The sequence below is a fragment of the Synechococcus sp. F70.1 genome, assembly GCF_047502745.1.
In the GTDB taxonomy this organism is placed as follows: domain Bacteria; phylum Cyanobacteriota; class Cyanobacteriia; order Thermostichales; family Thermostichaceae; genus Thermostichus.
Genome location: NZ_JANSJL010000124.1, coordinates 11396 through 69066, shown reverse-complemented (window position 1 = coordinate 69066; position 57671 = coordinate 11396). Strand labels below are relative to the sequence as shown.

The 57671-nt window shown below is 59.2% G+C and carries 46 protein-coding genes and 2 tRNA genes (1 of these 48 cut by a window edge); 27 read left to right on the top strand and 21 right to left on the bottom strand.

What is annotated here, in order from left to right:
• Positions 1-1826, top strand: the 3' portion of a protein-coding gene (locus NW860_RS11525; protein ID WP_414514306.1) for a methyltransferase domain-containing protein. The gene continues 1111 nt to the left of window position 1, outside the view; 1826 of the gene's 2937 nt are visible here — the last part of the coding sequence; its start codon lies beyond the left edge, outside the window; it ends in the stop codon at positions 1824-1826.
• An 81-nt stretch (positions 1827-1907) separates the two neighbouring features.
• Here NW860_RS11525 and NW860_RS11520 read toward each other — a convergent pair whose 3' ends face one another.
• A complete protein-coding gene (locus NW860_RS11520) occupies positions 1908-2426 on the bottom strand; it encodes a phosphoribosyltransferase (RefSeq protein WP_414410548.1) in 519 nt (172 codons plus the stop codon).
• Between the two features lie 67 nt (positions 2427-2493).
• On the bottom strand, positions 2494-3408 hold the full coding sequence (locus tag NW860_RS11515) for a branched-chain amino acid transaminase (protein WP_414514304.1): 915 nt from the start codon (positions 3406-3408) through the stop codon (positions 2494-2496).
• A gap of 162 nt (positions 3409-3570) precedes the next feature.
• On the opposite strand from NW860_RS11515, the gene NW860_RS11510 reads away from it, so the two are divergent.
• Positions 3571-5004 carry a hemolysin family protein gene (locus NW860_RS11510; RefSeq protein WP_414514302.1) on the top strand — a complete coding sequence of 478 codons (1434 nt, stop codon included), beginning with the start codon at positions 3571-3573 and terminating at the stop codon, positions 5002-5004.
• Positions 5005-5008: 4 nt separating this feature from the next.
• Here NW860_RS11510 and NW860_RS11505 read toward each other — a convergent pair whose 3' ends face one another.
• Positions 5009-6544, bottom strand: a complete 1536-nt coding sequence (locus tag NW860_RS11505) for an aminotransferase class I/II-fold pyridoxal phosphate-dependent enzyme (protein ID WP_414514300.1) — start codon at positions 6542-6544, stop codon at positions 5009-5011.
• A gap of 122 nt (positions 6545-6666) precedes the next feature.
• Here NW860_RS11505 and NW860_RS11500 point away from each other — a divergent pair, with 122 nt between their 5' ends.
• Positions 6667-7233 carry a DUF2854 domain-containing protein gene (locus NW860_RS11500; protein ID WP_099812264.1) on the top strand — a complete coding sequence of 189 codons (567 nt, stop codon included), beginning with the start codon at positions 6667-6669 and terminating at the stop codon, positions 7231-7233.
• 193 nt (positions 7234-7426) lie between these two features.
• On the opposite strand, the gene NW860_RS11495 is transcribed toward NW860_RS11500, so the two are convergent.
• The 4 genes from NW860_RS11495 to pilM form a co-directional block, all read right to left on the bottom strand.
• Complete coding sequence (locus NW860_RS11495) at positions 7427-9535, bottom strand: AMIN domain-containing protein (protein WP_414514298.1); 2109 nt, start codon at positions 9533-9535, stop codon at positions 7427-7429.
• Between the two features lie 233 nt (positions 9536-9768).
• Entirely contained in the window at positions 9769-10521 is a 753-nt protein-coding gene (locus tag NW860_RS11490) for a hypothetical protein (RefSeq protein WP_414514296.1), read from the bottom strand.
• Positions 10521-11228, bottom strand: a complete 708-nt coding sequence (locus NW860_RS11485) for a PilN domain-containing protein (protein WP_414393029.1) — start codon at positions 11226-11228, stop codon at positions 10521-10523. Before NW860_RS11485 ends, NW860_RS11490 begins: the two co-directional genes overlap by 1 nt.
• 26 nt (positions 11229-11254) lie before the next feature.
• The gene (pilM, locus tag NW860_RS11480) at positions 11255-12415 is read right to left on the bottom strand and encodes a type IV pilus biogenesis protein PilM (RefSeq protein WP_414514294.1); all 1161 of its coding nucleotides are present in this window, start codon (positions 12413-12415) and stop codon (positions 11255-11257) included.
• Between the two features lie 178 nt (positions 12416-12593).
• Here pilM and NW860_RS11475 point away from each other — a divergent pair, with 178 nt between their 5' ends.
• The gene (locus NW860_RS11475) at positions 12594-13712 is read left to right on the top strand and encodes an iron-containing alcohol dehydrogenase family protein (protein ID WP_414393025.1); all 1119 of its coding nucleotides are present in this window, start codon (positions 12594-12596) and stop codon (positions 13710-13712) included.
• 1 nt (position 13713) lies between these two features.
• Here NW860_RS11475 and NW860_RS11470 read toward each other — a convergent pair whose 3' ends face one another.
• The 3 genes from NW860_RS11470 to NW860_RS11460 form a co-directional block, all read right to left on the bottom strand.
• A complete protein-coding gene (locus tag NW860_RS11470; RefSeq protein WP_414514292.1) occupies positions 13714-14646 on the bottom strand; it encodes a DMT family transporter in 933 nt (310 codons plus the stop codon).
• 142 nt (positions 14647-14788) lie between these two features.
• Positions 14789-15907, bottom strand: coding sequence for a glycosyltransferase family 9 protein (locus NW860_RS11465; RefSeq protein WP_414514290.1), 1119 nt, complete (start codon positions 15905-15907; stop codon positions 14789-14791).
• 96 nt (positions 15908-16003) lie between these two features.
• On the bottom strand, positions 16004-16795 hold the full coding sequence (locus tag NW860_RS11460; RefSeq protein ID WP_414425994.1) for a hypothetical protein: 792 nt from the start codon (positions 16793-16795) through the stop codon (positions 16004-16006).
• Between NW860_RS11460 and NW860_RS11455 the strand changes: the two genes are divergently transcribed.
• The 4 genes from NW860_RS11455 to NW860_RS11440 all read left to right on the top strand — a co-directional run bounded on the left by NW860_RS11455 (position 16794) and on the right by NW860_RS11440 (position 18932).
• A complete protein-coding gene (locus NW860_RS11455) occupies positions 16794-16931 on the top strand; it encodes a hypothetical protein (RefSeq protein WP_414406177.1) in 138 nt (45 codons plus the stop codon). The two genes, NW860_RS11460 and NW860_RS11455, sit on opposite strands and share 2 nt — an antisense overlap.
• A gap of 202 nt (positions 16932-17133) precedes the next feature.
• Positions 17134-18393 (top strand): DUF4912 domain-containing protein, encoded by a 1260-nt coding sequence (locus tag NW860_RS11450; protein WP_414514287.1) that lies wholly within the window; start codon positions 17134-17136, stop codon positions 18391-18393.
• Between the two features lie 104 nt (positions 18394-18497).
• Positions 18498-18571: transfer RNA gene (locus tag NW860_RS11445), tRNA-Met, on the top strand.
• A 64-nt stretch (positions 18572-18635) separates the two neighbouring features.
• Positions 18636-18932, top strand: a complete 297-nt coding sequence (locus NW860_RS11440; protein ID WP_414393014.1) for a BolA family protein — start codon at positions 18636-18638, stop codon at positions 18930-18932.
• 4 nt (positions 18933-18936) lie between these two features.
• On the opposite strand, the gene NW860_RS11435 is transcribed toward NW860_RS11440, so the two are convergent.
• Complete coding sequence (locus NW860_RS11435) at positions 18937-20061, bottom strand: PP2C family protein-serine/threonine phosphatase (protein ID WP_414514285.1); 1125 nt, start codon at positions 20059-20061, stop codon at positions 18937-18939.
• A 462-nt stretch (positions 20062-20523) separates the two neighbouring features.
• On the opposite strand from NW860_RS11435, the gene NW860_RS11430 reads away from it, so the two are divergent.
• The 17 genes from NW860_RS11430 (at position 20524) to NW860_RS11350 (ending at position 42551) form a co-directional block, all read left to right on the top strand.
• Positions 20524-22257, top strand: a complete 1734-nt coding sequence (locus NW860_RS11430; RefSeq protein ID WP_414514283.1) for a hypothetical protein — start codon at positions 20524-20526, stop codon at positions 22255-22257.
• Positions 22258-22330: 73 nt separating this feature from the next.
• Positions 22331-23371 (top strand): NADP(H)-dependent aldo-keto reductase, encoded by a 1041-nt coding sequence (locus NW860_RS11425; protein WP_414514281.1) that lies wholly within the window; start codon positions 22331-22333, stop codon positions 23369-23371.
• Positions 23372-23491: 120 nt separating this feature from the next.
• Positions 23492-23725, top strand: a complete 234-nt coding sequence (locus NW860_RS11420; protein WP_414514314.1) for an S-layer homology domain-containing protein — start codon at positions 23492-23494, stop codon at positions 23723-23725.
• 118 nt (positions 23726-23843) lie between these two features.
• Positions 23844-24770 (top strand): hypothetical protein, encoded by a 927-nt coding sequence (locus tag NW860_RS11415; protein WP_414514279.1) that lies wholly within the window; start codon positions 23844-23846, stop codon positions 24768-24770.
• An 84-nt stretch (positions 24771-24854) separates the two neighbouring features.
• Entirely contained in the window at positions 24855-26075 is a 1221-nt protein-coding gene (locus NW860_RS11410) for a DUF445 domain-containing protein (RefSeq protein WP_414514277.1), read from the top strand.
• 27 nt (positions 26076-26102) lie between these two features.
• A complete protein-coding gene (locus tag NW860_RS11405) occupies positions 26103-27764 on the top strand; it encodes a bifunctional metallophosphatase/5'-nucleotidase (protein WP_414514275.1) in 1662 nt (553 codons plus the stop codon).
• 131 nt (positions 27765-27895) lie between these two features.
• Positions 27896-28624, top strand: a complete 729-nt coding sequence (grpE, locus tag NW860_RS11400) for a nucleotide exchange factor GrpE (RefSeq protein WP_414514273.1) — start codon at positions 27896-27898, stop codon at positions 28622-28624.
• 147 nt (positions 28625-28771) lie between these two features.
• A complete protein-coding gene (gene dnaK, locus NW860_RS11395) occupies positions 28772-30580 on the top strand; it encodes a molecular chaperone DnaK (protein WP_414514271.1) in 1809 nt (602 codons plus the stop codon).
• Positions 30581-30654: 74 nt separating this feature from the next.
• Positions 30655-31836, top strand: a complete 1182-nt coding sequence (gene dnaJ / locus NW860_RS11390; protein WP_414410527.1) for a molecular chaperone DnaJ — start codon at positions 30655-30657, stop codon at positions 31834-31836.
• A complete protein-coding gene (locus NW860_RS11385; protein WP_414423293.1) occupies positions 31833-32096 on the top strand; it encodes a sulfurtransferase TusA family protein in 264 nt (87 codons plus the stop codon). Before dnaJ ends, NW860_RS11385 begins: the two co-directional genes overlap by 4 nt.
• Positions 32093-33151: a ribosome small subunit-dependent GTPase A gene (rsgA, locus tag NW860_RS11380; RefSeq protein WP_414514269.1), complete on the top strand. Its 1059-nt coding sequence runs from the start codon at positions 32093-32095 to the stop codon at positions 33149-33151. Before NW860_RS11385 ends, rsgA begins: the two co-directional genes overlap by 4 nt.
• A 127-nt stretch (positions 33152-33278) precedes the next feature.
• Positions 33279-34715 (top strand): hypothetical protein, encoded by a 1437-nt coding sequence (locus tag NW860_RS11375; protein ID WP_414514267.1) that lies wholly within the window; start codon positions 33279-33281, stop codon positions 34713-34715.
• Positions 34716-34760: 45 nt separating this feature from the next.
• Positions 34761-35747 (top strand): pentapeptide repeat-containing protein, encoded by a 987-nt coding sequence (locus NW860_RS11370; RefSeq protein WP_414514265.1) that lies wholly within the window; start codon positions 34761-34763, stop codon positions 35745-35747.
• A 96-nt stretch (positions 35748-35843) separates the two neighbouring features.
• Positions 35844-37304, top strand: a complete 1461-nt coding sequence (locus tag NW860_RS11365) for a sensor histidine kinase (RefSeq protein WP_414514263.1) — start codon at positions 35844-35846, stop codon at positions 37302-37304.
• Positions 37305-37347: 43 nt separating this feature from the next.
• A complete protein-coding gene (locus NW860_RS11360) occupies positions 37348-38151 on the top strand; it encodes a sensor histidine kinase (RefSeq protein WP_414514261.1) in 804 nt (267 codons plus the stop codon).
• A 46-nt stretch (positions 38152-38197) separates the two neighbouring features.
• On the top strand, positions 38198-38938 hold the full coding sequence (locus NW860_RS11355) for a response regulator (RefSeq protein WP_414514259.1): 741 nt from the start codon (positions 38198-38200) through the stop codon (positions 38936-38938).
• Positions 38939-39488: 550 nt separating this feature from the next.
• Positions 39489-42551: a glycosyltransferase gene (locus NW860_RS11350; RefSeq protein WP_414514257.1), complete on the top strand. Its 3063-nt coding sequence runs from the start codon at positions 39489-39491 to the stop codon at positions 42549-42551.
• Positions 42552-42558: 7 nt separating this feature from the next.
• Here NW860_RS11350 and NW860_RS11345 read toward each other — a convergent pair whose 3' ends face one another.
• The 7 genes from NW860_RS11345 to rnc form a co-directional block, all read right to left on the bottom strand.
• The gene (locus tag NW860_RS11345; RefSeq protein WP_414423285.1) at positions 42559-43059 is read right to left on the bottom strand and encodes a ribonuclease H family protein; all 501 of its coding nucleotides are present in this window, start codon (positions 43057-43059) and stop codon (positions 42559-42561) included.
• A gap of 26 nt (positions 43060-43085) precedes the next feature.
• Positions 43086-44162 (bottom strand): phosphotransacetylase family protein, encoded by a 1077-nt coding sequence (locus NW860_RS11340; protein ID WP_414514255.1) that lies wholly within the window; start codon positions 44160-44162, stop codon positions 43086-43088.
• Positions 44163-44336: 174 nt separating this feature from the next.
• A complete protein-coding gene (locus tag NW860_RS11335; RefSeq protein ID WP_414514253.1) occupies positions 44337-45617 on the bottom strand; it encodes a potassium transporter TrkG in 1281 nt (426 codons plus the stop codon).
• A gap of 166 nt (positions 45618-45783) precedes the next feature.
• A complete protein-coding gene (locus tag NW860_RS11330) occupies positions 45784-46491 on the bottom strand; it encodes a potassium channel family protein (RefSeq protein ID WP_414425981.1) in 708 nt (235 codons plus the stop codon).
• A gap of 27 nt (positions 46492-46518) precedes the next feature.
• The gene (clpX, locus tag NW860_RS11325; RefSeq protein WP_414425980.1) at positions 46519-47865 is read right to left on the bottom strand and encodes an ATP-dependent protease ATP-binding subunit ClpX; all 1347 of its coding nucleotides are present in this window, start codon (positions 47863-47865) and stop codon (positions 46519-46521) included.
• 514 nt (positions 47866-48379) lie between these two features.
• Complete coding sequence (gene ligA / locus NW860_RS11320) at positions 48380-50413, bottom strand: NAD-dependent DNA ligase LigA (protein WP_414514250.1); 2034 nt, start codon at positions 50411-50413, stop codon at positions 48380-48382.
• Positions 50414-50434: 21 nt separating this feature from the next.
• Positions 50435-51181: a ribonuclease III gene (rnc, locus tag NW860_RS11315; protein ID WP_414392967.1), complete on the bottom strand. Its 747-nt coding sequence runs from the start codon at positions 51179-51181 to the stop codon at positions 50435-50437.
• A gap of 174 nt (positions 51182-51355) precedes the next feature.
• Here rnc and NW860_RS11310 point away from each other — a divergent pair, with 174 nt between their 5' ends.
• Positions 51356-53911 (top strand): DUF3536 domain-containing protein, encoded by a 2556-nt coding sequence (locus tag NW860_RS11310; RefSeq protein ID WP_414514247.1) that lies wholly within the window; start codon positions 51356-51358, stop codon positions 53909-53911.
• A gap of 11 nt (positions 53912-53922) precedes the next feature.
• Here NW860_RS11310 and NW860_RS11305 read toward each other — a convergent pair.
• A tRNA-Pro gene (locus NW860_RS11305) sits at positions 53923-53996 on the bottom strand.
• A gap of 108 nt (positions 53997-54104) precedes the next feature.
• Between NW860_RS11305 and NW860_RS11300 the strand changes: the two genes are divergently transcribed.
• On the top strand, positions 54105-54566 hold the full coding sequence (locus NW860_RS11300) for an HHL1-like protein (protein ID WP_414514245.1): 462 nt from the start codon (positions 54105-54107) through the stop codon (positions 54564-54566).
• Positions 54567-54635: 69 nt separating this feature from the next.
• On the opposite strand, the gene NW860_RS11295 is transcribed toward NW860_RS11300, so the two are convergent.
• Entirely contained in the window at positions 54636-56267 is a 1632-nt protein-coding gene (locus NW860_RS11295; protein ID WP_414514243.1) for an alpha-D-glucose phosphate-specific phosphoglucomutase, read from the bottom strand.
• Between the two features lie 66 nt (positions 56268-56333).
• Positions 56334-57560, bottom strand: coding sequence for a type II secretion system F family protein (locus NW860_RS11290; RefSeq protein WP_414514241.1), 1227 nt, complete (start codon positions 57558-57560; stop codon positions 56334-56336).
• Between the last annotated feature and the right edge of the window lie 111 nt (positions 57561-57671).

Below are 57671 nucleotides of genomic sequence, written 5' to 3'. Positions count from 1 at the left end.
GCTCTCTGATTCGTCATTACCAACAAATTGGTGGTAGAATCTTTAACGACTGCCTAAGCTTAATGGCTTCTCAGCGAGACTTTCTTTGGTCGGAATATTGGCAGAAGAATCAGCGAGACTACTGCGGATCTGGCAGAACTAAGCGAAAGCTGAGGGTAGGCTTTCTGGGTAACTGCTTTCAGCGACATTCGGTTGGCTTTCTCAGTGAGGCTACTCTCAGGAACCTATCTCGCGATCTTCTGGACGTTGTCTACTACTACTACCAGGGGTGGAAAAATGAAGATATGGCCAGTCATGACAATATGTATCAAAAGTTTCGCTCTCACGAAAATCTCCATTTTCGCTTTTTTCCAGGAGAAACCAAGCCGCCTCAAGTAGCTGCTCAAGCGCGTGAGGATCGCATCGATATCATGGTTTTTATGGACTCCCTTACCAGTCACGATGCCAGCATCGTAGCAGCTTTGCGGGCCGCTCCTATCCAAATTGGTTGGCTTGGCGGAGATGCTGTTGGTTTGCCGGAATTCGACTACTTCTTTGCCGATCTCCATATCCTTCCTGAGGAGGCCCAAGCTGACTACCATGAAAGAATTATTCGCTTGCCCAGCTACTGTGCTGTTGATCATCTGGACGTCTGTGCTGCCAACGAGGTAGACTTTAAGACTAGTCTGAGAATAGAGCCGAAAAATGTTGTTTTCCTAACCGCAGCTAGTGCTTACAAACGTACTCCCAAATGTATCGACGCTCACCTGCAAATCTTAAAGGCCGTTCCCAACGGAGTTTTGATTGTCAAAGGATCAGGAGAAATTGCTACGGTTATTAGACACTACCAGGAAAGAGCCAAAGAGCTGGGCGTTCTCGATCGCCTCCGATTTCTTGCTCAAGCCAGCAGTGTGGAAGAGCATCGTGGCCAACTAGCCTTAGTGGATCTCGTTCTGGATACCTTCCCCTACACAGGTGCAACCCACACCATGGAAGCTCTCTATATGGGTGTGCCAGTCCTTACCCTAGTGGGCAGGCATTACTATGGCCGAATGAGTTACAGCCTGCTGAAAAATGTTGGCCTCGAGGATTGCATCACCTGGTCGGTGGAGGAGTTTATTGAGCGTGGGATCCAGCTAGGCAATAATCCAGAACGCTTGGCTAAAGCTAAGCAAACTATTCGAGATTCATATCACAGATCAATAGTATGGGATCCAAAGCGGTTGGCTAAAGCCATGGAGAGAGTTTTCTTCGAGCTAGCTTATGAGCATCAACTTATTCAATCTATTCCTCCTCTAGAAGATTGCCAAGCTGAGCCCAAGCCCGCTGAGTCTATTCGTCTTCATATTGGAGGTAAGCAGCCTCATCCAGACTGGAAGATTCTAGATAGTCAGGTAGGAGACCATGTGGATTATGTTGGAAGCGCCATTGATCTCAGTCAATTTGAAGATAACTCTATAGAAGCCATCTACGCTCCCTATATTCTGCAGCGCTTTAACTACACACGTGAACTACCTACTGCTCTCAAAGAGTGGCACCGGGTTTTGCGCTTTGGGGGCCAGTTGATGATCAGTGTCCCAGATATGCCTACTCTCTGCCGTCTTTATCTGAAGGATGAAGTTTCTTTAGAGCAGAGGTTTCGCATTATGCGTATGATGTTTGGTGACCAAGTAGATGAGCAAAACTACCATAAAGTTGGCTTCTCGTGGGAATACTTATTTGCTTTACTTGCTCAGGTAGGTTTCAGGGTTATTCGAAAGGTGGACAGATTTGGGCTGTTCAATGATTGCAGCGATATGGTCTTTCTCGGGGAACCAGTTAGCCTAAATGTAGTTGCAACTAAGTAGGGGTGCAACTTCAGCAACCGGAATACGGTGTATTGAGCTGCTTGTCGATCTAAAAGCTTACTCAGGAGTTAGATTTGCAGTTTAACCCAAAGAGCGCAGGGACTCCATTAGCTGCTTGGGTGTCATCTGCTCGTAGGGTTCGAAGGGCTGGTGAATCCAAGGGTTATCGGGCAAATAGTCCACATAGTAATCCGGTTGATAGATGGAGGCTGCTTTGTACCAGAGTACACCGGTGCGGATTTCCTCGATGTAAAAGCCGTAGTGGTGCTTGAGCCAGTGGACAGAGCGCTTCAGGGTCATGCCGGAATCGACCAAGTCGTCCACCAACAACACGTGGCTGCCCAGGTTGGCGGTAGTCATGGCCAGATCCCGCGAGAAAATTAGCTGCCCTCGCTGGCGATTGCCAGGGCCGGAGTAGGAGGAAGCAGCAAGAATTGCTAGAGGGAGATCGAATAGGCGGGCTAGAGTGTCGCCAATACGCAGCCCGCCCTTGGCGATGCAGACAATTTGGTTAAACTCCCAGCCGCTTTCGTAAACCTTGACGGCCAGCTCTTCGATTTTGCGGTGGTAGTCGGCCCAGGTGATGGAAATCTCGTGCAAGGGATCCCTCTCCAGCTCTAACTATCTATATCGCATCTAGCCAGCCTGGAGATGGCAATCTAAGACTTTAGTTCAGAGGGATCACCTTTACCCAGTGGGAATAGGCGGGATCCCGGTTTTCCATGATGGCTGTGAGCTTCTGCCGCAGTTGCTCGGTAATGGGGCGGGACGACGGCAGGACGTACTGCTCGATCTGGCGGATGGGCGTGATCTTGGCGGCGGTGCCAGTGAGGAAGGCCTCGTCAGCGATGAACAGCTCTGACTTATCGACAGGGCGTTCTTGGGTGGGGATCCCTAGGTCGCGGGCCAAGGTGAGGATGCTGTCGCGGGTGATCCCTTCTAGGATGTCCTGGTCGAAGCTGGGGGTAATCAGCACGCCGTTGCGCACGATGAAGATGTTCATGCCCGAGGCTTCGCTCACTTTGCCCTGGGAGCTGATTAAGATAGCTTCGTCGAAGCCAGACTGTACTGCCTCGGTCTTGGCCAGGGAGGAGGTAATGTAGGCACCAGTGATCTTGCCCCGCAGCGGTAGGCTGCGATCCTCCTGGCGGGCCCATGAGCTGATGCGGCAACTTACCCCTTCCGGCGAGAGGTAGTCTCCCAATTCCAACCCGTACACGAAGAAGTCTTTCTCGATGTTGTGCAGCCGCGGTGAGATGCCCAGGTCCGAGGTATACACCAAGGGGCGGATGTAGAAAGAGGTGGAAGGGCGGTTTTTCCGGATCAGCTCCACAATGACCTGCTCGATCTTCTCCGCAGGCAAATCGAAGCAGAGTAGGCGAGCACTTTGGCTTAGCCGTCGGCAGTGGCGATCCAGGCGAAACACCAGCACTTGATCCGGATTTTGCGGATCGGGGATCCCGCGCAGGCCGCCAAACGCTGCCGTCCCGTAGTGCAGAGCATGGGTGGCAATGGAGATCTTCGCCTCGGCAAAGGGAACGATCTGGCCCTGAAAGTAGGCGTAGGGCAGAAAATCGGGCATGGTCGGCACCTACTGCAGCAGGAAAAGGGGTAGGAATATTATCGCCGATTGACGCAGCAGCGGGAGTCCGCCGTTCTCTAGCCCACCTGACGGGCGCCAGAGAATCAAGGGCCGGGGGCGCTCTAAGCTAGAATGCTGTCTATCCGTCTTGCTGCTCCCCTGATGGACGACCCTCCTTTAGGCTCGGCACCTAGCTCTAAGCTTACGTGGGGAGAGGCGTCTCTCAGTCTCCTCTGGATTATTGCCCTTCTCCTCATCAACGCTTTCTTTGTGGCGGTGGAGTTTTCCTTGGTTTCGGCGCGGCGCTCCCGCATGGTGCAGTTGGCCAGTGAGGGGAACCGCCAGGCAGCTCTTGTGCAAAAAGCCCAGGAACAACTGGAATATGCCCTCTCCACCACCCAGTTGGGCATTACCCTGGCCAGTGTGTTGTTGGGCTGGATCGGGGCTACCCAAGTGGCGCCGACGCTGTTCTTGGCTCTGAGGCAACTGCCCTGGTTGCAGGGTATGGATCCCGCTCTTGTGCAAGGTGGGTCGGGGGTAGTGGTATTTTCACTCCTCACCTATTTCCAGATCGTGTTGGGGGAGCTGCTCCCCAAGACTCTGGCCATTCTCTACTCGGAGCCAATTGCCCTAAAGCTGGCCTGGCTCAACCGACTGGTAAGCCGCTTTTTACATCCTTTTGTGGAGCTCCTGCGGTTTTCCTCCCGCTGCGTGCTGCGCCTTTTGGGCGTCCGCGTTCCGGAGGCTACTTCTTTTTACAGCACGATGACGGTGGAGGAGCTACAGCTGCTGATTGCCTCGTCGGTGGAGTCGAGCAACATCGAGGCGGAGGAGCGGGAGCTGTTGAGCAACATCTTTGAGTTTGGCGAGACAGTGGCCAGCGAGGTGATGATCCCGCGCACCAGCATCGACGCCGTGCCCGAAACCGCCACAGTCCAGGAGGTGCTGGCGGAGGTGGCCGAATCAGGGCATTCCCGCTACCCGGTCTACGGCGAGTCTTTGGACGACATCCGGGGGCTGATTCACGTCAAGGAGCTCATTGGCGAGCTGGCCAAGGGATCCTTGGATTTGCACAGCCCCATTGCTCCCTTCATTCGGGAGGTTCACTTTGAGCCGGAAAACAAGCTGATCGCAGAGCTCTTGCCGGAGATGCAGCGGCACCACTGGCCGATGGTGGTGCTAGTGGATGAGTTTGGCGGCACGGCGGGCCTGATTACCATTCAGGACTTGGTGGAGGAGATCGTCGGCAAGCTCTCCGATGGGCCGGATCCCAAAAGGAAGGAGCCGGACATCGAGGAGCTGGACGAAAACACTCTCCTTATCCAGGCCCAGTTGGACATCGAAGAGGTCAACGAGCGCTGCCACCTTAACCTCCCCTTGCATGAGGATTACCAAACGCTGGGAGGCTTTTTGATTTACCAGCTGCAGAAGATCCCGCGCGTAGGGGAAAGGTTTACCTACCAAGGCCTCGAGTTCCAGGTGGTGCGCATGGAGGGGCCGCGGGTGGATCGGGTGAAGGTTGTCCGCCATCGCCGCAACTCTCCCAGCCCCCTGCCAGCACTCCCCCCTGCCCAGACGGCGAAGCCTGGCAGTTGAGGAGCTAGGTTTTGACGACTTTGAGGGTCTGCAGCCGCACGTCTTCGGGGCCGTTGATGAAGCCGCCCGCCTCGTGCACCAGCAGCAGATAGTCCACTGCCTCTTGGGTTACCTCTTCGCCAGGCACCAAAATGGGGATCCCGGGCGGGTAGGGGGAAATGATTTCGGCACAGATGCGGCCCACAGCTTCTTGAAAAGGGATCCGCTCGATGGGGGCAAAAAAGGCCTGCCGCGGCGAGAGCCGTTGGGGCGGGAGGGGGGGGCGTTTCAATTCGGCCAGGCGCCGCAGTTTCTCGGCTATTGCCAGGGAAGGCGGGGATCCCTGGGCATACTTCGACAAAGCCGCAAAGCTCTCCACCAGCCGGTCGATATCCCGCTGGGTGTTGCCGAGGCTAACAATAAAGACCACGTTGTGCAGGGTGGACATCTCCGGCTGCACGTGGAAGTGCTCGTTGACCCAGTCGTGGGCGTCGAAGCCAAAGAGGCCCAGCCCCGACACCGTCACGGTCAAGCGGGTGCGGTCCAAATCGAAAAAGCCGGGAGTGGAGCCAATGCGCTCCGGGCCGAAGCAGAAGATGCCTGGGATGCGGTTGAGGCGGGCGCGGGCCTGATCCGCCAAAGCCAGGGCTTGGCCCAGGAGAACTTCCCCTTCCAGGGCCATCTGCCGCCGCGCCACGTCCAGCGACATCATGAGCACGTAGTTAGGGCTGGTGGACTGCAGCAGCTGCAGGATGTTGCGGACTCGGTTGGGATCGACTCGGGATCCCTTGAGGTGCAGCATCGACGCCTGGGTCATGCCGGAGATGACTTTATGGGTGGACTGCACCACCAGGTCAGCCCCGGCTTCCAAGGCGGAGAGGGGCAGTTCTGGGTGAAAGCCAAAGTGGGGCCCGTGGGCTTCGTCCACTAGCAGAGGCAGGTTGTGGGCATGGGCAATGGCTGCCAGCGCTTCTAAGTCGCAGCAAACCCCGTAGTAGGTGGGGCTGACCACCAACACGCCCTTGGCGTCGGGGTGCTGGGCCAGCGCTTGCTCCAGGCTGGCAGGGGTGATGCCGTGGGCAATGCCCAGCTCCAAGTCAAAATCTGGCTCAATGTAGACGGGCACGGCCCCAGAGAGGATCACGCCGGCGATGGCCGACTTGTGACAGTTGCGCGGTAGTAGGATCTTGTCCCCTGGGTCGCACACCGCCATCACCAGGGTTTCTACGCCACAGGTGGAACCGTTGACCAAAAACCAACTGCGATCGGCGCCGTAGGCCGCTGCGGCTAGCTCCTGGGCCTCTCGGATCACGCCGTCGGGATCGTGGAGGTTGTCCACCTCTGGCAGCTCCGTCAGATCCGCTCGGAAGACGTTTTCTCCCAAAAACTCCCGCAAATCGGTGGCGATCCCCCGTCCCTGCTTGTGGCCTGGCGTGTGAAAAGGAGCCTTATCCAAGCTGCAATAGTGGCGGATGGCCTCAAATAGAGGTGCTCGCTCCTGGGCTTTGCGATCCAGCGAGCGCAAGCAACGAGAGGTTTTGGACAGATTGGACAGAACCACAGACCACTCCTCAACACACCAGGTGGGCATTTTGTGATTATCCATCCCAATGGAGGCTAAGTCCACCGCTGGCGCTTTTCCTGCTAGCCTGGGTTTTCAGGTGGCCTTTTTTCCTCTCCTGTATGTTTGAAAAACTGCCCTTCCCCCTGAGCACTCTCGTGTTGCTGGCCGGCGTTGCCGCCACGGCTTGGGGCTTTGCCCACTACAACGATCCCACCCTCAATCTCATCGGCCTGTTTGCCGGGATCCCTTTGCTGTTGGGAGGGATAACCATGAAGGTAGTGGAACTCAAGCCGGTACCTGCCCTGGCCGCCCCTTCTCTCGAGGTGATCCAAGCCCGCGCCCAGCAGGCCACGGAAATTCAAAAGCAAGTCCGCGCCGATATCACCAAATATAGCTACGGGGCTAATGCCCACCTGGAAGATGCCCTGGAGTTTCTGGGTCTGCGCGGCCCTCTGGAAGCAGATCTGCCCAAGGTGAGAGGGTACAGAGAAGAGCTGCGAGATGGCCGGTATACCTTGGTGCTTCTGTTCGATTCCCCCAAGGTTCCCTTTCAACAATGGCAGGAAAGCTACCAGAAAAAAATGCAAGGCTTCTTTGGCCGAGATGTGGAGGTGCAACTGGGGCAGCCCCAAGAAAATCAGGTGGAATTGGCGCTTGTTGCCCGAGGTGGATCCCAGGCCACTTGAAGAAGCCATTAGCTGCTGAATGCAACTCAAAGGATCCCGAAGCTAATGCAGCCAGTAACTCAGGACTGTCGAGAGTTAACTCATGAGGGGTGTGGGGAGCTATGGGTCCTGCGCTGTGCCTGTAGTATCAGTGTTGGGAGGATGTCACGAAACTTGGCAGTTCGGCATAACCCTATTTTGCGGATTGGGAATTTTACGGATTGGGAGGAAGACCAAAAGCAACATTATCATCCATAATGTAGGGCGTTAGCATGAAGACCACCTCATTGCGCTCGTTATCCACACTCTGAGAGCGGAACAAAGCACCCAAAAGAGGCAAGTCGCCTAGGAAAGGCACTTTTTGAACCTCAACGATGTCCCTGTCTTGAATGAGGCCAGCAATAATAAAGGTTTGCCCATCTCTTAACCTGAGCTGAGATGCTTCCAGCCGCCTTCTGTCGATGTTAAAAAGTTGAATGCCTGCGAAGTCTCCACCTTCCAATACTTGAATGGGTACAGGAATAGAAATTTCCGGCTGAATGGTCAGGGTGACAAACCCATTGTCATCTATCCTAACTTCTGAGACGTTAAGGATAACCCCGGCATCCTCCCGCTGAAGGCGCTGAGTAGTCTTTTCCTGTTCTCCCTGACGCTCGGTGATAGTTTCGACATTAGTAGGAACGCTGATTGCAATTCTAATTTGGCTGGATCCGCCATCTGCCACCACAACTTTGGGGTCAGTTAGAATTTTTCCAGTTCCATTTTGTATTGCAGACTGCACTCTTAGAGCCAAAGACTGCTGCAGCCGGTTGAGAGTGTTAAATATTCCCGTGATGGATCCTGATGGGTCTTCAGGGCCGATAGAGCTTACCGAGGATCCCTCAGGTTGATTGAGCGGTTGACCACCAAACTTGGCGTCTCCCAAGGTTCCAAGGGCAAAGTTGCCAGATGCCCCTCCCAAGTTAACTGATAAGCTTTCGTTTTTGTCCAAGCGAATATCAACGGCTCTAACGGAAATCAGAACCTGTCGCCGACGCACATCCAATTGGGCAATCTGAGCAGCTACAATATCCTGCTGTTGTGGCGTGCCAACCACAGTAATAGAGTTGGTGCGTGGATCCTCAAAAAATTGAGCACCTGGTGCAACGGCGTCTAGAACTCCTTTGAGCCGCTCCACCAACTCCTTGGTAGCGACTGCCTGATTCAAGCGGTAGTTCCGCACCAGAACCCCTGCCACTCCTGGCAACGTTTTTCCAATGAATACAGTCTGACCCCGGCGCTGAGCCTGCAACTGTTTCAGCCGCAAGATATAGTTGAATGTCTCCTGCAAGGGCGAGTCTTGCACATCCAGAGAGATGGTTAAATCGGGCGGGACATCGTTGAGCACTACATTCAGTCCTGCTCGCCGCGCCAGCAGGCTCAACACATCGCCTACGGGAGCATCCTTTAGGGTCAAGCTAATCTTGGCTGTGGATCCAAGGTCAATCGGAGGAGGATCAGGCAAGATGGTGCCGATGGCAATATCTCCAGCAGGAGGGGCCACAGCTCTCCCCTGGAAGGGGGATCCAGTGGGCAAGCCTCCTGGCGGCAATTGCGGTTGGTTAAGCTGGCCCACGGAGGGCACCTGAGAAATGACCGGCCTAGGAGAAGCTGGCTGAGGAGTAGGAGCTGTCTGAGCTGGCGGGGAAGAGGGGGAGTTTTGGGCAAGAGGCTGAGGAGTAGCAGCTGCCACGCGGGGAGAAGGAGAGTTTTGAGCAGCCGGAGAAGAGGCAGGGGTTGCCGGTGGGGCACCAGGCTGAGCTCGAGTTGGCGAGGCTGGTTGATTGGGCACTACTTCTTGGCTGGGCGCTGCAGCTACAGGAGCTGGCAGGGCAGAGGGCAAGCCCTCAAACTCGAAGACCAACTGCGTTGGGCTACGCTGGGCCAGCAAGCCTTGGGGAGCTGCCGCAACGCCGGCAATTTCTACCCGCACGCTGTCACTACCTATTTGCTTGGCTTCGATGAAGCGCACTCCCGGCAGGGGAGAATCCTGACGATAGCGGCCTTGACCTCTATCCAGTTGGGCATTGGCGATATCCCCAATCCAAGACCGGCCCTGTTGGGTAAAGAACACCTGCGGACGGGCGCCCCCCGTGGTTTGGATCTCCAGTCTCATGCGGTTGCCGTGGGGCACTAGCCGAATATCGGTGATACGGCTGAGGCTTTGCGGATGGGTGGAGGTCAATTGTTGGGCAGCAGCCTCATCAGGCCGGCTTTCTACGGCCAACAGGGGCAGAGAAAGGATCAAGCTCAATGCCCATCCCCAAGCAACTCGACGGCTCATTATCCTCACACCTCACGCCCTTGTCCAAGCGTGTTCCTGCTTGAACTTCAGCACAGGTCTAGGCCGTGCTTCCCTAATCAAAGCCGAAATTTTGGCTTTTGCCACTACCTGTAGAGGCTTTTTTCTCCAATCTTCCCTACAGTCACACTAGATAGATGTCCCTCACCTCTGGGTTGCCCCTTGCGACAGAGCTCGCTGTCAGCCACCAGAGCCTAAGCAGGGTTCAGGCTGACCTATTGACCGGGTGCTGGCTGCTCTGGTTCAGATTGAGTAGGGGCGGGCTGTTCTGGTGCAGGGGAGGGTTGTCCTTCGGGCGCAGGGGCAGTACCCAAGGGAATGTCTTTGTTGTAGTAATAGGCGGTCAAGTCGAAGGCGACGTTCAGCTCCCCCCTCCCTTGAACGGGATTGAGGGAGAGGTTGCCCACGCGGAACAGAGCCCGAAAACGCTCGATGTCTCTCATGAGGTTGATAATGTCGGCGTAGGGACCCTGCACTGTGACGCGCGTGGTCTGCACCTGGATGGCTGGAGCAATGATTGCGGGCACTTCGGGGTTGTCCGAAGAAGCTGGCGCCAGAGGAGAAGGTCTGAAACTGAGCAACTGACTGTTAGGTTGCCCCTGCACCAGGCGGTTGAGATCGATCAGGTGAGTGTCGGCATTTTCAGGAGTAGCAAACAAAGCGCTGAGCTGTTGCTGCTGCCCGCGAGCCCTCTCGATCTGGTTGGGCAGATCCTGCAAGCTGGCAATCTGGCCCTGCACCTCCTGCAACTGGCTGGTTTTTTGGGCCACCTCTCTTTCCAAGGCTTGCACTTCTTCGATCAGGGGACGGAGTTGGGTGAAGGCCAGAAAGCCCGCCATGCCCACACCCAAGATTCCAATCAGAAGTCCAATGCGAATGGGAGTTAGCTCGACACCCAGCAGTACCGGCGGCCCTGCTGGAGGTGCCATCAGTTGTTCATCGTGAAAACTTTCCAGCGAGCCAGTCATCAGTTCGCCTCCGCTTGACGCAAGGTACGGATCTTTTCAACTAGGCCTATTGCTCCCCGCTGTTCCAGCTCACGGGTAAACTCTGGGTCGGGATCCCCGATAGTCCGAACAGTAACTGTTATGCTGTAAGCAACGCTGGCTTCAGTTTCAGGTGTGCCCTCCGCTCGAGAGGCACTGTTGAGAACGGCGCTGGTTACGAAGTTGGAATCCAGCAAGGTGAGCAAAAAGTCGTTCACCAAGGGAAAATCCAGCGCCTCTCCTTGTATGTTTACGGTGTCCCCAGAAGCGCTGATGTTGGTTATCCACACCCCTTGGCCAGGGATCCGGCGCCGCACTTCCTCCAAAATGGCTGACCAGGGCTGGATGGATCCCAGGAAAGATCGGAAGCCCTCCGTCTGGGTGCGAATGGTTTGTAATTCTTGGCTGAGGCCCTGGAGTCGGGTTAACTCGGCATTGGCTGTGCTGAGTTCCCCTTCGAGGCGGGTTCGCTCTGCCCTTAGGGCATCTCTTTGGCGCAAGAAGTGGGCCTGGAAGTACAAAAAACCCCCCATGGCCACGGCAGCCGCAGCAAACCCCAGGCCAAGGGCCAGGGCCCAGCTCCCCGCTCCTGCGGCAGTGGGTGGGGCAGCTATTGCCTCTGCCCCTGTCTGGACGGAGGCGGGAACTTCCGGTCTTTCTTTAAGAAAGTTGATCTCTGGGGTGTACATCTGTCGCCTCGCTTAGGTATTGCAGGTCATCCCTTGCCGGCTTCCCGCATGGCCAGACCCAAAGCTACTCCCATCGCCGGGCGCTCCTCTAGAGGCACCTCGATGGCATCCGGCACAAGGATGTTGCCAAAAGGATCCGCCAGCTCTACAGCCATGCCCAACGACTGAGATAGGAAAGCATCCACCTGGCCGATAGTGGCCCCGGAGCCGGCCAGAAAGACCTTCACCACGGGGAAGTTGCTTTCCGTGCTCGTGAAGAAGTCAATGGAGCGCTTCAGCTCATCGGCCAAGTCGGTAACAACACGCGCCACTGCGGCCACGCCTGGGTTGCTGGAAACCGCCTGCCCACCGCCAAGCAAAACCTCGTTGGGGTTGAGCAGGGGTAACCTCAGAGTTCGCAACAGCTCGCCAGTGCGACTGAAGGGCAAACTGAGAGACTGGGTCAGCACCTGCCGCATGTGGACAGTGCCGATGTTAACCGTGCGGGTAAATTGGGGGATGCCGTTGACCAAGATGCTGATCTCGCTGCTGTCGTAGCCGATGGAGCTGAGCAACACTGCCTCTTGAGGGCTGTACTGGAGGAGCTGGTCGCGGATGGTGCGAATGAGGGAGAAGCTGGCCAGCTCCACACAGCGCGCTTTCAAGTTGGCTGCTTGCAGCACCGCCAGGTAGTTGTCCACCACCTCCTTGGGGATTGCCACCAGCAGCACCTCGATGCGCTCAATGCCATCCTGGGAAAGGTCAAGGCCCAGGGGTTGGTAGTCCACATCCGCCTGATCCCGCGGGTAGGGGATGTAGAGTTCCGCCTCCTGCTCCAAAACCACCCGCCGCAGTTCATCGGCAGGCAGATCAGCCGGTAGGCGAAGGAGGCGAACAATGGCCTCCCGCGCCGGCACCGCGGTTGCCACCGGCAAGTTGGTGGGCACCTTGTACTCGCTGAGCAAGTTAGCCAAGCTCAGGCCAACGGTGTTGGGATCGAGGATGCGCCCCTCGGCCATCGCCCCCTCGGGCATTGCCACGCTGCGGTAGTGAGCCAGCCGATAGCGGCCACTACCCTGCTTTTTGAGTTGGGCAACGGCGATGCGCTCGGGGTTAATCTCCACCCCAAGCATGGTTTGGGCTTTGAAACCGCCGAAGAAGTCGAACACGCTGGGAAACCCCACCCTCTGCGCCACTGCTAGACGCATACTACCCAATCTGTTGGGGGGTTACCACCACTCGTAGTTGACTGCTGGCAAAGATTTGTGATAGCAGACCCTCCCTTCAACCCCTTCTAAGCAGGCGAGGCCTGCCCGTGACTACACCTGAGGTGGGAAAGGCAGAACTGGCGGCTAGAATCGTAGTCTGTAATTGCCCCTTTTGGGAATGAGAACTTGTGAATTTGACCTAGCCATCCCAGCGCCGGCCCGCCTGTACCGGGGCAGGGGCATTCTGGGGACTGTACCTCTGACGGTTCTGGGATCCCGGGTGTTGGTCATTGGGGGGGAGCGATCCCTGGCCGTGGCAGAGCTGCCCCTGAAGCGCAATTTTGCTCGGGATCCCGCCGTCCAGGTTTACTGGACTACCTACGGGGTTGACTGCAGTGAGTCGGAGCTGGCTCGCCTGCAGGCACTGGCCACAGCAGAATCGGTAACCGGCATTTTGGGGGTAGGAGGCGGCAAGGCGCTGGACACGGCCAAGCTGGTGGCCCATCGTTTGAGGATCCCAGTGGTAACGGTGCCCACCTCTGCCGCCACCTGTGCTGCCTGGAGTGCCCTGTCCAACATCTACTCCGATGCAGGCGCCTTTCAGCGGGATGTGGCCTTGGATCAAGCTCCCGCTGCCCTGATCCTGGACTATGAGCTCATTCTGCAAGCCCCAGCGCGCACGCTAGTGGCCGGGATCGGAGACGCCTTGGCCAAGTGGTACGAGTCTTCTGTAAGCAGTGGCAACTCGGAAGATGCCTTGGTGATTGCTGCTGTGCAACAAGCCCGTGTCCTGCGGGATCTGCTGTTCCAGCAATCCTTGGCGGCCTTGAGGGAGCCGGGCGGAACTGCTTGGAAGCAAGTGGTGGATGCCTGCATTTGCCTAGCGGGGATCGTCGGCGGCTTGGGAGGGGCTAAATGTCGCACCGTGGCCGCCCACGCTGTCCACAATGGCCTTACTCATCTGAGGGGGCACCGGGCCACCCTGCACGGGGAGAAAGTGGCTTTTGGCATCTTGGCCCAGCTCCGCCTGGAGGAGATCTTGCAGGGAAGCCAGTTGGCGCTAGCGGCCCGCACTCAGTTGCTGGAGTTCTACCGCCAGGTGGGACTGCCCCTGAACCTGCGGGATCTGCACCTAGGCCACCTGGGATCTGCCGAGCTGCTGCACGCTGCCCAAGTGGCCTGCCAGCCGGGATCGGATATCCACCACCTGCCCTTCCCTGTTAGCCCCGAAGCCCTGCTGGTGGCCCTCACCACCACTGACGTGACCAGCTCCAGCCCCGTCCTGCCACGGGTGTAAGTCATTGTCCTTGGCAGACTCCCCTACTACGGGCTTGGCGGGCCTCGCTGTATGCCGCGGAGGTGACGCCTGCTAAAATCAGGGTTCCGCCTACCCAAGTCCACCCATCCGGGATCTCGGCAAACACCCAGAACCCGAGCAGGCTAGCCCAGAGGAGGCGGGAGAAATCCAAAGGCAGGAGCATCGTTACGTCGGCTAGCTTGTAGGCTTGGGCAAGGGCCACCTGGCCAAGGCTGCCCAACAGTCCCATCGCCACCATCCACAGCCACTGCTCCGGCGAAGGCCAGGTCCAAACCCAAACGGCAGCCAAGAAGGAAAGGGGAGTCTGCAACAGGCCCATGTAGGCAGTGATCGTGAGGCTGGACTCGGTGCGGGCGAGGATCTTAAGCACGATGATCACCCAGCCAAAAAGAAGCGCCGCCGCTAAGGCTAGCCCTGTGCCCAAAGAGAATTCGCGAAAGCCCGGCCTCAGCATCACCAAAGTCCCGACAACTCCTAAGCCCAAACCCAGCCAGCGCGAGGGGCGCATCTGTTCTCCCAGCAGCCAAACCGCCATCATGCCAGCAAACAAAAGCTGGACAAAGCTCAGGGCCGTGGCTTCTGCCAAAGGCAACAGGCTGGCCGCCCAGAAGGAAAGCAGCATTCCCAGGGTGCTAATTGCCGAGCGCAGGAGGTAAAAGCTCATCTTGGCAGTGTGCAGAGAGTGGATCCCTGCTCGCAAAAGCAGCGGTACCAGGGCAAGAAACCCGAAGAGGTTGCGCAAAAACACAATCTCAAAAGGGTGCAGGGCAGGAGTGTTGAGCCGGATGATTACCCCCAAGCAGGCAAAGCAAAAGGTGGCTAGCAGCTTTAGGGCAACTCCCTGCCAAGCCCTCTGGTTTCTTTGCTCAGCAAGGCGGCTCCCTTGATGGCTGTACCTCCTCCCTGGAGTCACAGCTCACACCCAAATGGTCTAGGTACAGAGTTTTCGGCCTCAAACTCTCAGCTCAGCCAGACTTTCGGGGATCCAGCCTGCGCTCCTAGGCACCCTCTGCTGTCTACCAGACTGCTCCAAGGGGCAGGGCAAAACGGGACCCCTAGCTTTTCTTGAGAATCTCCTTGAGGTAGCCAATGACCGTTTCCGGCTTGAGGTGAACCATACAGGGGTGGCCTTCCACTAGGCAGGCTTCGTTTTTGAACTTGTTTTCTGCGCAGACCCGACATTTATAGGGAGTCTGGGTAACGTAAACATGGGGCAAGCGAGGTGCCCACAGTCGCACGGGGCTAGCTCCATCGCCGTCGGCATCGTTGCCAAATAGAGCAATGGTGGGACAGCCTACAGCTGCCGCAATGTGCATTGGCCCCGCATCCACGGAGATACAGACCCGCGCCCGCTTCAGGGCCCCCGCCAGCTCGAGGAGGGTGGTTTTGCCCCGCAAGTCAATCATCTCCGTTTCAGCCAGCAGTTGCTCCTCGCCGTCGCCGTGGTAGAGGGATCGCTGTAGCTCGGGGGCGCTACCTACTAGCCCCACCCGCAAGCCCTGGCCCTGGCACCACTGGATTACCTGGCGCCAGTATTCAAGCGGCCACATCTTGGCGCGGCGGGTGGTGGTGATGTGCACGAGGACCTCCGGCACCGGAAAATCGGGATCCCGGCTGGGGAGCTCTAGGCGGAAGAAATCCGTCTCTACATAGGCCAGGCGGCAGAAGATCTCGGCAATGTAGTTGCTGGTGAGGATATCTCTGTAGCGCTGCAAAAACTCCAGGCTGTTCCAGTCGTCGTCCTGGAGCATGCGCTGCACCGGGTCAGAGCCGGGATCCAACTTGCGGCGAAAATCCAAGGTCAGGCCAGCCCCGGCAATGTACTGGGGTCGCAGGGCCGTTACCGCTACCAGGTTGAGCTCGCTAAACTCGTCGCAATTGATGGCCAGATCGTAGGGACCAGCTTGAGCCACGCGATCCCGCACAGCGGCCGCTAGGGCCTCGAGGTAATCGGGGCGGCGGCTATAGAGGGGGAAACTGAAGTCGATGTAGGGGCAGTGGAGCTCAAAGTCGCGGGTAATTTCGCTGCCAAAAAAATCCAGCACACAGCCGGGGTATTTTTCCTTGAGGCCACGCAAGAGGGGGATGGTGACCACAAAGTTGCCCACCTTGCTGGAAGAAAATACCGCTAGATGTGGCCGTTCCCGCAGGGGTTGGTTGGCAAACCGTTGCATAAGGCTATGCCGTCTGGGTCGGTGGTGTAGAGCCCTCTCGCTAGGCTAGCATCCCCAGGTCAGCCTTCCAGCCAAGTCCTTGGGGAGGGGCTATACCTAGGGCAAGCTGGCTTGGCTGCCATCCCAGATGACCACCACGGCAAAGCGATCCAGAAAGCCATCGGCGGCGTTCATCCGGCGCAAGTTGAAGGCATCTTCGGCAGAGATCACCAGGTCATAGCCCAGGGTGCGCAGGGCGCGGATGCGGTGGGGCCGCTCCCCAATGCGGTTGACTAACAAGCGGGCCTGCTCTTCCGAGGTGGCGTAGGCGGCTGTGCCCTCGCTGCCCACAAAGGCGGCGTTGAGATCCTGGCCAAGGTTGATGGGCGGGTAAACAGGGTTGCCATCGGGATCCAAAAGGCGCATCGACTGGCTGGGCAGAAAGTCCAGGCCGCGGGCATCGACCAGCAGCCCTGTTACCTGGGACTGGGGCCGCTGGGATCCCGCCTCCAGGCCAGTTCCACCCCCTGACCCTTGGCCTGTGCCCACCCCTGAGCCAGGACTGGAGCCGCGCACCCCGCTCTGGCCGCTGCCAGGCCCGATTACTCCCCCTTGCCCAGACCCCAAGCCACCGCCGCCGGCGCTCATGTCCAACTGGCGCAACAAGTCCAAATCGAAAATCGGCCCTTCTGATCCTGCGTTCTCGTCAGGAAATAGCTGGTCGGGAGTGACCGAACGCCAGGGCGCTTCTTGTTTCTCAAGGGTTGGGGTAGGGGATCCCCCCTGCAGGCGGTGGAGGGGAGGAAACAGTGTCTGCGCCTCGACCGCTTCCCCCGGCAAGACAAGTCCCCCTGCCAGGAGTCCCAGGGCTGCCGCCTTGATCCGGATCCCTGCGCCTTGAGTTCTCATGCCCACACCTCTTGGCCTGAAAATCCGCAGCCGCTCGTTCCCCCATGCTATCCAGGCAGGGGTGGTTTGGCAGGGGATCGCGCGCAGTCCTCCTTTCTTTCTGATCCCCAGCGATCCCCAAGCTCTTGACCAATAGGAAGAAATACGTGAACATAGGGTCATCATTACTGATCCCCGCTGATCCCAACCTGTAGTCATCATCGGTTGGAAGACGCAAAGCCGGCTGTCACCCCAGTAGGTCAGGGGTTGCGCTTAGCCGCAAGCTGGGATCAGCCTTATCGGTTAGCCAGTTGAGTGTGCGCACAAGCCCGATTTGTTGAGGAGAGGAGGCCCCGACCATGCCACCAGAGCGGATCCCCTTAGAAGAAATGACCATCCGGCAGTTGCGGGAAGAAGCGGCCCGCTATCAGATCCCCAAGTACAGCCGCATGACCAAAGACCAGCTTATCGAGGCCATTCGGGAGGCCAAAGCTAAGTCTGGGCGCCCTGTCGATACCATGCCAGCGCCCAGCGGGCAAGAATCGGTTACCCAAACGAAGTTTGTGGGTCCGGAGGTTGCCAGCAAGCCGGATCTGGCCGATGTGGATAAAGGGTTAGGGGATCTGCCAGGTGGCTATGGCGAAAGCCGCATTGTTCTGCTGCCGCGGGATCCCCAGTGGGCCTACGCCTATTGGGATGTGCCCAACGAGGCCAAAGAGAGCAAGCGCCGCGAGGGAGGTCAGCAGTTGGCGCTGCGCCTCTATGACGTAACGGATATCGATTTCGACCGCCAGCCGGCCCACAGCATGCAGGAGTACCCCTGCGACGAGTTGGCGCGGGAATGGTACCTGCCGATCCCGGTGAGCGATCGCTCCTACCTGGTGGAGATTGGCTACCGGACGGCGGATGGTCGCTGGCTCGTGTTGGCCCGCTCGGCGGCGGTGATGGTGCCGCCAGTCTTCCCTTCTGACTGGTTTGAAGAGCACTTCCTGACAGTGCCCTTTGACATGCCCCTCCAGGGCCGCACCCTCTACCAGCTCACCGAGCCCTACAAGCGCAGCGCTACCGGCATGGGCGTGGTGGCCTACAAAGGCGACGAGCCGCAGCGGGAGAGGACAGCGGATCCCTTCCTGGACATGGTGGAGGCTTTCGAGGCGATGCGAGTAGCGGGATCCTTGTTTGGCAGCCACCAACTGGTGCCGGAGCAGGCCATCAGCTCGTTCATCGTTCCGTCCGGCGTGGGCATGATGGGCATGGCAGAAGTGCCTGCTGCTCCTTGGATGGCCTCTGGCTCGGGGTTGGGGCTGTTCTCGGGCGCTTCCGAAGTGCTACCGCGGCGCTCCCGTAAGTTCTGGCTGGTGGCCGATGCCGAACTCATCGTCTATGGAGCCACGGAGCCCGATGCCACCGTCACCATCGGGGGGCGCAAGATCCAGCTCAACCCTGATGGCACTTTCCGCTTCCACATGGCTTTCCCCGACGGCAACATCGATTTTCCCATCTTTGCTGTAGCTGCCGACGGCGAGCAAACCCGCGAGATCCACATGACCTTCGATCGCCGCACCCTCTCTCGCCGCACCAACACCAAAGAGGAGGCCCTTGAGGAACTGCTGCCCTAGAGGTTCTGCTCTTGCCCTTCCCCCTGGTTGCCAGGGGGATTTTTTTTGGTCGGTAGCCGAGGACTTGCCGACCCTGGAAGAAGCAGGCTAGAGTAGAAGAACGACGCGGGGTAGAGCAGCCTGGTAGCTCGTCGGGCTCATAACCCGAAGGTCACTGGTTCAAATCCAGTCCCCGCTATAATATCTGCAAATAGGAGGAGAGCTTCTTTACGTTTCTTGGGCCGAAGCCAGGAAGACGGCGCATGGATTCGCGGGAAATCGAGGCGTTGATACAGGCTGCCCTACCCGGCGCCAAAGTGCATGTAGAAGATACAGTGGGCGATGGCAACCATTTTCAGGCTGTTGTTGTAGCTGAGCAGTTCCAGGGCCTGTCCCTCATCCAACAGCACCGGCTGGTGAACGAGGCCTTGAAGCCCTACCTTCAGGATGGCCGTCTCCACGCCCTAGCTCTCCGTACCTTTACTCCTAGCCAGTGGGAGGAGCTTCAGGGAGCGGATCCCGGTTCAGCTCTTCAATCATCCCCATTCCCTCCTTCTTGAGCTACTAGCCAAAGCTGATACGGAGCAGAGAAAAGTCATCTTCAAGAGCCGCCCTGCCGCGGAAAGATTGGATGTGTTGCAGAACGTGATCGACGCCAATGCAGGCATGGGCGCCTAGGAACGACTTCCAGTTCTCTATCCCCCAGATCCCTTCCGAGCTGGACACTTCGTAAACCCCGTCGCTGAACACGTAGAGACAACTGTTCGCCGGGATCCGCACTTCGTCCCTGGCAAAGTCCTGCTCGGGCAAAACGCCAATGGGCAAATTGGGTGTCTTCAGCTCTAGGGGGATGGGATCCGATTGAGCAACCAACAGAGCGGGGGGGTGGCCAGCGCTGGCAAAAGAAAGCAAGCGAGATCCCGGCTGGTAAACCCCATACCAGAGGGTGAAGTACATGTCATGGTGGGATCCCATTGGGAAGGACTGGTTGAGGGCGCGCAACACCGCATCTGGCTGCCGCAGGTCGGTGTCGGGCAGGCTCTGGGAGCGCAGCTGGTTCACCACCGACACGGACAAGAGGGCGGATCCCACCCCGTGCCCTGAGACATCCAGAAGGTAAATAGCTAGGTGATCCTCGTCCAGCCACTGGTAGTTAAACGAATCGCCCCCCAGCTCCTGGGAGGGCAAAAAGCACCACTCAATCGCTATCTGGTGAAGGGGGAAGTGAGCCGGTTTGGGCAAAAGCGAGCGCACATAGCTAGCTGCTTCAGCCAACTCCGCCCGCAGTCGAGCAGTTTGCTGCTGCAGGTCATGGCTGAGCTGGTGCAAGCGTAGCCCAGCCCGCACCCGCGCTCGCAATTCATTGGGATCGATTGGCTTGCTGAGGAACTCGTCTGCCCCAGCATCTAGGCCCTGAATGCGGTCTTCGACTTCGGTGCGGGCGGTAAGCAAAATGAAGAAGGTGGTGGAAAACTTGGGATCAGCCTTGATGCGCCGGCAGACTTCCAGCCCATCCATATCAGGCATCATCCAGTCGCAGATAATCAGCCCCGGGGCTAGAAGGTGGGCCTTCTCCAGCCCTTCCGAACCATTGCTGGCTATCTCGACGGTGTAGCCTTGCCGCTCCAGGGATCGCTTCAACAGCAAGCAAATGGTGGGATCGTCGTCAACAATCAGAATAGTCGTCATCCCTGCCCTCCTATCCCCGAGGCTGAAACCGCGTTCAGGCGCTCTGCCAGAACGCCCCTCTCCTCACTCGCTTTATCCGGTCGCTAACCCGCAAGGAGGGAGTTGCCGCCAGTTAGCCCGCTAGCAGTAGTAGAGGTTGCTTCCGCAATCCCCTCTATCTCTCTCTGACGCTCCCAAACCGTAATTGCCCGCTACCCAGAAACTAACTTTCTCAGGATACTGAAGAATGGGGCTAAAGACCTTCCAGGATGCCCTTTCCCTTTGCTGTCAGGGAGAGTCGCCAAGTCCCTTGGGAGATGCAGATCACACCTACCTGGGAATACTTTCTTCTATAGTCTACCTGCAGATTCGAGAGCGTCTAACAGTCCCTTCTCCCTGGCGTTGGGGTGGTGTCCCATGAGTGCATCTCCACGATGGCCATCTTCTTCTCCACTTGAGGATGGACGCACCGCCCCGCCGCCCATGCCAACTGGAGCCCTCGAGGGGGAGATTCGTCTGGAAGACCTGGACGAGAAGCAATGGCTGGCCAGCTTATCGTCGGTGGTGCTTAACCCTGCAGCTTGGAGCTGCTTCAGCCTTAGCGAAACCAGCCGCCTGCTGCGACCTTTGCAAATTTCCCCTGATCTAACAGGAACTCTCATCCTCTCTCCCAACGCCACCGCCGAGATTGTGTACAAGTTTCTTACGCGCGACGGTCGGATTGGAACCATGAAGGGGCTGATCTCGATCGAGTCCTTTCGCAGCGAGCGGCTGTACTCCGTTTACGAGCAACTGCGTATTGAAAAAGTCATACCGGTTTTTAGCGAGTCGGTCGTCGTGCAAATCGTGGATCAGCTAAGGCCGATTTTTGCCCGCGACTTGGACGAACTGCTCTGGCAAGAAAGCCTTTACTTCACCCCCCAAGATCTGCGCCAGCCGGAGTTTTGGCTGCGCGGCCTGCGGCCGGAGGCGATCCCACGCCGCTTTCGGCCCCACCTGCAAAGGGTGTACTCCCACATCATGGGGGTGTGTCGCAGCCTGCCCAACATCGCTTTTCAACTGTGTCTGCGGGCCTACTTGGAGTACAACGACGTCAAAAACCACCATCTCCTCGCCCTGCTGCTTAGCAAGTATTTCTATACGCTCTACCGCATCGGTGGGCTGGACGGCTGGGAAAGTCGGGATCCGGTGGAGGTGGGATCCCTGTGCTCTTCCAATCGACGAGCTCGGCTGCGGGCTCTTTCTCACTTGCTGACTCTGGACAACGACAGCGACGAACCGCTGGCAAGCCTCGGGAGTCCAGGGCCGGGCGGCAGTTATTTCAGCGGAGAGTGGGAGCCTGCTGCTAGCGAGGTGCCGAGTACGGAAGAGATTGAAAAGCTACGGCAAGATGTAGAGGCAGCGCGCAGCCAGGCCGCCGCGGCCCAGCAGTTGGTAGCTCAATATCAGGAAGAGAAAAAACAAGAGCTGCTCAACCGCCTCCAGGATCCGAAGAAGTTTCTCCTTTTCAGCCTCCATCAATTTTTCGACACCCTCTTGGTCTCCCTACCCGTAGAGGTGAAAAGCGAGTACGGGTCAGCTTGGGTACCGCGCACCTCCTACTTGGACGAGAAAGACCGGGACAACCTGACCGAGCATTTGCACTGGATCACCAGCGAGGCCTATTTGCTGAGCATCCCCTTTGCCGAGTCAACCATCATCGGCTACTGGCGGGTTTTGGCCGATTCGTTCTACAGCCAATGGATTTTGAACCAGTACAAGCAGTTGCAAAGCTACGGAGTGGATCTGGAGCAGCAGGGCATCCAAATCCTGGAGCGAGAACAATTTTTGCATGAAGTGCAACTGCGCTTTGCTGCCCGCCACCGCGAGATTGTGACTCAAAATGTGGAGAAGATCAGCCAAATTCTGGTGGATAGCCTGGCCAAGCGGGTGGCCCTTAACACCAGCCAGCAAAGCTTTCAGGCGATGCGAGCCAAATTGACCACCGTTTTGGATATGGAGATCTCCCGCAAAGATATGGGGGAAGTGCGGCGGCTGATCGACTACTTTACCGATGTGTTTTTGGGCAAGCAGGAGGAGTTGCGCTCGCCCTATCCGGTGGGCACGATTTTACAGGTCAAAGCGGCCATTGAAGCTCGCCCCCCCGACAGTCGCAGCCGCATTGGCCTGGAAATCTTAAACCAGATCTACCGCGAGTACGTCCCTGTCCTGCAGTAGGCGAGGGATCCCACAGGCAGGCAACTGGCCTCAGAATAGGGCTACGTCTCGGGTTAGGCAATCGAGAGTCCCCATGCGCTACCGCCAGCTTGGCCACAGCCCTCTCCAGGTTTCAGAGATCTGCCTGGGCACCATGACGTTTGGTGAGCAGAATACCCAGGCCGAGGCTTGGGAGCAGCTCGACTACGCAGTGGAGCACGGGATCAACTTCATCGATACGGCGGAGATGTACCCGGTGCCAGCGCGGGCGGAGACCCAGGGAGCTACAGAACGCTACATCGGCGAGTGGCTGCGGCACCAACCCCGGGATCGCCTCATCATAGCCACCAAGATCACCGGCCCCGGTCGGCCCTGGCACTGGATCCGCGGCGGGTCTTTGTCGATCACCCGCGACAACCTCAAACAGGCAGTGGCCGGCAGCCTCAAACGCCTAAAAACCGACTACATCGACCTCTACCAAATCCACTGGCCGGATCGCTATGTGCCGCTGTTTGGGGGCGTGGCCTACGACCCTTCTCAAGAGCGGCCCACAGTTCCCATTGCTGAGCAACTGCAGGGGCTGGCGGAACTGGTGCAGGAGGGCCTAGTGCGCTACATCGGCCTGAGCAATGAAACCCCCTGGGGACTCTGCGAGTTCTGCCACGTGGCCGAGCAATTGGGCTTGCCCAAGGTGGTCTCGATTCAGAATGCCTACAGCCTCCTCAACCGCACGTTTGAAATGGGCTTGGCGGAAGTCTGCCGCCACGAGCAGGTGGGGTTGCTGGCCTACAGCCCCCTGGCCTTTGGGCTGCTGACAGGAAAGTACCTAGGGGGCGCCAAGCCGCCGGGATCCCGCTTGGTTTTGTTTGAGGGCTTTGGCCAGCGCTACCGCAAGCCCAATGTGGAAGAGGCCGTAACCGCCTATGTCCAGATTGCCCGCCGGCACGGCCTGACCCCTGCCCAGTTGGCTTTGGCCTTTGTGCGCAGCCGTTGGTTTGTCACTAGCACCATCATCGGGGCCACCAATCTCGCCCAGCTCAAGGAAAACCTCAGTTGCCTGGAGGTGGAGCTATCGCCTAAGATCCTGGTGGAGATCGAGGCAGTGCATCAGCGCTACCCCAATCCTGCCCCCTAAAACGGCTGGCAAAACCGGCAGCCGGATAGAACTTTTTGGAAGGTTTCCCTGTCTGAGTGCGCAGTTTGGCTCGTCTTCTTCAACCCTTCTGATATCAGCACCTAATGGGGTGCTTAGTACATTGCCGGGCTCAATGGACGGCAGATTATCGGCGGCTTCCCGGACGGCACCTTTCGCCCCAACGATGTCCCCAGCCGCGCCCAGGCCATCACTGTCTTGACCTGCGCTGCCACTAACGGCAAGCTCCTTGAGGATCCCGGCCAAATTGACGCTATCTTGGCCGGCTTCGAAGACGCCAACCTGGTTCCCAACTTCGCCCCTGCCCCCATCGCAACAGCGGTTCAGGAAAACTAGCGGACGTGCCCGGCCAGTAGGCCTTAATAGTGCTTCTTGGCCCTTGCCACCCCTACATCTAGGGGGGTGAGGCCAGTCAGGATGCTAAGCTACTGCCAGGTGTGACTGGATGGGATCCATGAGCTCAGCGTTGCGGCCATTTTCGCTGTCGTGGCAAAGGGTTGGCTTGGGGTGGCTGGTGGGCGGAGTGCTGTGGGCTGCTGCGGCTACTGCAGTTGCTGCCCAGCAGTTTGAGTTTACTCCCCAAGCTCCTCAGCCCAGTCCCGTCCCCACCCTCCCTCTGCTCAGCGACCCGCCCGGTTCCACGGCTCCGCAAGCCCTGCCGCCGGTGCCTCAGGTGCCGCAAATGCCGCTGGATTCCACGACCCTGGTTTTGGATCCAATCCCGGTGGTGCCCGCTCAAACAGCCCCAGGTGAGCAAGCTTCTCCAGGCGAAGCCTATTCCTACCAGCGGCGGCCCGACCTTAGCCCAGGGGGAAACCGGGCCGGAGCCACGCGGGGCGAGCTGCCAGCCGGTACCCGCCTTCTCCTCACAGTCTACCGCCCCATTACCTTCCAGCCCTACCAGGCCATCAGTGCCCATCTGGAGGTTGCTGAGCCGGTGGTGGATCGCTTTGGCCAGGTGGTGATCCCGCCAGGGAGTGTGGTGTGGGGCACCTTCGAGCCGGTCTACCAAGAACTGAAGCTTTCTAGCCGGGAGGTGGAGGGCGCCAGTTCCCAAGAGCGGGTTGTCGGCAGCCGCTTTGTGGCTCATCGCCTCACCATTGGCTCTTCCACTTATCTCGTCAGAGGTCAGTCTTCTCTGCTGCCGGTTGGGCTGGATCGCAACACCGATATGGGCACCACCGTCGCGCGGGGAGCGGGCTACGGAGCAGCGGGCGGGCTGGCCTTAGGGGTGCTTACCGGGGGATGGGGTTTCTTGCCCATCTTGGCCGGCAGTCTCGTGGGCGCAGCTGCCAGCGCTACCAACATTGACCGGGTGGTGACGCTGCAGCCCAATACCCTGGTGGAGCTGGAACTCACGGACAGCCTGATCATCCAATAGCGTGGGCAGTGTTACCCCGGCTTGCTAAGGCCGGAGCAGTCAGCGGCAGGTCGGTAGAGTAGAGAAGAGCCCCTAGTTTGCCCCATGGCCGTCTGGACCTACGTTGTGCCCCCCTTGGCCGGGCTGGTGATCGGCTACTTCACCAACGACATCGCCATCAAGATGCTCTTCCGGCCCTATCGCCCCTACCGGGTCTTCGGCTGGCGCATTCCCTTTACCCCCGGCCTGATCCCGCAGAATCAGCCCCGCCTGGCCAAGCAGATTGCCAAGACCATTATGGGATCCCTGCTTACGCCGGAGGAGCTGCACAACTTGGCTCGCAAGCTGCTGCAAACCGAGCGCATGCAAGCAGGGATCCGCTGGCTGCTAGGGGTGGCTTTGGATCGGCTGCAGGATCCCCAGCACCAACAGCAAACGGCGCAAGTGCTAGCTCGCATCCTGGCGGATCTGTTTAACGAGTCGCTGCCTCGCCTGGTGAAGGTGCTTGCCCGTCAGGAAACCTTTTTGGAGGGGCCAATTAACCAACTGTTCGACCAGGTGCTGCTGGAACTGCGCCTCAATGCGGAGCAGGCCCGGCAGCTTTCGGAGTGGATCCTGAACCAGGCGCTGCCCCCAAAGGTGCTGCGGCAGAACCTAGTGGACTTTCTTACCGATCGCAACATCGAAGCCTTGGATGAAGAGTTTCGCGAGCGGGCCACCGGCTCCTACTGGGTGGTAGCCAACTTGTTTGGCCTCAAAAACGCCCTGCTGCGTCTGCGCGCCTATTGCCTGGAAGATCCGGAAGGTGCAGAAGCCCTCTTGGCGGATCTGCTCAAAGACCTCAACGCTTCGCGCCGCCTGACAGAGCTCTTGCAGAACCTCTCGCTGCAAAACCTGCCCCTTTCTGCTGTGCGCCAGTTGCGCCGCACCCTGCGCGACGGGATCCAAGACTACCTGCGCTCCCAGGGAGCCGATGCCATTCGCAGCTTGGGAGAGAGGATTGACTGGGAAAAGGTAGCCAGCTTGGTGTTGGGGCGGCTGCGCAGCTCCAAGGCTGTGATGGCCTCCATTGACCAGATCAGTGCTGATCTCGCCTTGATCCTGGAGCGCCACTTGGAGCGCGACTTAGAATCTCTCATGATGCAGGTGATCCCCGTGTTGAACTTGGATCAGGTGATTGCTGACAAAGTTAACGCCACTTCCCCTGCTGAGCTGGAGCAGGCCATTCAGCAAATTGTGCGTCAGGAACTGCAGGCCATCGTCAACTTAGGAGGGCTGCTGGGATTTCTGGTTGGCTGCGTACAAGTGCTGTTTTTGCTGAGGTGAGCTGTTGGCTGCCGTTAGGATAGTGGAATGAGGTTAACAATTCTCCACACCTCCGATCTCCACGCCAACCTGCATCCCTGGAACTACTTTACCGGGAGCCCTGCAGAGCACGGCCTAGCTAAGGTAGCCACCCTGATCAAGGAGGTGCGGGCTAGTAGCCAAGACCCGGTGTTGCTCATTGATAGCGGCGACACCATTCAGGGATCCCCCTTAGGCACCTACTACGCCCAGGTGGAGCGGGCCTCTCCTCACCCCATAGCCCAGGCTCTCAACGCCCTTGGCTACGATGCCTTCACGCCAGGCAATCACGACTTCAACTTTGGGCTGCAGGTGCTGCAGGATTTCGCCGCCGACCTTCGCTGTCCCACCCTCTGCGCCAATATTCTCCGCCACAACGGGGATCCCCTCTTCCAACCCTACGTCATCCGGGAAGTGGGCGGGATCCGCGTTGGCCTGTTGGGGCTGACCACTCCCCGCATCGACACCTGGGAGCGTCCCGACTACATCGCAGGGCTGCGCTTTGCCCCCCTGCTGGAAACGACCCAGCACTACCTGTCGCTGCTGCGGCCTCAGGTGGACGTGCTGGTGCTGATTTTGCACAGCGGCCCTGACCGGTTGCCCCCTCTGCGCACCCCCGAGGCCTGGCTTAGCCTGGAGCGCTCCGGCTGGGTGAGCAACAAGAGTCTGGCAGGAGAAAACGAGCTGCTGGCTTTGGCCCAGCTTGAGGGCATCGATGTCATCCTTTCCGGCCATACCCATCAGACCATTGCGGGCTTAGGGGGAGCTAAGGCCCTGGTTGTCCAGCCCGGCTACTGGGGTAGCCACCTTTCCCAAGTTTCCCTAGAGCTGGAGCGCCACGGCAGTGGCTGGCAAGTGGTTCGCAAAACCGCCCAGTTGCTGGCGGCAGAAGGGATCCCGGCCGATCCCCAATTCCTAGCCCTCACCGAGCCCTACCACCAAGCTACCTTGCGCTACATCCGCCAGCCCATTGGCTATGCCTGCTGTGCCTATCGCGGCGGGCTGGCAGCCCGTTTGGGAGCCAATCCTCTAGCGGAGCTGCTGCATCAGGCCCAACTGCAGGCGGTGCGGGAGGCCGGCCTCTCGGCGGAGCTCTCTCTGGTTAACATCTGTAGCAATGCGGGGTTGGCGGCAGGCCCCATCTTCCTGCAAGACGCCTACAGCCTCACCGTCTACGACAACACCCTCTGCCTTCTGGAGATCACCGGCGACATTCTGCGGCGCGCTCTTGAGCAGACGGCTGGGTATTTTCGCCAGTTGGATCCCAAGCACCTGCCAGCCGATCCCAAAGCTGTTGTCGCCCCCGAGGCTCGCGGCTACACCTTCGACCTCTACCACGGTATCCACTATTGCTTTGACCTCACTCGGCCCGTGGGCGAGCGCCTGGTCAGCTTGCAATTTCGCGGCCAGCCGGTGCAACCGGAGCAAACCTTTCGCCTAGCCATCAACCACTACCGCGCCGGTGGGGGCGGTGGCTACAGCATGTTCCAGGAAGCCCAAATGCTCTGGATCTCTGCCGAGAGCATCCGCGATTTTCTCGCTCGCCACATCCGCACCCATTCCCCCCTCCAGCCCATCTACAGCCACAACTGGCACCTCATCCCCAACTTGGCCGAGATCTACTTTCCCCGGAGCTTGGATCGATCCCAGGAGAGTCTGCTGGTGGGCTAGAGCCACCAACGCCACAACTGGCCGCTAGAGCAGCCGGTAGAATACGATCAGCATAGAGCCTGGTTTGGCTACAGCAGTGGTTCTGAGGCGCCAAACTTGGCAGTTGTGGCTACTGCTTGGTGCTTGTCCTTATGACTGCTGAAGAAAAGCAACCGATGCCCCCAGAAGAGACCTATCCTGAGCTCCAGGAAGAAGAAATCAACGTGGAAGCAGAGCTGGAGAAGCTCATTTTGGAAGACCGTGAAGCAGAGGTCGGCACCTCCCCTAGCGAGGCTTCTCCAGATCTCAACGAGACCCTCAGGCAGCTCCAGCAGGAGTTGGAAATAACGCGCCAGAAACTGAAAGAGAAAGAAGACTCCTACATACGCCTTTACGCTGACTTTGAGAACTACCGGAAGCGTACTCAGCGAGAACAGGAGGAGCTTAGCCAAAGGGAACGACGGCGATTTGTGCTGGAGATCCTGCCGGTTGTAGATAGCTTTGAGCGGGCCCAGCAGCAGTTAAGGATCGAGACTGAGCGCGAGCGGGAACTGCACAACAGTTACCAGAGCGTCTATCGCCTACTGGTGGAGTCTTTGAAAAAAATGGGCGTATCCCGCATGAAATCAGTGGGCCAGCCCTTCGATCCCAGCCTGCACGAAGCCATAGCCCGCCAACCCAGCAGTGAGTACCCCGAGGATGTGATCGTTGCCGAATATCGGCCAGGCTACAAGCTGGGCGATGTGGTGATTCGCCATGCCATGGTAGCTGTCTCTGCGGGCAGTCCCACCCCTGAGCCTTCTTCGCCAAGCGAGGGGGCCAACCCTCAACCCAGGGCTGAAGATACCCCTGATGCTTCCCCAACTGCTCCCAGTCCTTAGCAAAACTGCTTCCATGAACCTTGACCAGTAGAGCCTAACCCCCTTCAGAGAGCTACAGTGAAGGTGAAAGCACCACCTGAAGGTTTCTGGGGGACTCTGGGCAGAATGATTCAGTGGGATGGCGTTTGATGCGCGGGAAAAGGGGCTATGGGGAGGGTTGTCGGGATTGACCTAGGGACTACCAACAGCTGTGTGGCAGTCTGGGAGGGGGGTCAGCCCGTGGTGATTACCAATGCTGAGGGAGGGCGCACCACCCCTAGCATCGTCGGCTTTGCCAAGAACAATGTCCGCTTGGTGGGACAACTGGCCAAGCGCCAGGCCGTCACCAATGCAGAAAACACCATCTACAGCATCAAACGCTTTATTGGCCGCACCTTTGCTGAGACCGAAGAAGAGCGGAGGCGGGTTCCCTACAAGGTGATCCCTGGCCGGGACAACATGGTGGAGGTGGTGGCGCAGGATCGCGCCTACACCCCCCAGGAGATCTCCGCCATGATCCTGCAAAAGCTAAAGGCCGACGCGGAGGCCTACCTAGGGGAGCCAGTGACCCAGGCCGTGATTACCGTCCCTGCCTACTTCACGGATGCCCAGCGCCAGGCTACCAAAGATGCCGGTACTATCGCGGGGCTGGAGGTGCTGCGCATCATCAACGAGCCGACAGCGGCAGCTCTCGCCTACGGGCTAGACAAGCAGGATCAGGATCTGCGCATCTTGGTCTTCGACCTGGGTGGGGGTACCTTCGATGTCTCTGTGTTGCAGGTGGGCGGCGGCGTGTTCGAGGTAAAAGCGACTGCTGGCAACAACCACTTGGGCGGGGATGACTTCGACCGGCGAATTGTGGATTGGCTCATCCGTCAGTTTCTCGAGACGGAAGGGATCGACCTTTCTCAAGATCGCATGGCCCTACAGCGGATGCGGGAGGCGGCGGAGAAAGCCAAAATCGAGCTCTCCAGCACCCAGGTTACCTTGATCAATTTGCCTTTTATCGCCGCCGACGACTCTGGGCCCAAGCACCTGGAAGTGGAGCTAACCCGCGCCAAGTTCGAAGAGCTGGTGCGAGATCTGGTAGAGGCCACCGTCGAGCCTACTTTCCAGGCCCTGCAGGATGCAGGCCTCTCCCCGGAGGACATCGACCGCGTGCTGCTGGTGGGAGGATCGACGCGGATCCCGGCTGTTCAGGCGAAAATTCGGCAAATCTTCAAAAAAAATCCAGATCGCTCTGTCAACCCCGACGAGGCAGTGGCCCTTGGCGCAGCCATCCAGGCAGGCGTGTTGGGCGGAGAGGTCAAAGACCTGCTCCTGCTGGACGTGATCCCCCTCTCCATTGGCGTGGAAACCTTGGGGGGGGTGTTCACCCGCATCATCGAGCGCAACACCACCATTCCCACCAGCAAAACCCAGATCTTCTCCACAGCCACTGACGGCCAGACAATGGTGGAAATTCACGTCCTGCAGGGGGAGCGGGCCATGGCTAAGGATAACAAGACCTTGGGCCGTTTTCAGCTAACTGGGATCCCGCCAGCCCCTCGCGGAGTGCCCCAGATTGAAGTCTCGTTTGATATCGATGCCAACGGTATCCTCAAAGTCTCAGCCCGCGAGAAGAGAACAGGGCTTGAGCAAAGCATCACGATCACCAACCACGGCGGCCTCAGCAGCAGTGAGATTGAGCGAATGAGCCGGGAGGCGGAACTCTACGCGGAAGAAGATCGCCGCCGGCGCCAGTTGGCGGAAGCTCGCAACCAGTCAGACAGCCTGCTCTACAACTACGAAAAGACACTGCAGGACCATGCCAGCCGCCTCAGTGAGGCCTGCCGCCAGCGGGGGGCCCAGGCAGCGGGCACATTGAGGACACTGCTGGCAAATGATAACGTAGACTTAGCGACTTTGCAGAAGGCAATGGAAGAGCTGAGGGCAGCGCTGCTGGAGATGGGGAGCGAGATTTATGGCCCTTGCTGAGCAAAGTTGCCGTTAGGTCGTCTAGCCAGTTGTGTCTTCAGCGAGTTTGAGCTTTCTTTTTCTGAAGCGTTTCTATGGCCCGCGACTACTACGAAATCTTGGGGGTTAGCCGTGGTAGCTCCAAGGAGGAGATTAAGCGCGCCTATCGCCGGCTAGCTCGCAAGTACCACCCCGATGTCAACAAGGAGCCAGGGGCTGAGGATCGCTTCAAGGAGATCAACCGCGCCTATGAGGTGCTCTCCGATGACGAGCTAAGGGCCCGCTACGATCGCTATGGCGAGGCAGGGCTAAGCGGAGCAGCAGCAGCCAGTGGGTTCCAGGATTTTGGTGGCATTGGCAGTTTCGCTGACCTGTTTGAGAGCTTTTTCACCAATTTTGCCGGAGCAGGGATCGGCTATGCCCGTAGCCGCCAAGGGCCGGTGCGGGGGGATGATTTGCGTTTTGACCTGAAGCTGGAGTTTCTTGAAGCCATCTTCGGGGGCGAAAAGCAAATCCGCATCAGCCACCTGGAAACCTGTCCTGTCTGCGGGGGCAGCGGCGCTAAACCGGGCAGGGGTATGAAAGCCTGTCCCACTTGTGGCGGCATTGGCCAGGTGCGACGGGCCACCCGAACGCCCTTTGGCAGTTTTACCCAGGTCTCCACTTGTCCCACCTGCGGAGGAAGCGGCCAGGTGCTGGAGGAGCCCTGCTCCCACTGCAACGGAGAGGGAGTGATCCAGACTACCAAGAAGCTGCGCATCAACATCCCTGCCGGCGTGGACAGCGGCACCCGTTTGCGGGTTGCAGGCGAAGGAGACGCCGGTCGGCGTGGCGGCCCGCCAGGAGATCTCTATGTCTACCTGTCGGTCGAGCCGGATCCCGACTTCCAGCGGGATGGCCTCACCATTCTCTCCGAGGTGCGGGTGAGCTACCTGCAAGCTATCTTGGGAGCCAAAGTCTCGGTGCCCACGGTAGACTCAAAAGCCGGCCTAGAGGAAGAAACGGAGCTAGTCATCCCCCCTGGATCCCAGCCAGGCACGGTGCTGGTTTTGGAGGGCAAGGGGGTGCCGCGTCTTGGCAACCCAGCGGTGCGGGGTGACCACAAAGTCACGCTGGTGGTGGAGATCCCCACCCGCCTCAGCGCAGAAGAGCGAGAGTTGCTCCTACGCTTGGCTGAGCTGCATGGAGAACGCACCAACAAGCGGGATGGCTTCTTGAGCGGGCTGTTGCGTGGGCTAGCCCAAATGCCTGGCCATCGGGAACGGGAGGAGGAATGATGGCAGAGGCAGTTCCCCCCCAAGACGTAAAGCTGGTTCTGGATCAGCGCGGGATCCCCTGTCCGCTCAACTACGTGCGCGCTAAGTTGCGCCTAGAACGCATGGCCCCAGGGGAGCTGCTGGAGCTGTGGCTGGATGCAGGGGAGCCCCTGGAGCAGGTGCCCAAGAGCTTGACGATGGCGGGCCATTCCATTGAAGGGCAACAAGCGGCGCCCGAGGGACACTACATCCTCTGGGTACGCCGTGGGAACTTGGCATGAGCCACCGGAGGGAGGGGCAGGGATCCACTTGCACCGGCTGGGTGCGAGCTGCCCAGGCCAACTTTTATCGCGTGCGCATCGATCCCGAGCTGGCTGCCCTCTTTCCCGAGATCGAGGGGCATTTCCCCGCCCAAAAGCCGCTGCCGGCAGAGCTCCTCTGCACAGCGCGGGCCAAGCTCAAAAAAGGGGGACAGCAGGTGATGGTGGGAGACTGGGTGGAGGTTAGCCTGCCCCCAGCAGCTGCTCCTCTTTGGCCAGAGCGGGGGGCGATTGAGGCCATTCTGCCGCGGCGAACTCAGCTGTCGCGGCCGGCCATTGCCAACGTGACCCAGGTCCTGGTGGTGGTGGCTCTGGCGGATCCGGAGCCCGACCCCGACGCCCTCAGCCGTCTGCTGGTGCAAGCAGAGGCCAGCCACCTGCGGATTCAGGTGGTGTTCAACAAGTGTGACTGTGTCGAAGCGGCGGTAGCCGAGGAGTGGCGACAGCGTTCGCAGCGGTGGGGGTATGAGCCGCTGTTGGTCAGTGCCCTGACTGAGGCCGGGATCCCCGAGCTCCGCCGTCGTTGTCGGGATCAGATCTCCGTGGTAGCCGGCCCCTCGGGGGTAGGCAAGTCCAGCTTGCTCAACCGGCTGCTGCCAGGTGTTCAGCTGGCCACCCAAGCGGTGTCAGAGAAGCTGCGCCAGGGGCGGCACACCACCCGCCACGTGGAGCTGTTCCCTCTGCCAGAAGGCGGTTGGATTGCCGATTCGCCGGGGTTCAATGCTGGCGAAGGGATCCCGCCGGTTTCACCTCAGCAGCTAATCCACTGCTTTCCGGAGGTGCGGGAGCGACTGGGCACCTGCCAGTTTCGCGATTGCCTGCACGATCGGGAGCCGGGCTGTGGGCTGCGGGAGCTGGACTGGGAGCGGCGAGCGTTCTACCTGCAGCTTTTACACGAACTCCAGGAAGCGCAAGCGGCAAGTTTCAAGCCAAGCGGGGAAAGACATCACTTTCCCTGCCGCAAGCAGAGCCGTCAGATCCTAACCAATCCCGAACTCGACTGGCAGGAGGATTGAGGCAGCCTCTGCCGCAGCCAAGGTTATTGTCTCCGCCGCTGGCTTCATGATGTGATGATGGTGGTACCTCTTGGGCCATGCTCCTCCAGAAACAGCCTAAGCCTAAAGCTCTCGCGTAGCAGCTCTTATGGCTCTCTCGGATCCCCTTGGCCTTGTTGTGCAGGCGGTGCAGCAGGGCGGGTACGCAGACCGAGTGAAAAAGCTGGTTTACTTCACTTGCACCCGCACTTGGACCAACGACGCCAGCAAGCTGAGCGAAGGGGAGCTAAGGGCCCTGTTGGAGCAGCTCTGCCGTGAGCATGCGACCCTTGAGGACCTGGGCCAGCGTTTTCGCGACGCCATCCATTGCCTTAACAAAAAGGCCGAGTACGCCCGCATCGCCAAGCTGCTGCTGAGCAAGCTCCAGCCCCTCTACCAGCCTTCTCAGCTACCCCAAAGGGATCTCAGCAGCTCAGCCAGGGAGGCTCCTCCGCTGGAGTACGGCGGCCTACACCTGCACAAGCAGGCCTACGATCCGTTTGAGCTGCGGGCTGGGCTGATGCAGCAGACCAGTCCGTTGCGGGCCAAGCTGGTTCTGTTTACAGCTCTGTACCACAAGCTAGAGCCCACAGGGCAAGGGTTGGCGACCCTGAGGCGCTATAGCCTCGACGAATTGCTCAAGGCCCTCTACGAAGCCTGCAACTCCCCCCAGGAGCTAGAGGCGCGGCTGCAGCAGGCGGTGCAGCAACTCCAGGAACCTGAGCAAGATGCCCAGGCAGCCAATGCCCTGCTGCAGATGTTGCAGCCCCTCTACGCTTATGTGCCCCTAGAAACGGTTGCCGGCGGGGGGCTGGCTGCCGAGACCCCCACTGCTGATCTCGACTGGCTAAAAGGGGAAAGTGCGGCTGGGGGGGTGGAGTCCAGTGGCATGAGCTGGCTGGAGCCGGAACTTTCCCTAGCTGGCCCTCCTGCCATCGCAGCTCAAGAGCTCCCGGAACCCTGCCGCCAACTGCTGCAGCGCAGCGCCGGATCCCTGATGGTTACCCTCGAGAACACCCTAAGCGACTTGGGCAATGCCCTGGACGAGATCCTGCAGGACGAGGATCCAGCCCAATACCTCGCCCTCAAGCACCAGGTGCTGCGCGGCTTTCTCAAAGACTTTGAGGGATCCGCCGCCTTGTTTAGAGGGATCCTTGAAAAACTGGAGCAATCCGAGTGGCGCTTGCTAAGGCCGACAGAAGAAGGGGTCGAGACGCCACCTCAGCCAGGAGATCCCTATGCGGCCCTGCGGCAGGTGCTGGCCAATAGCGATCTGGCCCAGCAGAAGCCTCACCTGCAGCAGGAGGTCATGCGCTTGGTGCGGCGCAGCAGTGGCACGCTCAAAGCCGCCATTGAAAATGCTCTGAGCGAGTTGGGACAAGCCTTAGAGGAGCAGTTGCAGAGCCATCCTCTCGAGGAGGCACTAGTTCTCAAGTACCAGACCTTGCGCGTCTTTTTGCAGGAAATCGAGGCGATCTCCGCCAAGTTCACCACCTTCCTAGCGCGCATGGAGGAGGCGGAGCGCCGTCTGTTTGGCCTGGCCTGAGAGTCGGACCTCTTAAAATGGCTGCTAGGAGCGGACCAGCCTGCCATGGATGCTAAAGATCTGCTCCGTCTGTACCGAGGGGGGTGCACTTCCTTCGTAGGCGAGAACCTGGCCGCCCTTGACCTCAGCCGAGCCGATTTAATTGGGATAGACCTCTCCCAGGCCAACCTGCAGAGAGCCAGCTTCATCTTTGCCTACTTGGGGCGAGCCAAGCTAAGCAAAGCCAACCTGGTGGGAGCCGACCTCAGTGGAGCCAACCTCAACCAGGCCGACTTGAGCGAGGCAGATCTCAGGGACGCTCAACTGCACGGTGCCACCTTGCAAGGGGCGGACTTGCACCGAGCCAACCTGAGGCTGGCCCTGTTGATTGACGCCAACCTCATCGATGCCGATCTCCGCTGGGCCGACTTGACCAGCGCCAACCTGGAGGGGGCTTGCCTGCGTGGAGCCAATTTCCGCTACGAGAGCCGCCGAGGGGCGGTGTTGCGCAGCGCCAACCTCAGCCGCGCCGATCTTAGGGGGGCCAACCTATCGGGAGTAGATCTGACGCGGGCCAATCTCAGCAGGGCCAACCTCAAAGAGGCTAGTCTAGTTGGGGCGCACTTGCAGGGGGCCAACCTGCAGCAAGCCTGTTTGCAGGGAGCCATCCTCAGCAACGCTGACCTAAGGGAGGTTTGCTGTTTGGGCGCAAACTTGCAAGGGGCGCAGATGGGAAAGGCCAATTTGAAGGAGGCGAAGCTTAGCCAGGCCAACTTGGCAGAGGCCAACCTTAGCGAAGCAACTCTAGAGGGTGCCGATCTTTCTGCTGCCTGTCTGTGCTCGGCCAAGCTGGCGCGGGCGGATCTGAGTCGAGCCAATCTGGCTGGAGCTGATCTGCGGTCTGCCAACCTTGTGGACGCCTACTTGGGTCGCACCAACCTAGAAAATGCTGATCTCAGCAACGCCCTCCTCACGCGCGCCGATCTGAGCACGGCCAACCTCAAGGGGGCCAACTTGCGTGGAGCCACGCTTCCCGATGGGCGAACTGGCTAAGGCGGGGATCCACCCCGCTAAAGGTGAGGTTTTCCGCTGTCTGAGGGGCATGGCAACCGCTACTCTACCAGGGGAGGGGTGGGAGCAGAGGGATCCGTGAACAGCCGCCGATTTCTGTCCCTGCTGGAGGCCCTTTGGGCTGAGCTGCCCCTGCCAGAATGGTTGCCGGGGGCAGGGGGGCGCGTCTGGCAGCAGGCGGTGGCTGCGCTGCTGCGGCTATGGCAGGAGGTGGGTCAATTTGGCGTGGTTATCGGCGGGCCGGTACCCTGGTGGCCTTTTTGGATGATAGGGGATCCGCCCTCCCTAGAGGCGTTGCCATGCCGCCCCGGAGAGCTTGCGCGGGAGGCCCCTTGGCTGTTTACGCCGAATTTGCCGCCGGAGTCTATCCCAGCTCCTGGCCACATCGTGATCCCTCTCTTGCCCCAGGATCCGCTGGTGGAGGAGCCATTCCTGCTGCTGCTTACGCCTGCTTTTGCCGTGATAGCCGTCCAGGGGTACCACCCCCACACCCGCCAAAGGGGAATGATGCTCTCTTTCGAGCCGGAAGTGGTGCGGCGGGCCTGGCAGAACTTGGAGGAACGGGTGCAGCAGAGCAAACCCGAGCAGCTAGCCGCTTGGCGGGAGCTGGCTCTCCACTACCCCCTGACCAAGCCTCCTGGGCGGGTGCTGGCTCGCTTTAGCAGCTTTCTCCTGCTGGGTTCACTCGCTGAGGCGGGATCCCCGCCTGCCCGCCTGCCTCCCGCCAGAACCGAAGGGGAAAGCCGGGCAGCCCGACCCAAAGAAAAGTCGCAGAAGCCCCCTTCCGCTGTGGGAGCAGACGCCCGCACCCCTGCTGCGCCAAGCTCCCAGAGCAGCCTCTCGGAGGCGGAGCTATTGCGAGCTCTCATCCACGAGATCCAGACTCCCCTCAGCACCATCCGCACCCTGGCCAGTCTCATCCTGAAGCGGCAGGACCTGCCACCGCGGGTGCGGGAATACGTGGAAAAGATTGACCGCGAATGTACCGAGCAAATCAACCGCTTCAGCCTCTTTTTCCAAGCCACTGAGACAGTGATGCCCCCTGCTGGGAAAGGGGAGGGGCGCCGACTGCAACTGGAGCCGATTGCGCTGGTGGATCTGGTGCGGCAAAACCTGCCGCGCTGGCAAGACCAGGTAGAGCGGCGGGGATCCCGCTTGGAGTTGGAGATCCCTGCCGAGCTGCCCGATGTGGTCAGCGATCCCAAGGCCCTGGAAGCGGTGCTATTTGGAATCATCGACCGCCTGGCCCGCAGTACCCCCGCTGGCAGCCACATCCGCGCCCAATTGCTCAGCGCTGGCGAGCTGGTGAAGCTGCAGTTTCAGGTAAACACCCCCGAGGGGAGTGACACCTCTAGCTTGGAACTCAAGTCCCCTCAAGCAATTGGCCAGTTGCTGGTGGTGCAGCCAGACACTGGGGCCATTAGCCTCAGCCTGCCAGTGGCCCAAACCCTGTTCCGGGCCTTGGGGGGCTATCTCACTGTGCGCCACCGGGCTCGGCAAGGGGAAATTCTCAACATCTACTTACCCCGCCAGCTCTAGTCCGGATCCCAGGCTCGAGGAGATAGGGCTAGGATCCATTTATGTGCCCCAGGAGAGCCGAGAGGGGGGATCCATGCCAGCAAGAAAAAAAGTTGCCCAGCCCCAGCCAGAGCCTGAGCCTGCCTACAAGGCCAGGGCTGCCAGCCCAGGGGAAAGGATCACGCTGCCTGTTCAGCAGCTTTCCACCCTCATCCACCAGATGCGCAACCCAATCACGACCTTGAACATGCTGGCCAAGCTGCTGCAAAAGCACTTGCCCCCTGAAGATCGCAACCACTGGATTGGGCTCAGTATCGAAAAAGAGTGTAAGCGCCTGCAAGACCTGCTGGGCGAGTTCGAGCGCCTGGATGGAGTTCCAGGCCCCCTGCAGCTCCGACCCCTCGCCCTAACTGACTTGCTCCAGGAGTGGATCCCTCTCTACCAAGCCCTGGCAGAGACCCAGGGGCATCGCTTCCAAGCCGTTTTGCCCTCCTCGCTGCCCCCAGTTCAGGTGGATCCCCGGGCTCTGCGCCAGGTGTTGGACAACCTCATCGACAACGCCTGCAAATATACCCCTCCGCCAGGCACCATCCAGCTTAGGGTGGAGGTTAGGCCTGCAGAGGAAGAGGCCAACGGCCCCGCTCAGCAGGAGGTGTGGATTGCCGTCTGTGACAGCGGCCCCGGCATCCATCCCGAAAACCTGGAGCGGATCTTCGATCCGTTTTTTCGCGCCGATCTCACCAAGCCCGGGCAGGGTCTGGGGTTGGCCATCAGCCGCGACTTGGCCACCCAAATGGGAGGAGATCTCCAGGTGGAAAGTTCCCCCCAGGGCTCCTGCTTCCGCCTCCGCTTGCCCACGCCCTCCTAGAGGTTAAACCTCTGCAAAACCTTGAAAGCTATCCAGGAGTTGTGCAATGACCCCTTCTGACCACGCCAAACCCGAAACCGCCACTGGCAAGTCGGCCCGCATCCTGCTGGTGGATGACGAGCCGGGCCTGCGGGAAGCGGTGCAAGCCTACCTCGAGGACAGCGGCTTCGAGGTGATCCCGGCTGCCAACGCCCAACAGGCTCTGCAACTGCTCGGCACGGCACAGCCCCAGCTAATCATCTCTGACATCATGATGCCGGGCATGGATGGCTACCAATTGTTGGCGCAATTGCGAAAACTCGAGCCCTACAGCCATCTGCCGGTGGTATTCCTCACCGCCAAAGGGATGACCGCCGACCGCATCCAGGGCTACCGGGCCGGCGTCGATGCCTACTTGCCCAAGCCCTTCGATCCAGAAGAGCTGGTGGCCATTGTCTCCAATCTCATTGAGCGCTCCCGCGCGGCTAGCCTCTCGGAAGTGGTGGCCCGCGAGCTGGCCTCGATTCGCGCCCTGTTGTCGGAGCGTACCCTGGCTGCCGCTCCTCCTCCACAGCCCTCTGCCCCTACCTCCTTGCCTCCACCCATCAAGGTAGAGCTGACGCCACGAGAACAGCAGGTGCTGGAGAAGGTGGCGGAGGGGTTGATGAACAAGGAGATCGCCAAGCAACTGCAGACCAGCGTGCGCAATGTGGAAAAATACGTCACCCGCCTCTTGAACAAGACGGGCACCAGCAGCCGCACGGAGCTGGTGCGCTACGCCCTCACCTACGGCCTGATCCGGTTGTAGTCCGCTTCCGTTACTTGCGCTCCCGCCTCCTGAACCAGCCGATCCCCAGCCCAGGCTTGCAGCTCCTTCGCCTCTTCCGGTTTGGTGGAAAAGGCCAGCGCCAGGGGCGCCGACGGAGGGACCAGCGCTGTCTCTGGCAGAACATCGTCAGGAAGCCTGAGCTGACAGGATCCCAGAAGCCAAGAGCTTCCAACCACAATCAAGAGAGGGGGAGAGTTTGGGGACGAAACTGGAGACGAAGCTGAGGCTGCGTGATAGCTACTTAGGCAGCTAGTGGTTGTAGCCAATCGCAGCACTTGGGCAGAGGCCCACGAAGCCAAGTTCTTAAGTAGAAGTTGCGCCTAGCACCATCTTCCCTTTAGCCTTAGCAAACCGAAGCGCATGGAATACTTGCCCCGTGCGCTACCGACGAGATGGGAATAGTGAGTATCCGAAGAGGTAGTTCTCCCTTCCCTAGGAGTCCTCCCTTTTCCAAAAGTTGAAACTCTTGCTATGCTTGGGCAGAGTCACTTTCTCCGCCTGTAGGGAAGAGCACTAGAGGTTACTAGCTGTGACACAAGCCAAGAACTTCGAGCAGTTAGGAGCTTTATTTTGGCAAGGATCTTACTCTGACTTTTTTGCCCAAGCTGAGCAAGAAGGTATCCCTTCAATTCTCCTGGAGACCATTGCTCTATCCATTGCCCCTGAGTTTGCGGAAAGGTATGGGGGTGGATCTCCGGAAGGATTGCTGTGGCCACAGGCAAGGCGATTTTTGCAGGTTCTTTCGATTGTCTATCAGCCTGTTGCAGAACGCATGCGGCAGGAAGCCTTGAAGCTGCCTGCACGCGACTACCAGCGACTCCAGCTCCTGGGACACAGCCTTGACTACTTCGCCAAAGCTGGGGAAGAGGATTCTGTGTGTCTAGTGCTGAAACAAATCCTAGAAGATTGGCCACCCGACGCTTTTGCCAACTCCCTTTATGATCCTCCGCTGGGAGAGGAGGTGGCGCGCCTGTGGCTATTCCAGATTACTCGATACCTTTATGACCTCTTTCAAGACGAACCTGATGCCTTTTCATCTCAAGTTAGTTCCCTCTATCATTTCTACCATCGAGAAGCTGCTGTTGCTTATAGTCATTGGGTCGGCCAACAACGAAAAAATGACTCTGCTCAGCCAGAGTGGTACATCCCACCAGAGATTCGACTGGATGAACCTTTCGGGAAGGCTCTTGCAGAAATCTGCAGGGATTCTTCTCTGCAAGTGGTAGTCGAGATAGGAGCAAGTAGTGGCGAGGGATCCACAGCTGTTTTGCGATATGCTCTTCCCAAATCTGCTCGTATTTACAGCATAGAAGCTCATCCTGAGCGCTACAGGGAGTTGGCTAAGAGGGTAAGCGAGGATCCCCGCTGTATTCCCATTCACGCTGCTGCCCAGCCTAGGATCGCTACAGTGGAGGAGGTGGAAGAATGGTTGGAATCTGGCTCTAGCATTTGGACTCCCTATGGCCGAGAGCAGGCTTTACAGTGGCGTCAGGGGGATGAAGACTTACTCAAGTCTGTTCCCACAGATGGGGCAAGCCGAGTTCCCAACCCCGACCTTCTTCTCATCGACGGTGGCGAGTTTACAGGCTGGTACGACCTGCAAGCTTTTTTAGAGCGGGGTGCTCGTCCCAAGTATATTGCCTTGGATGATATCCTTGCTTTCAAGAACAACCGCTCTTTCAGGGAGCTTCCTAGCTGTGGCTACCGACTCATTCGCTGGGGAAATGCCCGCAACGGCTTTGCCATCTTTAAGGATATTAAAGCTACCCTTCCTATTCATTTCTTCACCATTGTATTGGATGGACAACCCTACATTGAGCGCCACTACTCTGTCCTCTGTCAGTTGGATAGGTTAGGGATCCCCTGGCAATGGGTGGTGGTTGAGGGCGTTGCTGCCTTGCGGCATGACACAGGGTGGAGTTTGGCCAACGGTGGCCGGATCCCTGAGGAGTATGCTCAAGGGCACAGCTTAGATGGCACAGTTGAATACTTGAGAGACTTGGCGGCCAAGGATACCCATGTTCGGCTGGTTCAGAAGCCTGATGGCCAGTTTTGGGATGGCCAAATCGAAATGGTCAGGGCAGCTCAGCCTGATTATCCCTGCTTGCTGTGGCAGTTGGATGCTGATGAGATTTGGACAGCTGAACAAATCCGACGGGTGCATCGACGATTTGAAGCAGACCCCAGTTTAGAGGCAGCTCAGTTCTACTGTCGCTACTTTGTGGGCCCCAATCTTGTGTTGGACAACAAAGGCAAGTGGGGCAACAACCCTCAGATGGAGTGGTGGCGAGTTTGGAGGTGGGATCCCGCTGAGTGTGAGTGGCAAACTCACGAGCCGCCCATATTAACCCGAAATGGACAGGTTCCTAAGAAGGTTTTGACTGCAGACCAAGCAGAAGCAGAGGGCTTAGTGTTTGACCACTATGCCTATGCGTTGCGAAAGCAGGTGGAGTTTAAGGAGTCCTACTACGGCTATCAAGGGGCCGTAAAAGCCTGGGAAGAGCTGCAAAAAGCGGAAAAGCCCTGCTCGCTGCAGCCCTTTTTCCCCTGGGCATACGGGGATCCCTTAGTGGTAGAGGTGCGGGAGCGTCTTCACCTGTTTGTGGATGGAGTGTTCTTCCAATTTGCCCAAAGTGGTATTGCCACGGTTTGGCGCAACCTACTGCGAGAATTGCCCCGCTTTGGGATTCGCGTTACTTTCTACGATCGGGGGGGCATAGGAGAGCTACCCCAAGGTGTGGAGAGAATGCAGGGGCATCCCTTTAGCTATGCCTACTGGGATGATCCTGAGTTGCGGCAAGCCTTTGCTTGGTCGGGGGCGGACGTTTTTATGAGCACTTACTATACCTATCTAGCTCCTGACGTTCCTCAGGTGCTCCTGCTCCATGACATGATCCCAGAGCTACTGGGTTGGGATCTGGCAGATCCCATGTGGCGCCAAAAGCACGCCGCCCTTGAAGTAGCCACTCGCATCATAGCGGTTAGCCAAAACACGGCCCGTGACCTCCTTCGCCTAACTGGGAAAGAGGCGGTGGTAGCTCACCCCGGAGTTGACACCAGTGTGTTCAAGCCGGATCCCTCGGCTACCCCCAAACACTGGCTACTCATTCAATGCTCGCAAGGAACCTACAAACGACACGAGTTGTTCTTCGAGGCTTATCAGCAGTGGTCTTACAAGCCCTTTCCTGTCCTTTGCACCTATGGGTCGTTTGTTCCAGAGACCTACCGGCAAGCTGCAGCTCCTCAGCCTGTCTTCAGCGCTCGCCTAGATCTACAGGGCATGGTTCATGCCTACCAGAATGCTGTAGCTCTGGTTTACCCAAGTGCCTATGAAGGATTTGGGCTACCGGTATTGGAGGCCATGGCCTGTGGAACCCCTGTCATCATCTATCCCAACTCTGCCTTGGTGGAAGCGGGAGGAGATGCTGCGTTCTACGTAGAAGATTCCCTGGCAGATACGATGGCTCAGGTTTTGGATCCGAAGCTGCGCGCTGCAAAAATCAGCAAAGGCTTGGAGTGGGTCAAGTCTTTTACCTGGGAGCGCATGGCCAGAACGGTTCAGGAAGTCTTGCACTCTGCCGTGAGGCGATGAATTAGAATTACTTGGGTCGGGCGCGGGCGACCAGCTTATCCACATACTCGTTCCAGCGCAGACCCCGATGGGCTGGGATCCAGACCACCCGCACCTGAGGGCACTCCTGCTTGAGTTGATATAACTCCTCAACCAGATCCAAGTTTTCCACTGGCCCTGTGCGCCGCCGCCATCCCTGGGCTGCCCAGCGCTCCATCCAATCGTTATAAGTCTGCACGCAAAGGTGGGAGTCGCTGTAGATGGTCTCTACCGCGTTGCCCAGCGTATCCCGGCAGTATTGCAAGGCCCGAATGAGGCCGGTCAATTCCATGCGGTTGTTGGTGCTGGCGGGATCCCCTCCCCAAAACTCTTCCACAACCTGGTTGTCTCGAACCACCACTACCGCCCATCCCCCTGGTCCTGGGTTGGGAGAACAGCCCCCATCGGTAAAGATGCCGCTGTGGGGACATGCAACTAGCTGAGGAGGCTGAGCTACTGAGGTCTTGCCTGGCTGGGAGCTCTTAGCCATAAGTGGAAAAGCGCAGGACAGCTTTTCTAGGCGCCCGACACCGACGCTAAGGGTTGTGTCAAGCCCAAACGAGCGTAAAGGCGAGAAAAGTCAAAGTTTGCTGACATGAGTTCCTGGATACAGCGGACTTTCACCTCCTCGTGCAGGGGGATTTGGCCGAAAAGCCGTTCGATGCGGTTAATGGTAGTGAAGGTATCCAGATCTACCGAGAGGATCGGCACTTCCAACTCCTCTGCCCGCGAGCGAACGCGGGGATCAAGAGGTAGCTTGCCGGTCAAGATCAGGCAGAGGGTGGAAGTCTCCAGGGCAGCCAGTTGAATGTCGGTGCGATCGCCGCCGGTGATGACTGCCTTGTGTTCCAGGTTGCGGAAATATTTCAGGGCAGCGTTGACGTTCATCGCTCCCACGGCGATGTTTTCTACCATCAAATCCATCCGGTCCGGACAGCAGAGCACCTCCGCTTCCAGTTGCCGCACCAGCTTGCCGACGCTGACGCTGCGCAAAATGCGATGGGAGGGCAAAATGCCCAGAACCGGGATCCCTCGCGCTTCCAGAAAAGGTCGGACGACGACCTGGGCTGGCCCCATTTGGTCGGGCGGCACATCGTTGAGCAACACGCCGCACAGGTGGGATCCCAGTTGGCGGTGGGCAAAGAGAAGAGCATCGACCGCCGAAGGGGAACGGTAGCGGCTGACCAGCAGCACTGGGGCATTCAGAGCTTGGGCCATTTTGGCCAAGGAGAGGCCGAACACCTCTCCCTCGTAGAGACCGGCTGGGCCCTCTAGCAGAACCAAATCCGCAGGGGATGCCTTGACAAACTCCAGCAGAGAGGCAACCGAGCGAGCTGAATCCGGAGGAGACTGCCGCAGGTGAGCCAGCAAAGCTGCTTCGTCAAGCTGAAGGAGCATGGGGGGCATCTGGCTCAGCCGCAGGGTTTCTGCTATAAAGCGCACATCCGGATCCATTTCTCTGTCGCCTGTTCCGAGCGGCTTCCCATAGGCAACTTTCGCCCCCTGCTGCTGCAGATGCTTAGCCAAGCCCAAGATGGCTGATGACTTGCCGCTGCAAGGCTCCGTCGAGCCGATAAGGAGGAACTTAGACACGCAGAGCTCCTGAGAGGTCAGGGACACCAAGGGTGTGGCTGAAGCCACTTGCTTTGTTACTCAGTCTAACGGAAACGGCTTGGGGAAAAGCTTGCTTCAGGGCTGCTTCCCATCCCGACTACAAGCTAAGACGCCTCCTCTTCCTTCAAGTTCCCCAGGGCCGAGAGCAAGAGATCAGCCAATTAAGATCGCCTCTTCGGGGTAGGTCACCAGCGGACGGGGCTGCTGTTGGGCCAGAGCCAAGACAATGGTCAGCGCCCCCAGCCGGCCCCAGAACATCACCAAGACAATGAGCAGTTGGCCGAAGAGGTTGAGCTCTCCCGTGAACCCCGTCGAGAGGCCACAGGTAGCAAAAGCAGAAATGACCTCGAAGAGCACCGGCTCCAGCCTGCTGTTGTGGTGGGTAATTAAGATCAGCCAAGTTGCCAATAGCACCACGAACAGGGAGACCGTCAACACCGCTGCTGCCTTGCGCACCATCGAGGGATCCAAACTGCGCCCGGCAATCTGAGCGCTGGGCAAGCCGCGGGCGTAGCCCCACAAGGCCAGCACCAACACCGCTAAGGTGCCAGTGGTGGTGCCGCCTCCCATCGAGGCCGGTGCCGCGCCGATAAACATCAGCGTCATCAGCAGCAACTGGCTTGCTGGCGTCAAGTCCTCAATCGGGATCCCGGCAAACCCAGCAGTGCGGGCCGAAACCGACTGAAAAAACGCCAGGCCCAGGCGGCGAGGCCAACTCAGCTCGCGCAGGGAGCCGCCAGGCAAACTCTCGGCCAAGAACATCCCCAAGCCGCCTGTGCAGAGCAGAACCACCACCACAACCAGAGTGATGCGGGTGTGCAAAGAGGGGCGGTGGCCCCGCGGCCAGGTCAACAAATCCGACAAAACCGGGATGCCCAGGCCGCCGATAAAAATGAGAGTGCCCAAGATCGCCAGCGACAGTCCATCGGTGGGGATCCCCTCTTGCCCAAATAGATCAAACCCGGCATTGCAAAAAGCAGAGACGGCGTGAAAAATTGCCAGAAAAACCGCCCGACCCGGGCCATAGAGATCCCGCCAGTGCACCCAGAGCAGCAAGGCCCCCCCCAGTTCAATGAGGGTAACCCCGATCAGCACCCGCCGCGTCAATTCCAGGATTGCCCCCGGATCGATCAGGCCCAGGGAGTTGCAGAGGGCCAGGCGATTGAGCAGGGAAATGCGCCGCCCAAGCAGCTGAAACACCACCACCGCCACCACCATGAAGCCTACCCCGCCAATTTGGATGAGGAGCAGCAGCAGGATCTGGCCTAGGAAAGTGAGATCCTCTGCCGCCACAATCGTCGAGAGCCCCGTCACGCTCAGGGCCGATGTGGCCGTGAATAGGGCCTCATTCCAGCTCAAGGGATCCCCCCGGCCGACCCCCGGCAGCTTAAGCAGCAAAGTCCCCACCACTACCAACAGGCCCAGTCCGGCCACCAACCGTGATGGCGGTGGCAGCGGGCGACGCCTGTCTCCAAAAAAGAGCCGCTGTAAGGGGTTGGCCAGTAGCCGAGACTGAGAAGAAAAGCGGGGGGAACTCCAGCGCTCAGCCCCCTCCGGTTGCAACGGCGGGACGCGGCCCTCTCTCATCGAACCTTTACCCCTACATCTCATTCAGCCGCGAGATGTTGGTGTTGGCCCCCAGCACCACCAGCAGATCTCCCTTCTCCAGAACATAGTCTGCTGGCGGCGAGACCACCAGCGACTGTTTTCGCTTCACGACTAGAACCGTGATGCCAAAGCGGCGGCGCAAGTCCGACTCCGCCAGCGTATGACCCACCAGGGCCTCCGGCACCTCCAGCTCAGTAATGCTGTAGCCGGGCTCCAGCTCCAGTTGATCCAGGATCCCTGGTGCTGTTAGCACCTGCGCCAAGCGCCGCCCTGCCTCCTGCTCCGGCAGCACCACCCGATCTGCCCCTACTCGCAAGAGAATCGAGCGCTGCCGCTCCGTGGAAGCCTTGCAGATAACATTACGTACCCCCAGACTCTTGAGGGCTACCGTCGTCAGCAAATTGCTCTCGAAATCGCTGCCAATGGCCACCACCACCGTGTCAAAGGAGGGAATATCCACCGCCCGCAGGGCGTCTTCATCGGTGGAATCCAGCGCCACCACCTGCGTCAGCTGGTCCGCCAGGCGCTGCACGATCTCGCGGCTGCGGTCGATCCCCAAAACGTTATGCCCTCGCTCCATCAGCGTGAGGGCCAAACTTGTGCCAAAGCGCCCCAGCCCAATTACCGCATACTCGCGCTCCGCCCGCCCCATCCACCCCCTGACCCTTTCTGCCAAAACCAGCCATCGATCATAAGCCATGCAGTCGGGCTCGGTAGAGCTGTCATCTTAGGCAGACTCCGGCTTGGGCAAGGTGGAGGGGTGGGGGATCAACTCGCCCGTAGAGCGACGCTCCACCATCTCGGCGGTAATACGCACGTGCTTGATGTCGCGCCGCGAGGGAGCCTCGTACATCACATCCAGCATCAGCTCTTCCACAATCGCCCGCAGCGCCCGTGCCCCGGTTTTGCGGCGGTAGGCCTCCTTGGCAATGGCAGAAATGGCAGCTGGCTCAAACTCCAGCTCCACTCCGTCCATGCGCAAAAGCTTCTGGGCCTGCTTGAGGATGGCATTTTTAGGCTGCGTCAAGATGGCCTCGAGGGCCTTCTCGTCCAGGGGATCCAGCGTAGCCACCACTGGCAGCCGCCCGATGAACTCTGGGATCATGCCGTACTTGATCAAATCCTCCGGCTCCAGCGCCTTGAGAGCATCGGCTAGGCGTTGCTCGCGAGTAACCGCTGGTTGATCCCCTGGCTTGATGAACCCCACCGATCTTTTGCCAATGCGCTGCTCGATGATCTTCTCCAGGCCGACAAAAGCCCCTCCACAGATGAAGAGAATGTTGGAGGTATCCACTTGAATGCAATCTTGGTAGGGGTGCTTGCGACCTCCCTGCGGAGGCACGTTGGCAATAGTCCCCTCAAGCATCTTCAGCAGGGCCTGCTGGACGCCTTCCCCGGAAACGTCGCGAGTAATGGAGGGGTTTTCGCTCTTGCGGGCAATCTTGTCGATTTCATCGATGTAGACAATGCCGCGCTGGGCTTGCTCCACATCCATGTCGGCCACCTGCAGCAGGCGCAGTAGGATGTTTTCCACATCCTCCCCCACATAGCCAGCTTCTGTGAGGGTTGTGGCATCGGCAACGGCAAAAGGCACATCCAGCAGGCGGGCCAGGGTCTCAGCCAGGAGGGTCTTGCCAGATCCAGTAGGACCAATGAGAAGGATATTGGACTTTTGCAGCTCCACCTCCTCCAGTTCTGCCAATCCAGCGCTGCCAGGATTGGCTTTGGCAGCTAGCCGCTTGTAGTGGTTGTAGACTGCTACCGATAAGATCTTCTTGGCCTTTTCCTGGCCAATCACGTACTGGTCGAGATAGCGCACAATCTCCCGCGGCTTAGGCAACTGAGCCAAAGAAGGCAAGCCGCGCGGGGGCTTTTTAGGAGCTTCCCGCCGTCTGGCAGCAGGAGCTGAGGCTGGCGAGCTGTTGCCGTTGTAGAGCTCCTCCTCCAGAATTTCGTTGCACAGCTCCACACATTCATCGCAGATGTAGACCCCTGGCCCTGCAATCAGCTTGCGTACCTGATCCTGAGACTTGTTGCAGAAGGAACACCGCAATTGGGAGTCATGCTTGGCCATGGGATCCTCGTCGCTGTTGGCTGTTGAAGTAGGTACCCGAAAAAGCGGCTTGCCTTCCCTCGCCGCAGGGTGAGATGAATTGGCTAGAAAGGCAAATAACCTGGTGAGCCAAGTATTCCTAGTCTAACACTTCCATTGCCAGGGATCCCTCCTAGCGCTGCCTGGCTTGAGCTTACCTTAGAGGGGGAAAAGCCCATAGGAAAACCGCTCGACTTAACGCCGAGCGGCGGATGGTGTGAGGAGTGAACGGAAACATGCGTCTCCGCTACTTCTATGATAGGGGAACATCGCCGGCTGCTGCCAAGGGGACTGGCGGGGAAGAAGAGGGCTCTGCACTGTTCCTGAGCAAGGCCAAAGCAGGTCTTGACACGTGTCTATTGCATCCAAAAGGGGAAGGGACTTTCCTTGTTTCGTCCGCTTCCCCTTCCGGCGTTCACTCCTCACAGAGTTGAATATAAACCATCTCCAAGGCCAGGACAAGCTGGGCCGCCTAAATTTTTCCCTGAGGCTCCACTTAAGAATGGGGATTGCCAGGATCCAAAGCCAACAGCTCCGCTTCGCTCAGCAGGGGGATCCCCAATTCTTGAGCCTTTTTGAGCTTGGAGCCAGGGTCTGAACCCACCACCACGTAGTCTGTTTGGCGGCTAACACTGGCGGTTACCTTGCCGCCGCGGCTTTCAATCCAAGCCTTGGCCTCCTGGCGAGACAGGGTAGGCAGGGTGCCGGTAATCACAAACTTCTTCCCAGCCAGCACCTGAGCAGCCGCAGGGGCCTTTTGCTGAGGCAGGGCAGGGATCCCTAACTCGCGCAGCTCCTGCAGGAGCTGCTGGTGGGCTGGATCGGCAAACCAGGACACCACTGCCTCGGCAATTTCTCTTCCTATCCCGTAGATTTGGGCGATGTTCTCAATGCTGGCCTGGGCCAAGAGTTCAGGGGTGGGGAAGTGCTGGGCCAAAGTTTGGGCAGTTACCACTCCCACATGGGGGATCCCCAAGCCGTAGAGCACACGCTCCCAGGGCTGTTGGCGGGAGCGCTGGATGGCTTGTACCAGCTTCTGGCTGGAGCGGGATCCCATCCCCTCCAAGCTTTCCAACTGTTCCGGGGTGAGGCGGTAGAGATCGCTTACGGTGCGCACTCCTAGCTTTTCCACCAACTGGGCTACTCGCTTTTCCCCTAAGCCTTCGATATCCAGAGCGTCGCGGCTAGCCCAGTGCTGCAGTTGACCCCTGATCTGGGCAGGACAGTCGGGATTAGGGCAGCGGGTTATCGCCTCGCCAGCAGGGCGAACCAAAGGGGTGCCGCACTCGGGACAGTGGCTGGGCAGGCGATAGCGAACGGCATCGGGGGGGCGCAGCTCCTTGAGGATCCCCACCACCTCAGGGATGATCTCGCCTGCCTTGCGCACGATGGCGGTGTCGCCAATGTGGACATCCAGCTCCTCGAGGCGATCGGCGTTGTGCAGGCTGGCACGGCTGACGGTGGTGCCGGCTAGCAGCACCGGCTCCAGCTCCGCCACTGGTGTAACGGCCCCAGTGCGGCCAACGCTGGCCACGATAGCGCGGATGCGGGTGGGGACTTCCTGGGCAGGGTATTTGAGGGCAATGGCCCAGCGGGGGAATTTTTGCGTAAAGCCGGCCTCCTCTTGCAGCCGCAGGGAGTTGAGTTTAACCACCACCCCATCGCAGGCATAGGGAAGCTGGGCCTGCCGCCACCGCTCGTAGAACTGGGCCACCTCTTGGAGGTTCCGACAGACCTGGGAAAGAGGATTGACAGGCAATCCCAGTTCTTTCAGCCGCTGCAGACACTCCCACTGGGTTTGGGGAGGATCCCCGGCGGGCCACCCCTCCGGCCAGTGGAGAGCATAGGCAAAGAAGCTAAGCTTGCGGGCGGCAACCACGCGGCTATCCAATTGGCGCAAGGTGCCGGCGGCGCAGTTGCGCGGGTTGGCAAAGGGAGGATCCCCAGCGGAGCAGCGCTCGCGGTTGATGCGCTCGAACTCGGCAAGGGGAAGATAGGCCTCTCCTCGCACCTCCAGGACTGGCGGGGGATTGGCGGTTGCCAAGCGCAGGGGAATGGAAGGGATGGCACGGACATTGGGGGTGATGTCTTCGCCCACTTGGCCATCGCCGCGGGTGGCCCCCCGCTGGAGCAGCCCATCCACGTAGGTCAGCGCCAGGGCCGCGCCATCGATCTTCAGCTCGCACACGTACTCCAGCTCCCCTTCTTCAGGAGTCCGCCCCAGCAGCCGCAGCAGGCGCTCCTGCCATCCTTTAAGCTCTTCCAGGTTGAAGGCATTTTCCAAGCTGTAGAGGGGAACGCGGTGGGAAACCGTAGGAAACTGCTCAGCGGGTTTTTCCCCTACCCGCTGGGTGGGGCTGTCGGGGGTAATCAGCTCGGGATGGGCCTGCTCTAGCTCCTGCAGCTCGCGGTAGAGGCGGTCGTAAACGCTGTCTTCCAGGATGGGGGCATTGTGGACGTAGTAGGCGATGCTGGCTTTTTGCAGCAGGGCGCGCAGCTCACGGGCGCGTTCTTCCAGTTTGGGATCCATACCGTCAGCACTACGCTTGTTCTAGCAGCCTTGGGGAGGCGTATCCGCCAATTTTTGCTCCTGCAGGTATTGGTAGGCTTGGGCGGCAGCGGCCATTTCCGCCGCCTTTTTAGAGCGCCCCTCGCCACGGCCCCAGCATTGGCCTTGGCCCCAAACTTCCATGGTGAAACGGGGCGGGTGCTCCTGGGCAGCCACGAGGCGATACTCTGGCAAAATGCCCCACCAGCGCTGGGTTAGCTCCTGCAGCGCAGCCTTGGGGTTGCGACGAGTGGGATCCTGGAACCACTGCTCTACCCGTTGGCGAAAGTAGGGATCCAGCCAGGGGTGCAGCCGGGACAGGGTGTGGATGCCCCAGCTGAGGTACAGGGATCCCAGCAGGGCCTCAAAAGCATCCGCCAGGCGTCGTGCCCGACCCGCCAAGTCGTTTTGGCAGCTAGATCCCAGCTCGAGGTAACGCTCCAGGCCATGCAGATCCGCCAGTTCCGCTAGGTGAGCATCGCTGATGAGATCGGAGCGAATTGCTGTTAGTTCTCCTACTGACAGGTGAGGATAGGACTGGAACAAGAACTCAGTGGCCAAAATCCGTAGGACGGAATCCCCCAGAAACTCTAGCCGGTCGTTGTTGCGCTGGCCATCCCGGGAAGGGTGAATCAAAGCCTGATCCAGTAAGTCCCAGCGCAATTGCTCCAGCCAGGTGGGATCTTTGAACCCTAGGCGAGCTAGCAATTGCTCCAGCAAGCGACGACGGGGCAAGATGAGTTCAACCATACAGCTCAAGCCAAACTTGCAGCCCCTTGAGGGAGGAGGGCAGGAAGGCAAAACCGCCCTTAACCCCCTAGGCGCTGAGTTTCTGTCCAAATCATACATAGTCGCTGCTGGGGATCGCGGTAACGTGGGGATAGGAGCCTAGAGGCTCCAAGGGCAAGCAAAGAGTGCGGTCTCATGCTGCCGAGTGGCTCCGAAAACCCCGCCCAGCCAGCGGCCCAGTCTGGGCAAGGAGTTGAGTCTCCAGGCCCGCGGACCACAGCTCCCTACGTGGTGTTGCATGGCCACTTCTACCAGCCCCCGCGCGAGGATCCCTGGCTGAACCGCATTGAGCGCCAGCCCAGCGCCCACCCCTTCCACGACTGGAACGAGCGCATTCTGGCGGAGTGCTATCGGCCCAACGCCTTTGCCCGCATCCTTGATGAGCAAGGGCAGGTGGTGCGCATTGTCAATAACTATGAGTTCATGAGTTTTAACTTCGGCCCCACCCTCCTTGCCTGGCTGGAGGAGCACGACGTTGAGGTCTACCAGCGCATCCTGGCTGCCGACCGTCTCAGCGCCGAGCGGCTGGAGGGAAAGGGCAATGCCATTGCCCAGGTCTACAACCACGTCATCCTGCCCCTAGCCAATGAGCGGGACAAGTACACGCAGATCCGCTGGGGAATCGCCGATTTCCAGCATCGCTTTGGCCGCTTCCCCGAAGGCATGTGGCTGGCGGAAACCGCTATCGATGCAGCAACGGTTAAGGCCTTGGTCGACTGCGGGATCCGCTTTGTCATCCTAGCCCCCAGCCAGGCGCAGCGCATTCGCCCTTTGGGGCAAACGGAATGGATCGATGTCAGCCAGGGCCAGATCGATCCCAGCCGGCCCTATCGCTGCTTTACCCCCGACCGAGGCGGCTACCTAGATGTTTTTTTCTTTGACGGCCCCATCTCCCGCGACCTTGGCTTTGGCGATATTGCCTACAGCACCCAGGCGCTGGCGGAGCGGCTCCAGTTGGCCATTCGCCCCGACCGAGAAGTCCAACTCATCAACTGTGCCACGGATGGCGAGACCTTTGGCCACCACAAACGCGGAACCGAGCGTACCCTGGCCTATGCCTTCTGCGAGGAGTTTCCCCGCCGAGGCTGGCAAGTGGGCAACTACGCCCATTTCCTCAGCCACCACCCTCCCACCTGGGAGGTGCAACTAAAGCCAGTTACTGCCTGGAGCTGTGCCCATGGGGTGGGGCGGTGGTCACGGGACTGTGGCTGTGGGGCAGTGCCTGGCTGGCACCAACGCTGGCGGCAACCGCTGCGGGAGGCCCTCAACTGGCTGCGGGATCAGTTGGCCGAGATCTACGAGACGGAGGCTAAGGCCTACCTGCGGGATCCCTGGCTGGCTCGGGATCGCTACATCGAGGTGATCTTGGATCGGGAGCGCAGGGAGGCATTTTTGCAGGAGCACCAAAGCCACCGCCTCACTGCCGAAGACCGGGTGCAGGTGCTGCGCCTGTTGGAGATGCAGCGCTACAGCCAACTGATGTTCACCAGTTGCGGTTGGTTCTTTGAAGAACTCGCTCGCCCTGAGGGGGTGCAAATCCTGCGCTATGCGGCGCGGGCCATTGAGTTGGCAGCGGCTGCCACCAAGGTGGATCTGGAGGAGGAGTTTCTGCTTCGCCTAAGCAAGGCCCCCAGCAACCTCGAACTCTACAAAGACGGCCGAGGAGTTTACCAAGCTTTGGTGCGCCCCCGCCGGGTTAGCCCGCAGCGGCTCGTGGCCCAGCACGCCATGCTTTCCCTGGTCAACGGCGTACCTCGCTCCTCTGGGTATATGCTGGAGCCGGTGGATCAGGAGCGCCTAGCTATAGGGGGATCCACGCTGCTGGTGGGGAGGGTGAAGCTCTCTTTTCCCACCACCTCTGAAGAGCACGACCTCACCTACGCTCTACTCCACCTGGGCGGCTGGGACTTTCAATGTGGCGTCAAGCCGTTTCCAGGGCAGCGCGGCTACGAGCAGTTGAAAGCCAGTCTGCTGTCTAGCTCCCGCAGCCGCATCCAGCTCGTCCTAACCCTGCAAGAGCTGCTGGGACCGGAAACCTTCGACCTCAACGCCCTAACGGAGGAAGACCGGCAGCAGATGCTGCGCTGGCTTACCCAGGACACGTTGGAGCGCTTGGCCCAGCTCTATCGCCAAACCTACCTGGAGAATTACGGGGTTTTGATGGCTTTTCGGGCCGATGGCCTGCCGATCCCGGAAGAGCTGTTGGCCGCCGCCCAGATTACCCTCAACCAGCGCCTATTGAGCAGCTTACGGGCCATGGAAATAGAAGAGGGCAAGCGGGATCACCTGCTGGAGTTGCGAGCAATTGCCCGCGAGGCAGAGCAGTTGGGGTGTCAGTTGCGGCAGGAAGAGGCAGCCCGGGTCTTGGATCGGCTCTTGCAGCGGGGGATGTGGCAGCTGGCCCAGGCAGCCGACTCGGAAACCCTCAGCGAGCAGCTCCACAACTTGGAAGAGTGGCTGCAACTGGCTGCCGATCTGGGCCTGCCCATCCGCTTGGATCGCCTCCAAGAGCTCTACCTACTGGGATTGGAGCGCCGGCGTTCAGAACTACTCCGCAGCAGCCTAGAGCGTGCCCCTGGCCGGATCCCTGCCGAAACCCTACGCCGCTTGCTTCAGCTGGGACAACAGCTTCGCATTAATGTCGGTGCCTGGCTACAGCAGCTACCGCCCCCGGCCGCTACCGAGGGCTAGCCCAGCTCCCATCGGGATGACAGGATTCGAACCTGCGACCCCTTCGTCCCGAACGAAGTGCGCTACCAAGCTGCGCTACATCCCGCGATCCAACTTACAGCGCAACAATTCTAGCACGCTGACTAGCCAAGCACGATCCTCGCCGAGCCAATCTGCGCTAAGCTGCAAGAGCCCACCTTTCCGTAGGCGAGGTATGCCTCAGCCCAAGGGTTTTAGCCCCTCGCAGCCCGAAAAACAGGCAGCAAAGACCAAAGCCGCCAAGCGCAAGGAAGCAGCCAAACGCTACGACGAGCTGAAAGCCAAAGGAATGCCGGAGTTTGCCATTTTTGCCCGGCGCCGCCAGGCTGAGCCCGGCAAACCCAACCCTTGGCTGCCCGTGGGATCCCTGGCGGTCAGTCGCTCCAGCGCCATCCACCAGGCCATCTTCCAAAACGAGGAAGAGCTTAAAAAAGCAGCTGTCCGCCTCTTTCCCCGTCTTGGCAAAGTTAAAGACGAGCTGGAATTTGGCTTTCGCCTCAAAGACAAAGAGTTTCAGGACGAGCCCATCCAGGTGGCAGTCCGACCCCAGCCTTCGCCCTTTCAGCTTTGGATGGACAAGGTGCGCGGGTGGCTGGGCCTGGGCAAAAGAGCTACCCAAACCTCCAAGAAAGGCTAGGTGTGGCAAATGTGCTCCCTGTCGCAGGAAGGGCTGGGGGAGCAAAAGGAGCACAGCCCTTGGGGAGAGCTAGGTGACGACGTCCGGCTGCTGCCGACCAGTGCGGGCGCGGATTTGGGCAAAGTGATCCGCTAGTTGGATCAGCTCGGCCAGGGCCGCCTGGGGATCCAAACCCTGCCGCCTGGGATCTGGCTCAAACCGCTCCAAGTACACCCGCAGGGTGGCGCCGTGGGTGCCGGTGCCAGAGAGGCGATAGACGATGCGCGAGCCATCCTCAAAGCCGATGCGGATCCCTTGGTGGCGGCTGGTGCTGCCGTCTACGGGATCGGTGTAGCTGAAGTCATCAGCATAGGCCACCGTCCGCGTGCCAAAGCGCTGTCCCACCCAGCCGGACACGGAGCGCCGCAAGTGCTCCATCAGCTCCCCGGCCACCTCCACCGGCAGCCCCTCGTAGTCGTGGCGGGAGTAGAAGTTGCGTCCGTAGGTGCGCCAGTGCTCTTCCACAATCTGTCGCACCGACTGCCGTCGCACAGCGAGGATGTTGAGCCAAAAGAGAACAGCCCAGAGGCCATCTTTTTCGCGGATGTGGTTGGAGCCGGTGCCGAAGCTCTCCTCACCGCAGAGGGTGACCTTGCCGGCATCCAGGAGGTTGCCGAAAAATTTCCAGCCCGTAGGGGTTTCGTAGCAAGGGATCCCCAGCTTGGCCGCCACCCGATCTGCCGCCTGGCTGGTGGGCATGGAGCGGGCGATCCCGGCCAGCCCCTCCCGGTAGCCGGGCACCCAGTGGGCGTTGGCAGCCAACACCGCCAGACTGTCGCTAGGAGTTACGTAGAACTGGCGGCCCAGGATCATGTTGCGATCCCCATCCCCGTCGGAGGCGGCGCCGAAATCCGGCCCATCCTCCCGAAACAGCAGCTTCACCAGGGCGCGGGCGTGCACCAGGTTGGGATCCGGGTGGAGGCCGCCAAAATCCGGCAGCGGCTGGCCGTTAAGGACACTGCCCTGGGGCGCTCCTAGAACTTTCTCCAGGATGGCGTGGGCATAGGGGCCAGTGACGGCGTGCATGGCGTCGAAGGCGATGCGAACCCCAGAAGCCAGGTAGTCGCGAATGGCATCAAAGTCGAATAGACGCTGCATTAGATCCAGATAGTCGGCCACAGGGTCGATAACGCAGACCGTCAGGGATCCCAGCCGTTGCTCCCCTAGGCGATCCAGATCTACGTCCGGGGCCTCTAGGATGCGGTACTCGCGGATCCGCTGGGTGCGGGCGTAGATGGCCTCGGTCACCTTCTCCGGGGCGGGGCCGCCGTTGCCGATGTTGTACTTGATGCCAAAGTCTCCTTGCGGACCGCCAGGGTTGTGGCTGGCTGAGAGGATGATGCCGCCGTAAGCTCCGTATTTGCGGATGAGGCAGGAGACCGCTGGCGTGGAGAGGATCCCCCCTTGACCTACCAACACCCGCCCAATGCCGTTGGCTGCCGCCATCTTGAGCAGGATCTGGATAGCCTCTCGGTTGTAGTAGCGGCCATCTCCCCCAACCACCAAGGTTTGGCCGGCAGATCCCTCGAGGACGTCAAAGATGGATTGGACAAAGTTCTCCAGGTAGTGGGGCTGCTGGAACACCTGTACCGGCTTGCGCAGGCCGGAAGTGCCAGGTCTTTGGTCAGGGAAGGGGGCAGTGGTGACCGTGCGGACGCTCATACCCTAGGCTGGCGAAACTATCCCGTTCCTCGAGGCAGAACTTGGCCAGAGCGGTACCTGAACCTGCTACTTCACTAGCTCGAAGACGTTGAACATGGGCAGGTACATGGCCACAATGATGCAGCCCACCATACCACCCACGATCACAATCATCAAAGGCTCAAGCAAGCTGGTCAGGGCGCGCACTGCCTCCTCCACTTCCAGCTCGTAGAAGTCGGCTGTCTTCATCAGCATGGCATCCAGCTCCCCCGTCTCCTCGCCGACGCTGATCATCTGAACGGCCATCAGGGGAAACACCTTGGCCTTAGCTAGGGCAGGGGCGATCTGCCCCCCCTCCGAGATGGATTGGCGGGCGGCGTCGATGGCGTTGGCCACCACCTGGTTGCCCGAGGTATCCCGCACAATTTCCAAGGCAGTCAGCACCGGCACGCCAGAGCGGGTGAGAGCGCCAAAGGTACGGCAGAAGCGGGCCACCGCCGACTTCTGGATCAGATCCCCGAAGAGAGGGAGCTTGAGGGCCAGCGCGTCGATGGTCTCCTTGCCAGCCGGGGTGCGGTAGAAGCGGCGAAAGGCAAAAAAGACCATTACCAGAAAGCCCACCAGACCCAAGCTGTACTGGGGTGTGCGTAGGAACTTGCTGACGTTGATGAAAAACTGAGTAAAGGCAGGCAGCTCCCCCCCCAAGTCGTTGTAGATGCTCTCAAACGTGGGCAAGATGAAGAGCACCATGCCCAAGAAGATCAAGACAGCCAAGATCGTCACCACCACTGGGTAGGTCATGGCCGACTTGATCTGCTTCTGCAGGCGATCCATGTCCTCCAGCAGCTTGGCCAGGCGGTTGAGCACCTCATCGAGCACGCCGCCCACTTCCCCTGCCTGCACCATGCTGCAGTAGAGGCTGTCGAAAGCATCTGGATAGGGGCGGATGGAGTCGGAGAGGTTTTTCCCCGCCTCCACCTCTGCACGGATGGCCCTCAGGTATTTTTTGAGCTTGGGGTTGCCGGTTTGCTCCTCCATGATGGTGAGAGAGCGAACCATCGACACGCCGGCGTTGATGAGAGCAGCAAATTGCCGGGAGAACACTGCCTTGTCGCGAATGTCGATGGATCGCAGCATCGAGAAATCGAAAGACGTATCCAGGGAGAAAAAGGGCTTCTCCTCCTGAATGTCCTCCGGTTTGGCGAAAATCCCCTCGCGGCGCAGCCGTGCGCGAGCCTCGGTCAAGTTGTTGGCCACCACCGTCAGGCGTACCGGCTGACCGGCCTTTAACCCCCGAACCTTGTAGCGCGGCATGGCTTACCCCTGCTTGGATGCTTTCTAAAACTCCGGAGTGGGAGTCTTGCAACCTCAGCCAAACCGCCACTCTCCCCCAGCTAGAGCTTAGCTACAGATGAGACCGGCGGC

Excerpts from the sequence above, each read along its gene's own strand:
- NW860_RS11515 (WP_414514304.1), bottom strand. The coding sequence starts at position 3,408 with ATGCCCGATTTTCTGCCCTACGCCTACTTTCAGGGCCAGATCGTTCCC.
- NW860_RS11510 (WP_414514302.1), top strand. The coding sequence starts at position 3,571 with ATGGACGACCCTCCTTTAGGCTCGGCACCTAGCTCTAAGCTTACGTGG.
- NW860_RS11500 (WP_099812264.1), top strand. The coding sequence starts at position 6,667 with ATGTTTGAAAAACTGCCCTTCCCCCTGAGCACTCTCGTGTTGCTGGCC.
- NW860_RS11495 (WP_414514298.1), bottom strand. The coding sequence starts at position 9,535 with ATGAGCCGTCGAGTTGCTTGGGGATGGGCATTGAGCTTGATCCTTTCT.
- NW860_RS11490 (WP_414514296.1), bottom strand. The coding sequence starts at position 10,521 with ATGACTGGCTCGCTGGAAAGTTTTCACGATGAACAACTGATGGCACCT.
- NW860_RS11485 (WP_414393029.1), bottom strand. The coding sequence starts at position 11,228 with ATGTACACCCCAGAGATCAACTTTCTTAAAGAAAGACCGGAAGTTCCC.
- pilM (WP_414514294.1), bottom strand. The coding sequence starts at position 12,415 with ATGCGTCTAGCAGTGGCGCAGAGGGTGGGGTTTCCCAGCGTGTTCGAC.
- NW860_RS11475 (WP_414393025.1), top strand. The coding sequence starts at position 12,594 with ATGAGAACTTGTGAATTTGACCTAGCCATCCCAGCGCCGGCCCGCCTG.
- NW860_RS11465 (WP_414514290.1), bottom strand. The coding sequence starts at position 15,907 with ATGCAACGGTTTGCCAACCAACCCCTGCGGGAACGGCCACATCTAGCG.
- NW860_RS11455 (WP_414406177.1), top strand. The coding sequence starts at position 16,794 with ATGCCCACACCTCTTGGCCTGAAAATCCGCAGCCGCTCGTTCCCCCAT.
- NW860_RS11460 (WP_414425994.1), bottom strand. The coding sequence starts at position 16,795 with ATGAGAACTCAAGGCGCAGGGATCCGGATCAAGGCGGCAGCCCTGGGA.
- NW860_RS11450 (WP_414514287.1), top strand. The coding sequence starts at position 17,134 with ATGCCACCAGAGCGGATCCCCTTAGAAGAAATGACCATCCGGCAGTTG.
- NW860_RS11440 (WP_414393014.1), top strand. The coding sequence starts at position 18,636 with ATGGATTCGCGGGAAATCGAGGCGTTGATACAGGCTGCCCTACCCGGC.
- NW860_RS11435 (WP_414514285.1), bottom strand. The coding sequence starts at position 20,061 with ATGACGACTATTCTGATTGTTGACGACGATCCCACCATTTGCTTGCTG.
- NW860_RS11430 (WP_414514283.1), top strand. The coding sequence starts at position 20,524 with ATGCCAACTGGAGCCCTCGAGGGGGAGATTCGTCTGGAAGACCTGGAC.
- NW860_RS11425 (WP_414514281.1), top strand. The coding sequence starts at position 22,331 with ATGCGCTACCGCCAGCTTGGCCACAGCCCTCTCCAGGTTTCAGAGATC.
- NW860_RS11415 (WP_414514279.1), top strand. The coding sequence starts at position 23,844 with ATGAGCTCAGCGTTGCGGCCATTTTCGCTGTCGTGGCAAAGGGTTGGC.
- NW860_RS11410 (WP_414514277.1), top strand. The coding sequence starts at position 24,855 with ATGGCCGTCTGGACCTACGTTGTGCCCCCCTTGGCCGGGCTGGTGATC.
- NW860_RS11405 (WP_414514275.1), top strand. The coding sequence starts at position 26,103 with ATGAGGTTAACAATTCTCCACACCTCCGATCTCCACGCCAACCTGCAT.
- grpE (WP_414514273.1), top strand. The coding sequence starts at position 27,896 with ATGACTGCTGAAGAAAAGCAACCGATGCCCCCAGAAGAGACCTATCCT.
- dnaK (WP_414514271.1), top strand. The coding sequence starts at position 28,772 with ATGGGGAGGGTTGTCGGGATTGACCTAGGGACTACCAACAGCTGTGTG.
- dnaJ (WP_414410527.1), top strand. The coding sequence starts at position 30,655 with ATGGCCCGCGACTACTACGAAATCTTGGGGGTTAGCCGTGGTAGCTCC.
- NW860_RS11385 (WP_414423293.1), top strand. The coding sequence starts at position 31,833 with ATGATGGCAGAGGCAGTTCCCCCCCAAGACGTAAAGCTGGTTCTGGAT.
- rsgA (WP_414514269.1), top strand. The coding sequence starts at position 32,093 with ATGAGCCACCGGAGGGAGGGGCAGGGATCCACTTGCACCGGCTGGGTG.
- NW860_RS11375 (WP_414514267.1), top strand. The coding sequence starts at position 33,279 with ATGGCTCTCTCGGATCCCCTTGGCCTTGTTGTGCAGGCGGTGCAGCAG.
- NW860_RS11370 (WP_414514265.1), top strand. The coding sequence starts at position 34,761 with ATGGATGCTAAAGATCTGCTCCGTCTGTACCGAGGGGGGTGCACTTCC.
- NW860_RS11355 (WP_414514259.1), top strand. The coding sequence starts at position 38,198 with ATGACCCCTTCTGACCACGCCAAACCCGAAACCGCCACTGGCAAGTCG.
- NW860_RS11345 (WP_414423285.1), bottom strand. The coding sequence starts at position 43,059 with ATGGCTAAGAGCTCCCAGCCAGGCAAGACCTCAGTAGCTCAGCCTCCT.
- NW860_RS11330 (WP_414425981.1), bottom strand. The coding sequence starts at position 46,491 with ATGGCTTATGATCGATGGCTGGTTTTGGCAGAAAGGGTCAGGGGGTGG.
- clpX (WP_414425980.1), bottom strand. The coding sequence starts at position 47,865 with ATGGCCAAGCATGACTCCCAATTGCGGTGTTCCTTCTGCAACAAGTCT.
- ligA (WP_414514250.1), bottom strand. The coding sequence starts at position 50,413 with ATGGATCCCAAACTGGAAGAACGCGCCCGTGAGCTGCGCGCCCTGCTG.
- rnc (WP_414392967.1), bottom strand. The coding sequence starts at position 51,181 with ATGGTTGAACTCATCTTGCCCCGTCGTCGCTTGCTGGAGCAATTGCTA.
- NW860_RS11310 (WP_414514247.1), top strand. The coding sequence starts at position 51,356 with ATGCTGCCGAGTGGCTCCGAAAACCCCGCCCAGCCAGCGGCCCAGTCT.
- NW860_RS11300 (WP_414514245.1), top strand. The coding sequence starts at position 54,105 with ATGCCTCAGCCCAAGGGTTTTAGCCCCTCGCAGCCCGAAAAACAGGCA.
- NW860_RS11295 (WP_414514243.1), bottom strand. The coding sequence starts at position 56,267 with ATGAGCGTCCGCACGGTCACCACTGCCCCCTTCCCTGACCAAAGACCT.
- NW860_RS11290 (WP_414514241.1), bottom strand. The coding sequence starts at position 57,560 with ATGCCGCGCTACAAGGTTCGGGGGTTAAAGGCCGGTCAGCCGGTACGC.